The organism is Geodermatophilus sp. SYSU D00814, assembly GCF_054050055.1.
Genome location: NZ_JBJGYP010000011.1, coordinates 1 through 56,389 on the forward strand (window position 1 = coordinate 1; position 56,389 = coordinate 56,389).

A 56,389-nucleotide genomic window follows, 5' to 3' on the forward strand; every position below is an offset into this window, starting at 1 on the left:
GGCCGCGGCCCGGCCGGGGACCCGCCCGCGCGCCCCCGCCCCGCCCCCGCCCCCCCCGCCCCCCCCCCCCCCCCCCCCCCCGCCCCCCCCCCCCCCCCCCCCCACGGGGGTCAGACGCGCAGGGCGTCGTCGTCCCGGTCGTCGTCGCGCTCCTCGCGCAGGGTGGGCTGCCCGGCCGGGACGGCGGCGTGCGCGCCGGACCGCAGCAGCGCCTGGAGCTCCTCCTCGGACTCCACCGCCTCGCCGCGGGCGACCATGCCGGCGTGCTCGGACAGCGGGATCTCCCGCAGCGCGAACGACAGCAGCAGCGCCACGGCGAGGATCGGCACCAGGTACCAGAACACCGGCGCCAGCGAGCTCGCGTAGGCGTCGACGATCGCCGTCCGCAGCGGGTCGCCGGCGGCCTCGACCGCGGCCGGCACCAGGGTGTCGGGCGAGGTGATGCCGGCCTGGACGGCCTGCTCGGCGTTGCCGGCCAGCGCGCCGGCGAGGTCGTCGGCCAGCCGGCTGGTGAACAGCGTGCCGAAGACGGCGACGCCGAGGGTCGCGCCCACCTCGCGGAAGTAGTTGTTCGTGGAGGTGGCGGTGCCGATCTGGCGGGCCGGGACGGCGTTCTGTGCGGCCAGGACGACGTTCTGCATGATCAGCCCGAGGCCGCAGCCGAGCGCGAAGAACATCGCGCCGATCGTCCACAGCGACGTGCCGCCCGACAGCGTCGTCATCCAGACCATCGTCGCGAGGATCACCGCGACCCCGGCGATGGTGAACCGCTTGTACCGGCCGTCCTTCAGGATGAGCGACGCCGAGGTCTGGATGGTCAGGATGATCCCGGCGGTCATCGGCAGCATGAGCAGGCCCGAGTTCGCCGCGGACAGCCCCGAGCTCATCTGCAGGAACGTCGGCATGAAGGCGATCGCCGAGAACATGCCCAGGCCCACGGCCATGCCCAGTGCCGTGGCGACGACGAAGGTCGGGTTGCGGAACAGGCTCAGCGGCACGATCGGCTCGACCGCGCGCCGCTCGACCAGCACGAACGCGACCGCCGAGACGACCAGCGCGGCGAGGAGGGCGAGGGCCTGCCAGGAGCCCCAGCCGTCGCGACCGCCGACGTCGGTGAACAGCACCAGGGACGTGGTCGTCGCCGACAGCGCGGCGATGCCCGCGACGTCGAGCGGGGTGGTGCTGCGCCTGCGCGGCAGGCTCAGGGCGGAGAAGCCGATGGCCAGGACGGCGACGCCGACCGGCACGTTGATCCAGAACGCCCACTCCCAGCCGAGGGCGTCGTGGTCGGTGAAGAAGCCGCCGACGAGCGGCCCGACGATGGCCGACAGGCCGAACAGCGCGCCGATCGGCCCCATGTACCTGGCCCGCTCCCGGGCCGGGACGATGTCGGCGATGATCGCCTGGGAGAGGATCATCAGGCCGCCGCCACCGAGACCCTGCACGCCGCGCCAGGCCACCAGCCAGGTGAAGTCCGGCGACAGGGCGGCGCCGACGCTCGCGACCGTGAACAGCCCGATCGCGACGAGGAACAGGTTCCGCCGACCCCAGAGGTCGCCGAACTTGCCGTAGATGGGCATGACCAGGGTGGTGGCGAGCAGGTAGGCGGTGGTCATCCACGCCATGTGCGAGACGCCGCCGAGGTCGCCGACGATCGTCGGCATCGCCGTCGAGACGATCGTCTGGTCGAGCGCGGCCATCAGCATGCCCGCGAGCAGTGCGGAGAAGATCAGGTTGACCCGGCGGCGGGTCAGGACGATCGGCGGGGCGGAGCCGTCGACGGGTGGGGACTGCACGGGTTCTCCAGGGGTCGTTCGGCGGTGCCGCGGGCGCGCGGCACCGAGGGGGAGCGGACGACGGCGGCCGCTCGGGGGATCAGGGGCGCGGGGCGGGGAGCCCGGCGGCGAGCGCGTCCCACGCCTCGTCGACGAGGGCGGGCAGCGAGGTGGTGCAGTCGCTCGCCAGCCAGGCGCGCAGGGCGGCGCGTACGGCCGTCCCCGAGACGGCCGCGAGCAGGGTGGGGTAGACGTCGCCGGCGGCGTCGGTCCCCGTGCGGACGGCGACGGCCTCGGCCAGCGCCCGCTCCGCGGAGTTGAAGACGGCGTGCAGCCGCCCGACGAGCACCGGGTGGGCCTCGATGACCCGCAGCCGCAGGGGCCACAGTCCCTCGGGCTCGTCGGCCATCTCGGCGGCCTGCTGGGCCTGCACGGCGCGCAGCGCGTCGACCGGCGACTCGTGGGCGGGCCGGGCGGCGAAGCGCTCGGCGGTCTGGGCGACGGCCGAGGCGTCGATGCCCACGACGGCGTCGTCCTTGGTGGGGAAGTAGTTGAAGAACGTGCGCGGGGAGACGCCGGCCCGGGCGGCGACGTCGTCGACGGAGACGCCGTCGAGGCCGCGCTCGGCGACCAGCTGCAGCGCCGCCTGGTGCAGGGCCAGGCGGGTGGCGAGCTTCTTGCGCTCGCGCAGGCCGGTGCTCACCCGGACATCATGGCGCGAACCGTGCAGACCGTGCAATGTTGCGTGCACTGCACGGCGTGTCGGGGCGTTCCTGCTGGGGTCCCTGGTCGGCCGTGTCGACGTCTCGGGCGGCGTCCTCCCTCACCGCCGGGCGTCCTCCCGCACGGTGCGCCGTCGGGGAGGACGACCCACGATCAGGTCACCTGATCCCGGCGCGACCGGCTCAGTCGGGATCGCGCCGGCGCTCGATCGCCTCGAGGACGGTCTTGCGGCCCTTCCCGAGCTCGCGCTCGGCCCGCTCCGCCCGGTCGAGCTGCGAGTCCCCGTGCATCCGGCCCACCCGCTCGCGCGCCTCGGGGGCCGTCACGTCGAGCAGCTCGGCGGCCTTGCGCGCCTCCTTCGCGGCGTCGGTGTTGGCCACGTGCTGCTCGTCGGACCCGCGCTTGCGCGCGTCGGTGGCCCGCTTCTCCTCGTCGGAGAGCAGCTCCCACGCGGCGTCGGGCAGGTACCGCTTGGTCCCGTCGGAGCCGCGGGCCCGGTCGTCGCCGTCGGCGGTGTGCCAGTCCTGGCCGGTCCACTCCTGCAGGTGCCGCTGCGACTCGGTGCGCTGCCCCGCGTGCCGGTAGCCGCCGCCCTGCGCCTCGTACTCGTGGGCGAGCAGCTGGCTCTTGCGGGCGCTCCACTGACCGGGCCGCCCGCCCCGGTCGCCGGCCTTGATCTCCTCCTTGAGCCGCGCCCGCAGCTCCGGGTCCGTGTAGTCCTCGGCGTAGTCCTCGGCCGACTTCCCGCTCATGACACCGGGGTACCCGATCCGGCCGCGTCTCACCCGGTGGAGTGCGACCGGTCAGCGGCGGGCGGGGGCGGCGCGCACGTGGATGCGCTCGCCCTGCGGGCCGAACAGGCCCAGCACCTCGGCCGGCCGGTCGTCGGGGTTGCCCAGCCAGTGCGGGGTGCGGGTGTCGAACTCGGCCACCTCGCCGGGCGCGAGGACGACGTCGGCGTCGCCGAGGAGCAGCCGCAGCCGACCCGACAGGACGTAGACCCACTCCCAGCCCTCGTGCGACCGCAGCTCGCCGGGCTCCCCGCCCCAGCCCGGCGGCAGCACCATCTTGTAGGCCTGCAGCCCGCCCGGGCGCCGGGTCAGCGGCAGGAACGTCGCGCCGTGCCGCACGATCGGCTTGAGCCGCACCCGGGGGTCGCCGGTCTCGGGCGCGTCGACGAGCTCGTCGAGCGGCACCTGGTGGGCGCGGGCCAGCGGCAGCAGCAGCTCCAGGGTGGGCCGGCGCTGCCCCGACTCCAGCCGCGACAGCGTGGACACCGAGATGCCGGTGTCCTCCGACAGCTGGGTCAACGTGGCGCCCCGCTGCCGGCGCAGCTCGCGCAGCCGCGGGCCGACGGCGTCGAGGACGGCGTCCAGCTCGGTCACGTTGCCAGTATGGCAAAGGAACTTGCTTGTGCGGCAGGTCGGGGAGCACCGTCGTGGGCATGGACGAGACGTACGACGTGGTGGTCGTCGGCGGGGGAGCGGCCGGCCTGTCCGGCGCCCTCGCCCTGGCGCGGGCGCGCCGCTCGGTGGCGGTGGTCGACGACGGGACGCCGCGCAACGCGCCGGCGCACGAGATGCACAACTACCTGGGCCGCGACGGCACCCCGCCCGGCGACCTGCTCGCCGCCGGGCGGGCCGAGGTCGCCGGGTACGGCGGCGTCCTGGTCGACGGCACGGCGACGGCGGCCGGCGGGTCGGCCGGCGCGTTCACCGTCGACCTGGCCGGCGGCCGCGTGCTGCGAGCCCGCCGGCTGCTGGTCACCACCGGCCTGACCGACGAGCTGCCCGCGATCCCCGGGGTGCGCGAGCTGTGGGGCACCGACGTGCTGCACTGCCCGTACTGCCACGGCTGGGAGGTGCGCGACCGGCCGATCGGCGTGGTCGCGACCGGGCCGATGTCGCTGCACCAGGTCCAACTGTGGCGGCAGTGGAGCGCCGACGTCGTGTTCTTCCTGCACACCGCCCCCGAACCGGACGACGCCACCGCCGAGGCGCTGGCCGCCCGCGGCGTGCGGATCGTGCGCGGCGAGGTCGCGGCGCTGGAGACCGACGGCGGCCGGCTGACCGGCGTCCGGCTGGCCGACGGCGAGGTCGTGCCGCGCGCCGCCGTCGTCGTCGCCCCGGTGTTCACCGCCCGCTCGGCCGTGCTGACCGGGCTCGGGCTGGCGGCCGAGCCCTTCCGCATGGGCGAGGCGGTCGTCGGGTCGCACGTCCCGGTCGACCCCCGCGGCGCCACCGCGGTGCCCGCCGTGTGGGCGGCCGGCAACGTCGCCGACCCCGGCGCCCAGGTGATCGGTGCCGCCGCCGCGGGGCTGATGGCCGGCGCCGCGATCAACGCCGACCTCGTCGCCGACGACACCCGCGCCGCGGTGGACGTGATCCGGGCGATGAGCGACCCCGAGTACGGCGAGCGGTGGTGGGAGGAGCGGTACCGCTCGCACGGACACGGCGTCTGGAGCGGCCGGGTCAACGACGTGCTGGCCACCGAGGCCGCCGACCTGCCGCCCGGCCGCGCCCTCGACGCCGGCGCCGGGGAGGGCGGGGACGCCGTCTGGCTGGCCCGGCACGGCTGGCAGGTGACCGCGCTGGACCTCTCCCGCACCGCACTGGACCGGGCCGCCGCGGCGGCCGAGGCGGCCGGGGTGCCGCTGGAGACGCGCAAGGCCGACGTCTCGTCGTGGGAGCCCGGCGACGAGCGGTGGGACCTCGTGACGGCGTCCTTCCTGCACTTCCCGCCCGGCACCCGCGACGACGTGCTGCGCCGGCTGGCCGCGGCCGTCGCCCCCGGCGGCACGCTGCTGGTGACGATGCACGACGGCGGGGACTCCGCCCGCGGCATCCAGCGGCCCGGCCTGCCCGACTGGTACGCCACCGGCGGCCAGCTGGCCGAGGCGCTCGACCCGGGGGACTGGGAGGTGCAGGTGGCCGAGGCGCGGCCGCGGGAGGCCCGCGGGCACGAGCACGGGTCGGCCCACGCCGCCGACGCGGTGCTGCGGGCGCGGCGCCGTCAGCCGGCCGTGTCGTCGTCCTCCCGCGGGTAGAGGAACCGCAGCCGCGCCGGCGGGGTGAACGGCGTCCAGCCGTCCCGGGTCTGGGCGAGCCGGTCGGCCACCAGCCACAGCACGGCGGGGTCGTGGCCCATCCCCAGGTGGCTGGCGTGCACGCCGACGTTCTCCGCCCGCGGCCCTGGCTGCTGCCGGCAGGCCCGCCAGTCGACGACGCCGTCCCACCGCGAGTAGACGGCGGTGCTCGGCACCGGCAGACCGGAGGCGAGGCCGCCGCGGGCGCGGGGCACGGCGTGCAGGTGCCGGTAGCGGGCGTAGGCCCGCGCGCCGGGGGTGTCGTCGGCGGGGCGGCCGGCCGTGCCGAAGGGCGAGCCCAGGCTGACCACCTGCCGGACCAGCCGCGGCACCCGCAGCGCCAGCCGCCGGGCGTAGATGCCACCGAGGCTCTGCCCGACGATGCTCACCGGCCCGTCGTGCTGCTCGGCCAGGCGCTGCACCAGGCGGGGCAGCTCGTCGGTGATCTCCTTCGTCGGGCCGCGGTTGCGGCCGAGCTCCCAGCCGACCACCGGGTAGCCCAGCCCGCGCAGCCAGCGGCGCAGCGTCACCGTGGAGGCGTCGGAGGCGAGCAGCCCGGGGAGCACGAGCACGCCGTGGCGCTCACCGCGCGGGGCGCCGCGCAGCAGCGGGTAGGCCAGCGCCAGCGCGCCGGCGCTGGCCGCGGCGCGCACCGGCTCGGTGGCGGCCAGCAGCGTGCGCCGGCGTCCGGCGGTCCGGGGGTCCGGGGCGTCGGTCACGGGCTCTCCTCCGACGGCGGGCGGGCGGTGTCCGGGTGGCCATACCCGCCCGGACGCCTCCGGACCGCCCGCATGACGTGGCCCCGGTCGCGTTCTGCGGCGCTCCCCGGCGCTCCGGCCCGCGTCATGCCGGGTGGGCGGAGGGGTCTTCACCCCTGCACGCGACGACGTCCCCGAGCAGGACCGACCACCCGGCCCGGTCCGCCGGGTCGCGCCGCTGCAGCCCCCCGGCCGGGGCCGTGCCCCCGACCCGGCCGGGGGTCCTCCCTCACCGCGGGCGCAGCAGCGCCCGCTGGGCCATGTCCGACGTCGCCAGCACCTCGCAGAGGAACTCCGACGCGGCGGCCGCGACGTCGGCCAGCTCGCCGGCGGGGGTCTCGCGGAGGACCTCGAGCAGCACCTCGTGGTGCACGTGCACCACCTCGAGGATCCCCAGCCCCTGGGTCACCGCGGCCCGGCCGAGCTCGTACCCGCGGTGCAGCGAGGCCTCGCCGCGGCGGGCCAGGTGGGCCAGGAAGGCGACGCGGTAGTCGCGGGCGAACCCCTCGACGCCGGTCACACCGGCCCGCCCCGCGCCGTCGTCACCGGCCGCCGCGGCCCGACGACCCGGTCGAGGAAGGCCAGCCCCTCCTCGAGGTCGAGCGCGGTGTGCACCGACCCGGTGTCCATCCCCAGCGCGACCATCGCGAAGGCCACCTCCGGCTGGATGCCGACCACCACCGTCACCGCGCCGCGCAGCCGGGCGACCTCGCCGATCGTGCGCAGCGTCCGGGTGCCGAAGGAGTCGAGCACGTCGAGCGCCGCCACGTCGATCACCACCCCCCGCGCGCGGTCGCGGCCGATGCGCTCGACCAGGTCGTCCTGGAAGGCGGTCATCTGCGTGTCGTCGAGGGCGGTGTGGATCGAGGCGATCAGGTAGGAGCCCTGCCGCAGGATCGAGACCAGCCGGGGCCCGGTCACGTCGCCGCCGCCGGGTCGTCCCTGCCGGTCGCGTACCCGAGGAGGCGCTCGGCCTCCTCCAGGCCGCCCTGCAGGTCGCCGATGGTGTCCATCTTGCTGAGGTCCACCCCGATGATCACCAGCGTCTGCGCGATCTTGGGCGAGAGACCGGTGATGATGACGCTGGCGCCCATGAGCCTCGATGCGTCGACGGTCTGCACGAGGTGGTTGGCCACCGACTCGTCGACCTCGGGGACGCCGGTGATGTCGATGACCACCACCCGGGCGCGGTGGGTGCGGATGCCGGTGAGCAGTTGCTCGGTGAGCTGGCGGGCCCGCTCGCTGTCGAGCACCCCGATGATCGGCAGGATGAGCAGCCGCTCGCGCACAGGCAGGACCGGGGTGGACAGCTCGCGCAGCGCGTCCTGCTGCTGTCTGATGACCCGCTCGCGCTCCTCGACGAAGCTCACCGCGACGGTGTTGGCGATCCGGTTGGCCGCCGGCTCGTAGGCGTCGAGCACCCGGTTGAGCAGGCCGAAGTCGCGCTGGTACTTCTCGAACAGCGAGCGGGCGAGCACGTCACGCAGGAGCAGCACGATGCCGACGACCTCGTGGGTCTCCACCCCGCGCGGGATGATCCGCTCGGAGAGGTCGCGGGCGTAGCGCCGCAGCGCCTCGACGCTGCCGGTCTCGAGCACCTCGACGTAGTTGTCGTAGACCGACGTGGTCTCGGCCACCATCTCCTGCGGGGTCATGGCGTGCAGCAGGCCGGCCTGCTGGATGCGCTCGGACCACTCGTGCCGCAGCCGCGTGCGGTGCTCGCGCAGGTGCGCGACGAGCTGGGGGAGCAGCTGGTCCTCGCCGGGACTCTGGTCTTCGGCCGTCGTCGTCTCCGTCCCCTGCGCGCTCATCGCCCACCACACCATCTCGTCATCGTCACCGTCGTCCCCCGCCCCACCTCGGAGGCGATCGCGAACTCGTCCATCAGCCGCCGGGCGCCGGGCAGCCCCAGCCCGAGGCCCGCGTAGGTGCTGTAGCCGTCCTGCATCGCCCGCTCGACGTCGGGGATGCCGGGGCCGGCGTCGCGGGCGGTCACCTGCACGCCCTTGCGCGGCTCGTCGAGGACCTCCACGACGACCTCGCCGGAGCCGGCGAACTTGACGATGTTGCGGGTCACCTCGGAGACCGCCGTGGCGATGAGGGTCAGGTCGGTGGCCGAGAAGCAGCCGAGCCGGCCGGCCAGGTCGCGGGCGGCCTGCCGGGCGGCGACGACGTCGGCGTCGCCCCCGATCAGGATGCGGACCTCGTCGTCGCGCTGCGGCGCCCGCTCCAGCAGCGGCTGGCTGAGCGCGGCGCAGACGTCGCACTCGAGCAGGTGCCGCCCGGCGTCGACCTCGCGCTGCCGGCGGCGGTCGCCGCTGGAGAGGGCGAACAGCACCGGGCGGCAGCGGTCGGTCGGCGGCTCGGTGCGGTCGCGGGCGAGCAGGTACTCCACCCGCAGGCGAGCCCGGGCGCGGTGCAGCTGCGCGGCGACGGCGCCCGCGGTCGAGCCGAGCTCGGTGGCCAGCGCCCGGGTGTCCCGGCCGGACACCTCGTGCTCGAGGAGGGCCTGCCGGTCGCGCTCGGAGAGCCGGGTGAGCGCCTCGGCGACGGCGGAGCGCTCCTCCGCGGCGAGCAGCTCGCCGTCGGGCGGGTCGGGCACCCGCAGGTCGACCACCCGGTGCTGGTTGCGCCGGTGCCGGTCCTGCTCCCGCCAGGAGGTGGCGACGACGTTGCGCGCCGTGGCGATGGCGTAGGGCTCGAGCATGCCGGGCTCGACGCGGCCGGAGGCGGCGAGGACCCGCACGAGGGTCTCCTGCACCAGGTCCTCGGCGGCGGTCGCGTCGGCCACCCGCGCAGCGACGATGCGCCGCACCATCGGCAGGAGCGCGGCCACGGCGTCGGCGTCGCCTGCCGGCGACTCGGCGACGGACTCCACGGCCCCCACCCGCGGCACGCTACGCGCGGACGGCCGTCCCGGCGCGGTCTCGCGTCGCCGGGACGGCCGTCGGGCCCAGCGCTGGGCTCAGCGCTGGGAGAGGTAGGCGGCGGCGGTCTGCCGCAGCCGCTCGTGCACGCCGTCGGCGGCGGGCGCTCCCGGCAGGTACCGCTTGGCCAGCTTCGCCACCATCGTGTAGTTCGTGTCGACGACGTTGCCCGCCGGCGCCAGCCCCGCCTGGCTGACCAGCTGGTAGGCGTCCAGGACGTCCCACCCGGTCAGCTCCGCCGCCCAGGTGACCAGGTCGTGCTGGCTGACCCGGTAGGCGTCCTCCAGCGGCCGCACCGAGCCGGTCGACATGAGGAACTCGTCGGTCTCCAGCCGCGGCCACGCCGGCCCGCCGCCCTTGACCAGGTCGACCACGACGACCGTGCGCATGGCCGCCTCGACGGCGGTGCCGCACACCTCGCCCTCGCCCTGCCGGCAGTGCCCGTCACCGATCGACAGCTGCCCGCCGGGGACGTTGACGCCGAAGTACAGCGTCGTCCCGGCGCGGACCTCGGGGGTGTCCATGTTCCCGCCGTGCGCGCCCGGCGTGATGCTCGCGTGCACCTCGCCCGCGCCCGGGGCGACGCCGATCGTGCCGTGCATCGGGTCCAGCGGGAGCTCCATGTCCGGCCCGCCGCGGCGCGGCCGGAACAGGCAGGTGCCCCGCTCCCGGTCGACCTCGTAGAGCCACACCAGCTCCTCCAGCGGCGCGTGCAGCATCGCCGTCTGGTGCGTGGTGGTCAGCGCACCGAAGTGCGGGAAGGTGGTGGACACCGCCCAGTCGCGCACCGGGGCGACGTCGACCAGGTGCACGGCCAGCGTGTCGCCGGGCTCGGCGCCCTCGACGGCGATCGGGCCGGTGACCGGGTTGAGGTAGGGGAACACGCAGACCTGGCTGGGCAGGTCGTCGACGCCGCGCACGGCCCCGCCGAAGCAGTCCTCCGTGGTCAGCTCGACCACCGTGCCCGGGGCCACGGTCAGCAGCGGCTCCGCGCCGCCGAAGGAGTACCGCAGCTGGTCGGGGGCCGGCTCCAGCGAGACGACCTCGAGCGCCGCCGTCACAGGTTCTCCTCCGCCCGGATCTCCGGCCGCCGGCCGGTGGCGACCAGGACGACCATGAGCACCAGGCCGATGCCCAGCCACACGAACCCGAGCCGCTGCGCGGCCACCTGCGCGTTGATGACGACGTACACGAGGATCGCGAACCCGATCACCGGCACGGCCAGGTGCAGCCACCAGTTCCGGCTCTTCTGCCGCACGACGAAGTGCCAGACGACGGCGACGTGCAGCAGCAGGAACGCCGACAGCGCGCCGAAGTTCACCAGCGTGGACAGCAGCGAGATGCCGTCCTCCCGGCTGTTCATGTACAGGCCCAGCACCAGGGAGACCACGGCGACCAGGAGCGTGGCGTTGACCGGCACGCGGCGGGTGGGGTGCACCTGGCGCAGGAAGCCGGGCAGCTGGCGGTCGCGGGCCATGGCGAACAGCAGCCGCGAGGTGGCGGCCTGGGCGACCAGCGAGTTGGCGAAACCCCAGGCGATCGCGGTGGCGATGGCGGTGAGCGTGGCCAGCCACGACCCGCCGGCCACCTCGGCGGCGTCGTAGAACGCCGTCCCGGCCGCGTCGCCCTCGGCGATGAGGGTGTCGGGGTCGGGCACGAGCAGCGCCGCGACCCAGGTCTGGACGATGAACAGCGTGCCGGCCAGCGCCAGCGCGGCGATCATCGCCTTGCCGATCGAGCGGGCCGACTCCCGGTTCTCCTCGGCGAGGGTGGAGATGCCGTCGAAGCCGAGGAAGCTCAGCACCGCGATCGACACCGCGCCGAACACCAGCTCCAGCGAGAAGGTGTCGCTGTTGTAGACCGGGGAGAAGTCGAAGCCGCGGCCCTCGCCGGAGGCCAGCGCGGCGACGCCGATGACCAGGAAGATCGCGAGCACGACCAGCTCGGCGACCAGCATGATCTTGTTGACCCGGGCGGTGAACTCGATGCCGAAGTAGTTGACGACGGTGTTGAGCACGACGAAGCCGACCAGCCAGACCCAGACCGGCACCGAGGCCCAGATCGAGTTCATCGCCACCGCGGCGATGAGGTAGAGCAGGCCGGGGACGAGCACGTAGTCGAGCAGGATCATCCAGCCGGCGACGAACCCGACCGGCTGGGCGATGCCGCGCCCGGCGTAGGTGTAGACCGAGCCGGCCATCGGGAAGGCGCGCGACATCTGCGAGTACGACGCCGCGGTGAAGGCCATGGCCAGGCCGCCGATGGCGTAGGCGAGCGCGATCATCCCGCCGGAGGCCTGGAAGACGCTGCCGAAGATGCCGAACGGCGCGATCGGGACCATGAAGACCAGGCCGTAGACCAGCAGGTCGGTGAAGCTCAGCGAGCGCTTGAGCTCCTGCCGGTAGCCGAACTCCTCGACCCCGGCGGCGCCGGCGGCCGGGACCGCGCCGGCCCCGGTGCTCCCGGTGGCGTGCGCGGTGGGGGTGGTGCGGGGGTCGGTCACGACTCCTCCTCTCGGCCGGCTCGGGGCCGGACGCGGGGAGAGTAGGCCGAGATCCTTCCAGCTGGAAGCACCGGGGGGTCAGCCCCGCGGTCCGACCTCCCGGAAGACGAGGCCCTCGGCGCGGGCCAGCCGGGACCGGAGCGCCCGCACGGGCGCCGCCGGCTCGCCGACGAGCAGGCCGGCCGCGGTGCGGACGCCGTCGTAGACGCCGCGGGCGTAGGCGCACACGACCGGCGCGTCCGGGCCGGCGCGGGCGGCGAGCCGCTCCTGCAGCGCGAGCTGCCCCTCGTCGGTGGCGCCGGCCCCCGCGGCGGCGAAGGAGGGCATGCAGGCGTAGAGCTCCCCGGAGCCGTCGCCGCCGACGGCGTAGAGGCCGTTCTCCTCCAGTGCCCCCGACAGCCGGACCACCCGGCGGTCGAGGCCGGCGCGGGCGAAGGCGCGGTTGAAGGCGACCAGGTCGCGGCCGACCAGGCTGAGCAGGACGGCGTCGGCGCGGCTGCGGCGGACCAGGTCCAGCGCCGGGCCGGGGTCGGCCGGGCCGAAGGGCACCAGCAGCTCGCCGGCGACCTCGGCGCCGAGGTCGCGCAGGACCGCGCGGGCCGCACGGTGCACCGCCTGCGGCCACACGTAGTCGGTGCCGAGCAGCACCCAGCGCCGGGCCCGCCGCCGGCGCACCAGCCAGGCCAGGGCGGCGGCGTGCTGGTCGAGAGGGGACGAGCCGATCCGCAGCACACCGCCGACGCTGCGGCCGCCCTCGTGCGGCGGGGTGAACACGTACCCGGCCCTCCCGGCCAGCGCCCCGGCGACGGCGCGGGAGACGTCGCTGGTGGAGAAGCCGACGAGCACGTCGACCGCGCCGGCGGCGTGCAGCGCGGCGGCCGCGGCGGCCACCTCGGCCGGACGGCGCCCGGCGTCGACGGCGACCAGCTCCAGCACCCGCCCGCGGACGCCGCCGGCCTCGTTCAGCTCGTCGGCGGCCAGGCCCGCGAGGTCGAGCGCCGACGGCGCGGTCATCGCCAGGGGACCCGACAGCGGGACGGCCAGACCGACCCGCGCGACGCCGGGAGCGCGGCCGGTGAGGGCGGCCTCCCAGGCGTCCAGCGGAACGGTCGGTCCGGGCACCGCCTGAGTATGGTGCCGACCATGACGGTCGAGCAGCGGGCCACGGGTTCTGCCGTGCCGCCGTCGACCGGGTCCTCCCTGGTGGAGCTGCTGACCGCCGTCACCCGGCGGGTCGCCCGCGGCGTCACCGCGGTGCTGGCCGAGGACGGCGCGACGCTGGACTCCTACCGCGTCCTGCGGGCCCTGGGCGCCGGTCCGGGCTGCACGATGGGGGAGCTGGGCAGCGCGCTGGCGATGCCGGCGCCCACGGCCACCCGGCTGGTCGACGGGCTGGTCGACGCGGCGCTGGCCTACCGGCTGCCCGACCCCGACGACGGCCGTCGGGTGCGGGTGCACCTGTCCGCCCGCGGCCGCACCCGGCTCGACCGGCTCGAGGCGCTGGTGCGCGCGCACGAGGACGCGCTGGCCGCGGAGCTCGGCGCCGAGCGGGTGGGTGCGCTGGTCGCCGCGCTCACCGACGTCGCCTGCCTGCACCCCTGAACCGCAGTCGGCGCGACGCCGAGGTGTTGATCATCGACTGAGTGCACGCGACACGCGCGGACACGCCGATGCGAGCGGCACGCACCCGATGATCGACTCACCGCGGCTGAGGACCGCTCACTCCGCCGGCGGCAGGATCCGGGGGACGAAGACCTCGTCGATCGGGCGCGGGCCGACGTACTGCCGGCAGGTGCAGGGCACCCAGGTGTGCCCGGCCCAGCGGCCGCGCTTGTCGTAGGTGTCGCGGCGCAGCTCGGCGTAGCAGGTGTTGGTCTCGGTGTCGTGCTGGCTCAGCGCGTGACCGCAGCCGCACAGCGGCACGGGGTTCGGCGGCGGCGCGGCGGGACGGCGCCGTCCGAGCCGCCCGGCCACGAACCCGACGGCCAGCAGTGCCGCACCGACCACCAGGCTGACTGGCTCCACCGAAGACCCCTCTCACCGCCGCTGCCCTCCCGACGGTAACGCCGGGAGGGCAGCGGCGGTGCCGGACGGCTCAGGTGTCCTGCTTGCCCCGCCCGCTGACGGCGTCGCGCAGGTGGTCGATGAGCGCGGCGACCGGCCCGACCACCGTCCGGACCACGCCCTCGTTGGGCGTCATCGGGTGCGGCCGGGTCGGCGCGATCTTCTTGACGCGCTCCACCTGCTCGGCCATGCGCACCAGCTCCGCGTGGTCGAAGGAGGCGCGTAGCTCGGTGAACATGCGGCCCTCCTCGTGCTCGACGTGGCCGCGGATCTCGTGGATGAGCGTCCGGATCTCGGCGTCGTAGCGCTCGTCGGACGGGTCGAGCCGCTCGAGCTGCTTCATGGTGTGCTCGGCCCGGTCGTGCTCGTGCTTGGACCGCTGCGCCTCCTCGGCGTCGACCTCCTTCTGCACCCGCGGGTAGACCTGGGTCTCCTCGGCGACGGAGTGCTTGACCAGGCCGATGCTGACCTCGTCGACGAGGGCGCGCTTGCGGGCGAGCGCGTCGGGGTCGGTGCTGCCCATGAGCTGCTCGAGCTCACGGAAGATGCGGTCGAACTCGCGGTGGTCGGCACTGAGCAGCTCCACCACGTCGCGCTGGGTCTCGGTCACGGTGTCTCCCGGCTGATCGGGCTCGGTCCCCGCGGCTGGGGAGGTCCCGACCCTTCCCCGCGCCCCGCCCGGGCACACGCAGGGCGCGTGAGCGCCCGCCCGCTCAGCGCCGGCGGCCGCTGATCGCCGACAGGCCGGTGATCTCGCGGCCGACGATGAGCGCCTGCACGTGGTCGGTGCCCTCGAAGGTGTAGATCGCCTCGATGTCGGCGTGGTGGCGGGCGATGTGGTGCTCGAGCAGGATGCCGTCGCCGCCGAACAGGTCGCGGGCGTCGGCGACGATCTGCCGGGCGGTGGCGCAGCAGTGCCGCTTGGCCAGCGACGCCATGGCCGCGGTCATCCGGCCGGCGTCGGCGAGGGTGGACAGCCGCCAGCACATGAGCTGCATCGTCGTGATCTCGGCGAGCATCCGGGCCAGCTTCTCCTGCACCAGCTGGTAGCCGGCGATCGGCTGGCCGAACTGCTCGCGGTGGAGGCTGTGCTCCAGCGCCAGCTCGTAGGCCGCCGTCGCCAGCCCCAGCGCCCGCCACGCCACCGTGTAGCGGGTGCGGTCGAGGATGGTGGAGACGTCCTTGAACGACCGGCAGTTCTCCAGCCGGTTCTCCGCCGGCACCCGCGCGCCCTCGAGGGTGATCTCGGCCTGCCACACCGCGCGCAGCGCCGTCTTGCCGGTCATCACCCGGGCGGTGAAGCCGGGCGTGCCCTTCTCGACCACGTAGCCGCCGACCTGGCCGTCCTCGCCGCGCGCCCACACGATGACGTGGTCGGCGATCGTGCCGTTGCCGATCCACTTCTTCTGCCCGTCGAGCACGAAGACGTCGCCGTCGCGGCGCGCGCTGGTCTCCAGGGCGACGGCGTCGCTGCCGTGCTGCGGCTCGGTCAGCCCGAACGCGCCGATCTGCTCCATCCGCGCCATCGGCGGCAGGAACCGCTCGCGCTGCTCCTCCGAGCCCAGCAGTGCGATCGACTGCATCGCGAGGAAGCTGTGCACCCCGTTGAAGGTGCCGATGCTGCCGTCGGCGCGGGCGAGCTCGGCGGCGACCAGCCCGGCGGCGACGCAGCTCATCCCCGGCGAGCCGTAGCCCTGGATGGTGCCCCCGGCGATGCCGAGCTCGGCGAAGCCGGGCACCAGCTCGAAGGGGAACTCGGCGCGCTCCCAGTAGTCGTTGATCCGCGGCGTGACCTCCTTGGCGCACCAGTTCCGCACGCGGTCGCGGATCTCGACCTCCTCGGGGGTGAGCAGGTCCTCGAGGGCGTAGAAGTCGGTGAGCGCGGTCTCGGCCACGCGCCGACGCTACGCGCGGGCGGAGTCCGCCGCCGGACGGCGTGGATCGTCGCCGTCCCGCCGCCGAGTGGGCAGTCGTGGCCGACCGGGACGGCGTGTCGGCGCGCGTCGCCGACCGCAGGCGCTCACTCGGGCGGGGGCGCGGCGGGTCAGGCGCCGAGCAGCCCCCGCACGTAGGCGGCCTGGCCCACGTGCTGCAGGTCGTCGGAGAGCACGCTGACCAGCCGCACGCCGAGGGTCACCGGCGGGTCCCACCGCTCGTCGACGACGCGGTCGAGGTCGTCGTCGGTCAGCCCGTCGAGGAACGCGGCACTCGCGGCGGCGACGGCGTCGGCGTACTCCAGCAGCAGCCCCGTGGAGGGCACCCGCACCGCGTCGACCTCCGCCGCGGACATGCCGTAGCCGGTGGCGGCGTCGTCGACCGGCAGGCCGAAGCGGGCGGCGAAGCCCTGCGCGGTCCACACCTGCTCCGTGCCGGCGACGTCGGCGAGGTGGTCGTCCTGCACGCGCAGCAGGTGCCAGGCCAGCCAGCCGACGGGGTTGGCGTCCGGCCCGGGCCGCTGCGCCAGCTGCTCGGGGGTCAGGTCGGCGACGGCGCGCCGCAGCGTCTCGCCGACCTGCGCGTAGGCGTACCGGAGGAGCTCGGAGGTGCGCATGCCGCAGCGCTACCCCTCCCGCTCACGGGGGACGCCCCGGGCGGCGGCGCGACGGTAGGTTGCGGTGTCCGCCCGCCCGGCCGAGGGGGTCCCGCGTTGCCGTTCCTGCTGCAGCGGCTCCTGCGCACCCTGCGCCTGCGGCTCGGCGGCTGGCGGCTGCCGCTGGCCGTCGCCGTCCTGGTGTTCCTCACCAGCTGGGCGGCGATGGCGCTGGTCGAGCCGCCCGGCAGCGGCATCGCCGAGCCGGCCAACTACTGGTGGTACTTCGTCGTCACCGCCGCCACCGTCGGCTACGGCGACCTGTTCCCGGTGTCGGCCGGCGGCCGCGTCGTCGGCGCCTACGTCATCGTCGGCGGGATCGTCACGCTGACCCTGCTGTTCACCGAGCTGGCCACCGCCCTGCAGACCACGCGGGGCAAGCGGCTGAGAGGAGTGGTCGGCCTGGACCTCCGGGACCACGTCGTCGTCCTGGGCTACACACCCGGGCGCACCGAGCGCATCGTCGCCGAGCTGACCGTCGAGCCGGGCACGCGGATCGCGCTGTGCGCGCACGACGACGTCGCGGTCAACCCGATGCCGGAGGAGCCGGCGGTCTCCTTCGTGCGCGGCGACCTGACGCACGCCGACGTCATGACCCGCGCCGGGGTGGCCCGCGCCCGCACGGTGGTCATCGACGGCCGCGACGACAACGAGACGCTGGCCATCGCCGTCGCCGTCGACCACGCCAACCCCGACGTGCACATGGTCGCCGCCGTGCGCGACCTCGGCCGGCGCGCGACGCTGCGCTACGTCAACGCCGGGGTGCAGGTGGTGCAGTGGCACATGCCGTTCCTGCTGTCGGAGGAGGCGGCCGACCCCGGGCTCACCCAGGTCTACAACGAGCTGATGACCGCCGGCGGGCACGGCAACACCTACTCGGTGCGGGTGCCGGCGGGACTGCCGCACCGCACCTTCGGCGAGTGCCAGACCGCCTTCGGCCGCGACCACGCCGCGACGGTGCTGGCCCTGCGCACCGGCGAGGGCCTGCAGGTCAGCCCCTCCTGGGACACCCCGGTGCCGGAGGGCGCGACGCTGTACTACGTCGCCCAGCACCGGCTCGACCCCGCCGGGCTGGTCCGCCGGGGCTGATCACCAGAAGCCGAGGAGGGCGGCGACCAGCGCCACCAGCCCGCCCAGGGCGGCGAGCACGGCCAGCACGGTGACGACGACCGGCACGACCACCCAGCGGCGCTTGAACCGCCAGCGCTGGACTCCCCGCCGGCGGGTGTGCTGCGGCGCGCGCGGCATCCCCCGGGCGGCGGCGGGCCGGGGAGTCTGCGGCGCGGGAGCCGGTGGCGCGGCCGGGCGCGCACGGTGCGCGCGGTCCGGCGCGCGGTCCGGCGCGCGCTCCGCGCCGTGCCGCTGCTCCTCGGCGTGCCGCTGCTCCTTGCGCTCCTTCCGTTCCTTGCGCTTGTCGGCGAGGTAGCGGGCCTGGTCGCGCGCGTCGCGGGCGACGGTGCCGATGACCGAGGCCAGCGCGCGCAGGTCGTCGAGCTCGAAGCGCTCCACCTGGCCGCCCAGCGCCGGCGCGTTCTCGGCGGGAGGCCCGGCGGGCTCGGGCGGGGACCAGGCCGGACCCGGCCCGGCACCGGCAAGCGCGTCGCGCAGGCCGGCCCGCGCGCGGGCGACGTCCCACCGCTGCGCGGTGTCGCGGGTGAGCAGCCCCTGCAGCACCGGCGCCAGGGGGCCGGCCCGCTCGGCGGGGGCGGGGTCCTCCTGGACGACGGCGAGCAGCGTGGCCATCGGCTCGGGCCGGTCGAAGGCGAGCCGGCCCTCGACCGCCGTGTACAGCGTGGCGCCCAGCGACCACAGGTCGACGGCGGGCCCGGGCTCCTCGCCGCGCGCCCGCTCGGGCGACATGTAGGCGGGGGAGCCGAGGATGGCGCCCGAGGTGGTGATGGACGCGTCGCCGGTGGCCGTGGCGATGCCGAAGTCGGTCAGGTGCGCCGAGCAGTCGGCCCCGACGAGCACGTTGGCCGGCTTGACGTCGCGGTGCACGATGCCCGCCGCGTGCGCGGCCTCCAGCGCGTCGAGGACGTCGAGGCCGATGCGGGCGACGGTGCGCCACGGCAGGGGGCCCGAGCGCTGCACGATCTCCTGCAGGCTGCGGGACTCCACGTGCTCCATGATCAGCCAGGGCCGGCCGTCCTCCTCGACGACGTCGTAGAGGGTGGTGACGCAGGGGTGCACCAGCCGGGCCGCCGTCCGGGCCTCGCGCAGGGTCCGCAGCCGCAGGGACTCGCGCTCCTCGTCGGTGAGGTGCGACGGGTAGACGATCTCCTTGAGGGCGACCGGCCGGTGCAGCACCCGGTCGGTGGCCCGCCACACGACGCCCATGCCACCGCGGCCGATGACCTCGGACGCCGCGTAGCGCCCGGCGACCAGGCGTCCGGTACCGGTTTCGGCGGACATGCGAGAACGCTACGCCCGGGAGCGGGCCCGCGTCCCCCGCTCAGGCCGGGTTGGCCGGCTGCTCGGGGTCGCTGCGTTCCTCCAGGTGGGCGGCCACCTCCTGGGTCTCCATCTCCACGGCGATGTCGCGCGGCTGGGGGGCGTCGGGCTCGGGCTGCGTCGGCGTCGTCATGTCCGGCAGCCTGCCCCGGATCGCGGCGGCGCGCTCCCTAGACTCCGGCGTCCGTGAGCGTCACCCGGCTGCTGGTCGCCAACCGCGGCGAGGTCGCCGTCCGCGTGCTGCGGACCGCCGCCGCCCTCGGGCTGTCCACCGTCGCGGTCGCCCCCGACGACGACTCCGGGAGCCTGCACGTGCGCCGCGCCGACGACGCCGTCCGGCTGCCCGGCGCCGGCCCGGCCGCCTACCTCGACGTCGCCGCGGTGGTCGGTGCCGCCGTGCGCAGCGGCGCCGACGGCCTGCACCCCGGCTGGGGCTTCCTCGCCGAGAGCCCGCGGCTGGCCCGCGCCTGCGCCGACGCGGGCATCGCCTTCGTCGGCCCGGACGAGGGCGTGCTGGCGCTGTTCGGCGACAAGACGCGGGCCCGGGCGCGGGCGGTCGAGCAGGGCGTGCCGGTACTGGCCGCCACCGGCGCCGACCCGGGCCCCGAGGCGGCCGCGGCGTTCCTCGCCGGCGGCCCGGCGATGGTCAAGGCGCTCGCCGGGGGCGGCGGGCGCGGGATGCGGCCGGTGCACGATCCCGCCGCGCTGCCCGCAGCCCTGGAGCGCTGCCGGTCGGAGGCGCTCGCGGCGTTCGGCGACGGCGCGCTCTACCTCGAGCGGCTGCTGACCGGCGCGCGGCACGTCGAGGTGCAGGTGGCCGGCGACGGCGCCCGCGTGGTGGCCCTCGGCGACCGCGACTGCTCGCTGCAGCGGCGCCGGCAGAAGCTGGTCGAGGTCGCGCCCGCCCCGGCCCTCGACGACGACCTGCGCGCCCGCCTGGCCGCCTGGGCGAGCGCGCTGTGCGGCTCGGCGGGGCTGCGCGGCCTGGCGACGGTGGAGTTCCTCGTCCGCGGCGGCGAGGTCGCCTTCCTCGAGGTCAACCCGCGGCTGCAGGTCGAGCACACCGTCACCGAGGAGGTCACCGGCCTCGACCTCGTCGAGGTGGGCATCCGGCTGGCCGAGGGGCTGTCGCTGGCCGACCTGGGCCTGTCCGCGCCGCCCCCGGTCCGCGGCGCCGCCGTCCAGGTCCGGGTCAACGCCGAGACGCTGCTGCCCGACGGCACCGTGCGGCCGGGCACCGGCGTGCTCGAGCGGTTCGTCCCGCCGACCGGGCGCGGCGTGCGGGTGGACACCGCCGCGGTGCCCGGCGCCGAGGTCGGCCCCCGCTACGACTCGCTGCTGGCCAAGGTCGTCGTGCACGACCGCGACCTGCCCCGCGCGCTCGCCGGTACCGCCCGGGCGCTGGCCGAGCTCGACGTCGCCGGCGTGCCGGTGAACGGGGACCTGCTCGCCGCGCTGGTCGGGCTGCCGGAGGTGGCCGCCGGAACGGCCACCACCGACCTGGTCGACGCGCGGCTGGCCGAGCTGGTGCCCGACCGGCCCGTGGAGGAGGTGCGGCCCGTCGACGGCGTGCTGCCGGTGACCGCGCCGCTGTCGGGCGCGGTGGTCGAGGTGGCCGCCGCCGATGGGGACGCCGTCGCCGCGGGCGCTCCGCTGCTGGTGCTGGAGGCGATGAAGATGGAGCACGTGGTCGTCGCACCGGCCGGCGGCGTGCTCACCGGCCTGGCGGTGCGCGTGGGCGACGTCCTGACCGCCGGCGCGGTGCTCGGCGGGGTGGTGCCCGGCGAGGTGGGCGGTGCCGACGGCGGACCGGCCGACGACGACCCCGGCGCGATCCGCCCGGAGCTCGCCGAGCTGCTCGAGCGGCAGGCCGCCACGCTCGACGAGGCGCGGCCGGAGGCGGTCGCCGCCCGGCACGCCGCGGGCCGGATGACCGCCCGGGAGACCGTGGCCGCGCTGGTCGACGACGGCACCTTCGTCGAGTACGGACAGCTCGGCCTCGCCGCGCAGCGCGCCCGACGGTCGCTGGAAGAGCTCGTCGCCCGCACGCCCGCCGACGGCATCGTCACCGGCCTCGGCGAGGTCGGCGGCGTCCCCTGCGCGGTGCTGGCCTACGACTACACCGTGCTGGCCGGCACGCAGGGGCGCACCGGCCACCGCAAGACCGACCGGCTGCTGGAGCTCGCCGCCGACCGGGGGCTGCCGGTGGTGCTGGTCGCCGAGGGCGGCGGCGGGCGGCCGGGCGACACCGACGGCGGCGGCTTCTCCCACCTCGACGTGCCGACCTTCACCACCATGGCGCGCCTGGCCGGCCGGGTGCCCACCGTCGCCGTCGTCTCGGGGTACTGCTTCGCCGGCAACGCCGCGCTGGTGGGCTGCTGCGACGTCGTCGTCGCCACCGAGGACAGCAGCATCGGCATGGGCGGCCCGGCGATGATCGAGGCCGGTGGGCTCGGCGTCGTCGCGCCGGACGACGTCGGCCCGACGGCGGTGCACGCGGCCACCGGTGTCGTCGACGTCGTGGTGCCCGACGACGCCGCCGCCGTGGCCGCCGCCCGGCAGGCGGTGGGGCTGCTGGCCGGGCGGGTCGAGCCGGGGGAGGACGCCGACCAGGGGCCGCTGCGGACGGCGCTGCCGGCCAACCGGGTGCGCAGCTACGACGTGCGGCCGGTGGTCGCCACGCTGGCCGACGCCGGGAGCGTGCTGGAGCTGCGTCCGGCGTTCGGCCGCGGCGTCGTCACCGCGCTGGCGCGGCTGGGCGGGCGGCCGGTGGGCTTCCTCGCCAACGACCCGCGCCACCTCGGCGGCGCCATCGACGGGGAGTCGGCGGACAAGGCGGCGGCGTTCCTGCGGCTGTGCGCGTCGGCCGGGCTGCCGGTGGTCTCGCTGGTGGACACCCCCGGGTTCATGGTCGGGCCGGAGTCCGAGCGCACCGGCACCGTGCGGCGCTTCGGCGGGCTCTACGTCGCCGGCGCGCAGCTGGGCACGCCGCTGCTGGCGGTGGTGCTGCGCAAGGCCTACGGCCTGGGCGCGATGGCGATGCTCGGCGGCGACCTGCGGGCCCCGCTGCTGACGTTGGCCTGGCCGACCGGCGAGTTCGGGCCGATGAGCCTGGAGGGCGCCGTCCGGCTGGGGTCGCGGCGGGAGCTGGAGGCGCTGCCGCCCGCGGCGCGCGAGGTGCGCTTCGCCGAGCTGGTGGCGGAGTCCTACGCGCGGGGCGGGGCGCTGACCGTGGCCTCGGCGTTCGAGGTCGACGACGTCGTGGACCCGGCGCAGACCCGGGAGGTGCTGCTGCGGGCGCTGGCCGGGCTGGCCTGAGCGGCCCTCAGCCGGACTCGCCGAGCCGGCGCTGCAGCACCTCGTGCTCGCGACGCAGCACCACCTGGGTGACCAGGTCGCGGACGGCGGCCTCGGCCTGCCGGCCGATGAGCGGGGCGTGGACCTTCGCGTCGCCGGTGACCGTGGCGCGCGTCCCGTCGGCGGAGGGGGTCAGCCGCCGCTCGCAGCGCACCCGCGCCTCGCGGCCCATGATCTCGGCGCGCAGGTCGAGGGCGCCGCGGTGGCCGCCGTCGCCGTCCGGGGTCCAGGTGGTGGTCTGCGAGACGGGCACGGTGCTGCCGACGAAGCGGGCGAAGACCGGCGGGATGCCCGTCGTGGGGGCCGACAGGCGCACCCGCGTCGTGGTGGCGGTGCCGTCGGCGCTGCTGGACGCCTCGTGCACCTGCGCCTCGAGGGCCGCGGCGACCTCGCGCAGGAAGGTCTCGTCGGTGAGGACGGCGAGGACGCGGTCGGGGTCGGCGGTGTAGGTGGTGGTGGCGTCGATGGGCACGCCCCATGGTCGTCCGCCCGTCCTCCGGCTGCACGAGCGGGGTCCGCGGGGGTGGTGGGACGGGTGCGTCCGGCACGGTGCGGACCTCCGCGGTACCGGGCCGACGGCGACCTGGCGTCCGGGCACCGCGCCGGAGACCGTGTCCGGCGCCCTCACCGAGGAGACGACGCGTGCGCCGCAGCACCGCCCTCGCCGGGGCTCTCGCCGCCGGCGTCACCATCCTGCTCACCGGTCCGGCCGCCCAGGCCGCGGAGACCGAGGTCCTCAAGGCCCCGGGGGACTTCATCGGGATCCTGAGCGACACCCGAGCGACTGGTCACTACGACGTCCGGGGCACTGCGCTGCACATCTGGACCGAGGGGAAGACGAGCACCGAAAGGTCGCCGAGTACGTCTCTGCCGACGACGTCCCGCTCTCCGGCGTGGGGGAGCCCAGCCTCGACTACACGCCGATCTCGGGGACGATCCCGCCAGGCTTCCAGCTCGTCGTCGACTTCGACGCGGACGGCAGCGCGGACGGGATCCTCGTAGGCGAGCCGGGGTCGTACGGGACCGACTGGTGGGTCAACAAGGCCGCCAAGACCTTCGTCAAGGCCGCAGCCCCGGAGACCGGTGGTGGTTCGGGTAGCGACTGGTACGGCACCCTCGACGAGTGGCGCACGGCCTTCCCCAGAGCCGAGGTGAAGGCGTTCGGCTTCTCCCTCGGCTCCGGCGTCGAGGGTGAGGGCCTGCTCGAGGCCATCGAGTTCGACGGCACCCGCTACACGTTCGGCAGGGGTGGTCGCCTGAACAGCGGCCAGATGTGCCAGGACGGCGGCTGGGCCCTCAGCTTCCAGCCGACGTTCCGCAACCAGGGCCAGTGCGTGGCCCACTTCGCCAAGGCCGCCGAGCGCTGACCTGCTCGCGGCCCGGGGCCTGCCTGCCGGCGCCCCGTGACGTGACGGAGGCCCCCACCCCGTGCCAGGGGTGGGGGCCTCCGTTCGTCCTCGGTCAGGGGGCCGCGGGCGCCGGCTCGGCCGGCGTGCAGGCGGTGGCCTCCGGGGTCTCGGCCGGGGTGGTGGCCGCGGGGTCGGCGGCCGGCTGCTCGGGTGCCGGTGTCGCCGGGTCCGTCACCTCGGGGTCCTCGCACGCCGGGTCGGTGGGCGCGGGGGCCGGGGTGTCGGTCGGCTCCGTCGGGCCAGGGGTCTCGGCGGGTGCCGGCGTCGGTGCGGGCGTCTCGGTGGGCGCGGGCGTCTCCGTCGGCGTCGGGGTCTCGGTCGGCTCGGGGGTCTCGGTCGGCTCGGGGGTCTCGGTCGGCTCGGGGGTCTCGGTCGGCTCGGGCGTCTCGACGGGAGCCGGCGTCTCCGTGGGCGACGGTGCCGGCGTCTCGGTGGGGGCCGGCGACTCCGTGGGCGACGGACTGGGCGTCTCGGTCGGCGACGGGGTGGGCGTCTCGGTCGGCGCGGGCGTCTCGGTCGGCGCGGGCGTCTCCGTCGGCGCTGGCGTCTCCGTCGGCGTCGGGGTCTGGCCGGGCGACGGGCTCGGCGTCCCGGTCGGCGCCGGTGTCCCGGTGGGGGCTGCGGCCGGGGCGGTGCTCGGGCTGGTGGAGGCCGGCCCGGTCGGCGTCGGGGTGCCGGTGGGCGTCGGGGTGGCGCTCGGGGTCCCCGCCGGGGCAGGCGCGGGCGTGACGCCGGGAGCGGTCGACGGCGCTGCCGCCGTGCTGCTCGACGGGGCGGCCGCGGGGCTGCTCGACGGCGCGGCCTGGGTCCCCGCGGAGGCGCCCTCGTCGAGGTAGCGGTCCAGGTCGCGGGCGAGGGGCGGGAACGGGTCCGCGGGCGTCAGGGTCGTCCAGTCGACGACGGGCTCCAGCGGCGGCGCGGGCGCCCACCCGTTCTCGAAGCCGGGGGCGAGCACGCCGATGCTCGGCAGGGCCAGCGGGCCGGCGTCGGAGGCCGGGTCGGACGCCGACGCGTCCACGTCACCGGCGGAGGAGGGTGCCCCTCCGACGCCGCCGGCGGCGGGTGCCCCCGATGCCGCGGTCAGTGCCGCCGCCACCCCCAGTGCGCAGGCGCTCGCACCGACGGCCGGGATGAACCGGGCCGAGCGGATCCCCCGTCGTGACCTGTCCACTGCGCTCCCCCCTGAGCTGCCGGACGGCGTGGACGCCCATCGTGACCCGGACCGTTCCGGTCGTCTACGGGAGTCCGCGCGTCGCGGCCGACCGGCCGCGTGTCGCGGGGTCACCTGGCCGCGCGGGTCGTCACTGCCCGTGCGCGCCGCTGTCCGGAGCGCGGCAGGTGGTCGGGCCGGCCGTGGCGCGCCGGTCAGAAGGGCGGCAGGTCGAGATCACTCTCCAAGCGCGGGGGACGGCGGTGCCGCACCTCGCCGCCCGGTGTCGTCACCTCGAGAGCGCCGTCGTCGCCGGCGTCGAACCGTCAGCCGGGCGCCTGGTGCTCGAGCCGGTGGTGGTGCTCGCACGGGCAGCACAGGTTCGCGTGGGTGGTGCGGCCCTCGGGCCACCGTGGGCAGTGGTCGAGGTCGCACGTGCGCGTGCGGGCGCGGCACCCCGGGAACCGGCAGCGCCGGTTGCGCAGCCGGACGAAGCGGTCCAGCTCGGTGCCCGCGGCGTACCGGTCGGTCCCGGCAGGCGGGCCGAGGGCGCGACCGCGGCGGGGGCCCGCGGCGTCGGTGAGGGCGGCCAGGCTGCCGCGGAGCACGTCGACGACCGCGACGTGCGGGCGGTGCGCCGCCGCGCCCACCGGTGCGGTGAGCGCGGCGGCAGCCGTCGTCGAGCAGGGAGGTTCAGACCGGCACGGCCTCCCGGGCGGCGGGCGCCGACACGGCCGGCCGGGAGCGGCGGGCGCGGGCGGCCGCCGCGCCGATCAGGGTCAGGCCGGCCAGGCACCAGGCCGTGAGCACGAGCACCGCCGGGCCCACCCCGGCGCCGTCGAACCACGAGGTGGCCCGAAGCAGGGTCCCGGTCGCCCCCGGGGGCAGCCACTGGCCGACGGTGCCCCACGCGCCCGGCAGGAGGTCGGGCGCCCCGGACAGGCCGGACAGCGGGTTGCCGAGCAGCACCGTGACCGCCGCGCCCAGGGCCAGCCCCGGCGTGCCGAGCAGCTCGTGCAGGCCCAGCAGGACCAGTGCGGTCGCCGCGATGCCGAAGGCCACCACGGCCGCCGTCGTCCACCACGACCCCTCGACCGACCCCAGCCAGCTGCCCAGGACGGTGGCGGTCACCATCCCGCCGGCCACCGAGGCGGCGAGCGCCGTGGCCACCCGCCGCCCCCGCCCACGGACGAGCCGCGAGGTCAGCCCGGCGGTGACGATCCCGCCCAGGGCGAGCGGCAGGGCGGCGGCGGCGAGACCGGCACCGCGCGGGTCGGCCTCCGGGGCGGGGACGACGTCCTCGACCGGCACGGGCGTCCCGGTGGCCGCGCCGAGGCCGGCCGCCACCTGGCGCAGGGAGTTCGCGACGGTGGGGGAGGCGGCCGAGGCGACGAGCAGCCGGGGGCCGCCGGTGTCGACGACGACGGCGCCGTGGACCTCGCGCTCCTCGATCGCCCCGCGGGCCGCGGCCTCGTCGGCCACCGGCCGGACGTCGAACGCACCCGGCGCGGCGGAGTGGAGGGCGCCGGCCACCTGCCCGACGGCGGCCGGCGGCCCCGCTACGGCGAGGGGCAGGTCGTGCGGCGCCGACCGGACGGCGGGCCACGCGAACGCGGTCAGGACGACGGTGAGCAGGACGGCGACCGCGGCGACGGCCGCGACGGCGGACCCGCGCGGGGTCCGAGCCGGGGGTGTGGCGGAGGTGGGCATCGGGACCGCTCCTGTAGAACGAATGACCGTTCGCTTGCGTGCGCCAGTGTGGACCCGCCGCACCTCGTCGTCAAGAACGGTCGTTCGCTTTATGATGGGTCCGTGCCCCGCGTCCCCGAGTCCCACCTCGCTGCCCGCCGCGACCAGATCCTCGACGCGGCCACCGCCCGCTTCGCGGCCAACGGCTTCCAGGCCACCGGCATGGCCGACGTCATCGCCGCCTCCGGCCTCTCGGCCGGCGCGGTCTACCGCTACTTCCGCAGCAAGGACGAGCTCATCGCGGCGATCGTCGAGCGGGTGGTCGGGGAGGCCGCCGGCCGCTTCGAGGTGCTGCTGCGCGACGACGTCCCCGACCCGGCGACGGCGGTGGCGACGGCGGTGCGGATGGTCGCCGACGTGGCCGGGCGCGGGCCGGTCGACCTCACCCGGGTCGCCGTCCAGGCGTGGGGGGAGTCGCTGCGCAACCCCCCGGTGCACGCCGCCGTCGAGCGCGCCTACCGCACCATGCGCGGGTTCTTCGTCGAGGTCGCCCGCCGGAACCAGGCGGCCGGCCGGCTGCCCGCCGACGCCGATCCCGAGCACCTGGGCGCGACGATGCTCTCGTCGGTCATCGGCTTCCTGGTGCAGCGGCTGCTGCTCGGCGACGTCGACCCCGCCGCCTACGGCGCCGCGGTGCAGGTCGCCTGGGGCGGCGCCCCGGTCGCCCGCGGCTGAGGCCGGGTCAGCCGCGGTTGCGGCGGGCGATCTCCCCGCTCAGCACGGTCGCGAACGCCGTCCAGACCGCGTAGGGGAGCAGCGCCTGGCCGGCGGTGCGGTCGAGCCGGGCGGTCCGCCGGGCGAGGTCGGCGGTCGACGCGGCCAGCACCGCCGCCTCCACGGTCGCCAGCGGCGGCCGGTGCGCGCGGAAGAACGCCCACGACCAGCCCGCGTTCAGCACCAGGTTGCCCGCGAAGGCGCGGGCGTAGCCGGGGTCGGCCGCGCCGGCGAGCCGCAGGCCGCGCCCGCCGGCGAACGCCAGCAGCGCGTAGAGCCCGGTCCACACGATCCCGAACACCGGTCCGGGCGGCTGCCAGCGGGGCTTGTCGAGGCGGCGGTACCAGGTCGAGTCGACGTCGGTCGCGGCCGTGCCCGCCAGGGCGGTCAGGACGACGGCGGCCGAGGAGGTCAGCGTGGGACGTCGCACGCGCCCAGCCTCCGCCGTCCCCGGCCGGTGCGCGCGGCGCCGGCTCAGGGGCGCCAGCGGTGCAGGCCGGTGAGCCGCCGCACGGCGACCGCCGTCGCCCGGTAGGGGAGCCGGCCCAGGACCCCGGCGAGGCGGGCGTCCGGGCCGACCGTCACCCGGAACGGCGGGCGCCCGGCGGTCAGCGCGCGCGCCACGGCGCGGCCGACCTCCCGCGGGTCGCGCGAGCGCGGCAGGTGCTCCTCGACCACGAAGCGCTCGACCGTGGCCAGCAGGCCGGCGTAGGGGCTCTCCGGCGGGGCGACGCGCGGGGTGGTCGACCAGATGGCGGTGTCGTAGTTGCCCGGCTCGAGCAGGACCACCCGGACGCCGAAGGGCTCCACCTCGTAGGCCAGCGACTCCGCCCAGCCCTCGAGCGCCCACTTCGACGCGCAGTACAGCGACAGGCCGGGGTTGCCGTAGCGCGCGGAGTCGCTGGAGACGAACAGCAGGCGCCCGGAGCGCTGCGCGCGCATCACCGGCAGGACCAGCTTGGTCAGCCGCATGGCGCCGAGCAGGTTGGTGTCGAGGACCCGCTGCCACTCCGCCTCGTCGGTGTCCTCGAAGGCGCCGCCCGAGGCCGTGCCGGCGTTGCTGACGAGCGCGTCGAGCCGGCCGCCGGTGAGCTCCAGCGTCTCCTCCACCGCCCGCTTCGCCGCGTCGGGGTCGGTGACGTCGAGCGCGACGACGTCGAGCGGGTCGAGGCCGGCCTCCCGGGCGCGGGCGTCGAGCGCCGTGCGCCGCTGCGGGTCGCGCATCGAGGCGACGACCTGCCAGCCGCGGCCGGCCAGCTCGACGGCGGTCTGCAGGCCGAGGCCCGAGGAGCTGCCGGTGACGAGGACGGAGGGGCGCTGCGGCTTCACCCCCCTCCCATCGGCGGGCCGGGACCCGGACCGGACGTCCTGGCCGGTCCGCACGCCGGGTGGCCGGGCCCGTGGTTGTCGCCCGCGCCTGCGGGGCGCAGCCTTGCGGCATGGCACGCAACGGCAGCTCGGCGGGCACCGTCGTCCGGTGGGACGAGGGCACCGGCGGCGTCATCGAGGTGACCGACCCGCCCGAGGAGTGCTGGGCCGACGCCGCCGTGGTGGACGGCGGCCCGCTGCGGGCCGGGCAGGTCGTCACCGTGGACTGGACCGAGCCGGGCGACCACGGCAGGCCGCTGCGGGCGGCGCGGGTCCGGCTGCGCGACGACCTCCAGGCCACGCCCGGCGGCTGACGGCGACCGGGGATCCGGAACCCGTCGACGCGTCCCACCCGCGACGCGCCGCGTTCCCGCGCGCGACGCGCCGGTTCCGGGACGGCACCACACCGTGACCCGGTGACAGCGGGGGCCACCGTGCGCCAGCCTGGGCGGAGCCGGACCCGGGGACATCTGAGCACACGGATGGGGCGGTGGGTGCCCGTGGCGGACCTGACGATCCAGCGGTCGCCCGAGCGCCACGGCCCGGGCCCGGACCCCGACCTCGCCCCCGGCCGGCAGCCGCCCGCTGCACCGCCGGTCCCCCGCGACGGGGTCGCGCTCCCGCGCCTGCTGGCCCTCGCCCGGCTCACCCCTCCCCAGGCGCTGGAGCTGGCGACGGCCGTCCTCGAGGCGGTGGCGGAGCTGCCGGCCGCCGGGGCCGCCGACCCCGCCTGGGCGCCGGGCGGGGTCGTGGTCGGACCCGACGGGTGCGTGGTCCTCGACGGCGGCCCGCCCCCGACCGCCTCCGCCGTCGCGGCGGTCCTCGCCGGCGTCGCGGCCGCCACCCGGCCCGGCGCCGATCCCACCGCGGACCCGCTGTCGGCCGCGGTCGACGCCGGGATCGCGGACCTGCCGGGCGACGGCGTCCCCGCCGTGGCGCGCCGGCTCACCGAGTCGGCCGCCGCGCTCGACCGCGGCGCCGTCCGCGCCGAGCTCGGCGCGCTGGTGCGGGCGATCGGTGCGGGCGGGCCGTCGGGCGGGCCCCCACCGGCCGCGGTCCGCGCTCCGGTGGCCCGCCCGGTCCGGCGGGAGGGCTCCCGGACCGCGCGGCGCGTCGGCGCGTGGCTGCTGTCGGTCGTGGTCCTGGCCGCGGTGGTCACGGTCGAGGTCGTCGTGCTGCGCGACGACATCGCCGAGGACGTCGAGGTGCTCCTCGACGCCGGCCGCAGCGGTGAGGAGGCGACCGCCGCGGAACCCGAACCGGACGGCGTCGCGATCGCACCCCCCGCCCCGGCGGCGGCCGGCAGCGTGACCGGGGTCGACCTGCGCGGCCTCACCGGGTGCCAGCCGGGCACACCGTGCACCGTGCGGGTGCAGGTGCGGCTGGTCGCCGGGGCCGCCGACCAGCAGGTGACCTGGTCCTACCTGCTCGTCGACCGCTGCACCGGCGCCACGTCCACGGCGCCGGGGGGCACGCGCACCGTCCCGGCGGGAGGGACGCGGGCCGAGGCCGTCGGCGTCGTCGCGCTGCCGCCGCTGCCGGCCGTCGCGGTGCTGGCCGTGACCGACCTGCCCGCGGCGGCCGCCTCCGCGCCGCTGCCCGTGGGGTCGTGCCCACCCGAGCTCCTGACCCGCTGACCGACGGGAGGGCCGCATGCCGTACCCCGAGCCCGCCGGCCGGCCGGCGGACGAGGCCAGGAGCCGGCGGTGGAGCAGGCGGCAGCGCCGGGTGCTCTGGACCGGCCCCGAGGAGCCGTCCGGGGGACCGGACGGGCTGCCCACCGGGGCGGACGGCAGGCGGCGACGGACCCGGGAGGAGCGCCGGGCCCGCCGCAGCGCCCTGTTCGACCTGCTCGCCGTCGTCGCCGCCCTCGCCGTGGTCGGGCTCGGGCTGGCCAACCTGTACCTCATCGGCGACGAGGAGCTGGCGCTGCGCCAGGGCGCGATCGCCGCCGGGGGCGTGCTGGCCCTGGCCGCGTTCTGGCGGGTGCGCGTCCGGTACCTCGGCGTGCTGGGCTGGGCCGCCTACGCCGCGGCCGTCGTCTTCCTCGTCGGCGTCCTCACCGTCGGGGTCACGGTCAAGGGCGCCACCCGGTGGTTCGTCCTCGGCTCGGTCACCTTCCAGCCCTCCGAGCTGGCCAAGCTGGGGCTGCTGCTGGTCCTCGCCGCCGTCCTCGGCTCCGCCCGGCCGGCCTGGCGGCGGTTCTCCCTCGCCCTGCTGCTCGCGGCCGTGCCCATCGGGCTGACCCTGATGCAGCCCGACCTCAGCACGACGGCCCTGCTGACCGTGCTCACCGCGTCGATGCTCGTCCTCGGGCGGGTGCCCGCGCGCTTCCTGCTGCCGCTGGGCGCCGCGGTCGTCATCGCGGCGCCGCTGATGATCAGCCTGCTGCAGCCCTACCAGCTGCAGCGCCTGGGCACCTTCCTCGTCGGCGCGCACGAGTCGCCGACCGGGTCGGGGTGGGCGCTGCGCCAGGCGCACATCGCGGTGGCCTCCGGCGGGCTCACCGGCCGGGCGGACGACCCGCTGCGCGAGCTGCGCGCCGAGTACCTGCCCGAGGGGCACACCGACCTCGCGCCGGCCAGCCTGGTCGGGCAGTGGGGGCTGGTCGCGGGTGCCGGGGTCGTGCTCGCCGTCGTCGTGCTCGTGTGGCGGCTCGCGCTGGCCGCCCGCCGGGCGCGCACGCCCCACGCCGCGCTCGTCGGCGGCGGGCTGGCCGTCCTCATGGGCGTCGAGACCGTCGTCTCGGTCGGTGCCAACCTCGGGCTGCTGCCCCTGGCCGGCGTGCCGTTCCCGCTGCTCAGCTACGGCGGGACGGCGCTGGTCGTGCACCTCGCCGCGATCGGCGTCGTCCTGGGCGTCCGCCGCGACAGCACGCGCCGGCGACTGTGGGCCGAGCCGGTCCGGCGCAACCCCCGCCCGCGGCTGGTCCGGCTGGCCGCGGCCGCCGTCTCGGTCCTCCTGGTCTCCTTCGGCCTGTACGGCTGGCGGCTGCAGGTCACCCGCGGCGAGGAGCTCTCGCTCGCCGGTGAGGAGCAGATGACCCGCTGCACCCGGTTGCCCGCGCCCCGCGGCGCCATCACCGACCGGCACGACGCCCCGCTCGCCGTGGACGCCGCGGCCGCCGGCACCGGCGTGGACCGGGTGCTCGTGGTCCCGGCCCTGCTCCGCGACGACCCCGCGGCCGTCGAACGGCTCGCCGCGCTGACCGGCCGGCCGCCCGCCGACCTGCAGACCGAGCTCGACGCGGCCGATCCCACCGCGCTGTCCCTGCCCGTGGCCGAGGTGCCCCGGCCCGTCGCGGACGCCGTCGCCGCGGCCGGCCTCACCGGCGTGCTCGTCGTCCCGGAGCCCCGCCGGTCGTACCCCGAGGGTGCGGTGCTGGGGCCGGTCCTCGGCTTCGTCGGCGTGGCCACGCCCGAGGCGGAGGAGCGCTGGCCCGGCCTGCCCACCGGCGAGATGGTCGGCCGGGCCGGGCTCGAGCTGCAGTACGACGCCGTGCTCCGCGGCACCAACGGCCGCCAGTGCTTCTACGTCGACCCGGCGGGCGTGCCCGTCGCCCTCGCCGAGCGGGTGGAGCCCGTCCCCGGCGCCGACCTGCGGCTGTCGCTGGACGTCGGCCTGCAGCGGCGACTGTACGACGGGCTGGTGACCGCGCTGGCCGCCCAGCGCCGGCCGGTGGGAGCCGTCGCGGCCGCCGTCGCGATGGACCCCCGCTCGGGACAGGTGCTGGCCATGGCCAGCGCCCCCTCCTTCGACAACGGCGTCTGGGGGCCGCCGGCCGACGCCGCCGCGATCGCGGCGCTGAACGAGGCACCCGGGTCACCGACGCTCGAGCACGTGACCCAGGCGGCCGTGCCGCCCGGGTCCACGTTCAAGCTGGTGGTGGCCGCGGCCAACCAGGCGCACGGCACCTGGGACCCCCGCCAGGTCGTGCCCACCGGCGGCAGCCTCACCTACGGCGGTCACACGTTCGGCAACTGGAAGCCGATGGGGCCGATGGACCTCGTCGAGTCGATCGCCATGTCGAACGACGTCTACTTCTACAAGCTGGCCCTCGCGCTCGGGCCCGAGGCGATCGCCGAGACCGCGACGGCGCTGGGGGTCGGGCAGCGGACCGGCATCGACCTGCCCGGCGAGTCGGCCGGCTACCTCGGCACCCCGGAGTCGGTGGAGGCCGACGGCGGCACCTGGTACGGCGGGTCGACCGTCATCCTCGGGATCGGGCAGGGCGAGATCCAGGTCACCCCGCTGCAGAACGCCCGGTGGACCGCAGCCGCGGCCACCGGCCAGCTGGTCACCCCCCGGCTGGGGATGGCGATCGGGACGGCGGCCTCGGGGTGGAGCGCGCTGCCGGCGCCGGCGGCCACGCCGCTGCCCTTCGCCGCGGCGCTCGGGCCGGTGCGGGAGGGCATGCGCGCGGTGGTGACCTCCGGCACGGGCGCCCGGTACGCCGACCTGCCGGCGCCGGTCGGCGGCAAGACCGGCACCGCTCAGGACGGCGGCCTGGCCGACGACGAGTACGACTACTGGATGACCGCCGCGGCCCCGATGGAGGCACCCGAGATCGTGGTCACCACCCTCGTGCAGGCCCCGGACACCGCGCCGAGGAGCGCGGGCGACGTCGCCGAGGACGGGCTGCGGTACTACCTGGAGAACCGGGACGGGGTGCTGGCCACCGCCCCGGTGCAGGCCCCCTGACCCGCGGTCAGCGGCGGCCGTAGGCCGACAGCAGCGCCCGGTTGCGCAGCGCCCGCGCGGCACCCTCGGCGACGCAGGTCAGCGGCTCGTCGGCGCACTTGACCGGCAGGCCCAGCGCCCGCTCCAGCTCCTGCGGCAGGCCCGGGACCAGCGAGGACCCGCCGAAGAGGAGCACGCCCTCGCCCATCACGTCGGCGATCGCCTGCGGCGGGAGGTCGTCGAGGCAGGGGACCAGCGTCCGGAGGACCTCGTCGACGACCGGGCGCAGCGCCCCGGCGACCTCCGCCGCGGGGACCGTCGCGAGCCGCGGCCGCCCCGTGACGCCGTCCCGGCCCTGCACGACCAGCGGCTCGTCCCCGGCCGAGGCCAGGCGCACCTTGAGCGCCTCCGCCTCGAGGTCGCCGACGTGGAGCTGCTGCTGCTCGCGCAGGTACCGGGCGACGGCGAGGGTCATCTCCTCGCCACCGGTCTTGCTGGTGCGGGAGGCGAGCACGCCGCCGTAGCAGAAGGCGACCGCCTCCGACCGGCCGCCGCCGACGTCGACGACCATGTGGACGCGCCGCTCCAGCGGGTCGATGCCGCAGCCGACGGCCCCGGCGACCGCCTCGTCCAGCGCGGTCACCGGGCGGATGCCGGCCTCCTCGGCGGCCTCGAGGAGCGCGCGGTGCTCCAGGGCGCTGGAGCCGGCGGGCACGGTGACCACGGCGCGGACGGGCAGTTTCCACACTCGCTGTCCCGCCGCCCGCAGCACCGCGCGCAGGTAGGTGCGGGTGGTCTCGAGGTCGGTGACCACGCCGTCGTCCAGGGGGCGCACCGAGGCGTACCGGGACGGTGCGCGACCGAGCAGTTCGGCGGCCTCCCGGCCGACGGCGAGGACGCGTTCCCGGCGGCCGCTGCCGCGCCGCACGAGCATGACGGTGGGCTCGTCGTAGAGGATGCCGCGGCGCACGTCGCTGACGACCGTGGTGGCGGTGCCGAGATCGATCCCGAGTTCCACGCGGTGCCTCCTGACCGCCGGGACCGCCAGTGTGGTGGCGGGGCCGTGCCCGGTCCAGTCCCCGGCCGGTGACACCCCGGAGTCATCCGTACGTCCCGGGGCGACCGCGACCTCCGACCCTGCCGGGGCGGGCCTGCGGTCCCGAGCATGGGGCCGTGACCGGGGAGCTGACACGCGCGCCGACGACGGGGCGCCGGGTGGGCGCCGCCGTCGCGGTGCTGGCCGACGTGGTGGTCCTGCTGCTGCTCCACGTCTGGCCGGGCTGGGACGTCGTGCCGTTCCTGACCGACGACACCCCGCAGGTGCTGCCGTTCGTCGACGCGGCGCTGGTCGCCGGCATCGTCGTCGGGCTGGTGCAGCTGGCGCGCCCCCGGGGCGCGGCGATCCCCGGGGGCACGCTCGTGACGACGGCCGTCGGGCTGGTGGCGCTGGTGCGCGTGCTGCAGGTCTTCCCCTTCGACCTCGATCCCGGCTGGGAGGTCGTCGTGCGGGTCGCCCTGTGGGTCGCCGTCGCCGGTGCGGTCCTGGCGGTGCTCGCCTGGCTCGTGGCGCTGCTGCGGCTGCGCGCCGCCCGCCGGTAGCCCCACCGGGGAGGGCCGGAGGTCCCGGCGGCCGGGACCTCCGGCCGGGGGAGCCGGCGGGCCGCCCGTGTCACGGTCGGGAGGACACACCGACACGGGGAGGACCGATGAGGGACAGCACCGCGACCGACCGGGCGCCGGCCTTCGGGGCGCCGGTCGAGCGCGACGGGGCCACGGTGGTCCCGGTCGTGGCCTCGACGGGCCACACGGCGAGCGCCGGCGACGGCCGCGAGGGGCACGGCCCGACCGCGCGGATGTCCGGGGTCCGGCCGCTGGGCGCCTTCGAGGTCCGCGACGGCCGGGTGCGCTGGCACCCCGTCGTCGACGTCACCCGGGTGGTGACGACGGCGGAGGTCGTCGTCGGCGCGGTCGCGGTCGCCGCGCGCCTGGCGCGCCGGCCGAGCCCGGCGGTGGCGCGGGTCACCATGGGCCCGGGCGGCTGGGTGAGCCTGAAGGGCGGGGCGATGGCCGTGCGCCCGGCCGCCCGGCTGTGGCGGCGGGCCCGCCCGGCCGCACCGGTCCGCCGGCCCTGGTGGGCCCGGCTGCTGGCCGCCACCGCGCTCGAGCGGCTGGTCGGCTGAGGACGCCGGTGGGGCGGCTGCGCGACCGGTTCGTCAACCCGGTGGTGCGCCGGCTGTCCCGCGGCCCGGGACGCCGGCTGCTCGGCCGCTCCCTCGTCGTCCTCGGTTACACCGGGCGGCGCACCGGCCGGCGCCACGAGGTGCCGGTGGCGGCCGCACCCGACGGGGCCGACCTCGTCGTCCTCGTCGGCGGTGCGGCCGGCAAGTCCTGGTGGCGCAACCTCGCGGACGGCCCCCGGGAGGTCACCGTCCGGCGGGACGGGCGGGACGAGCCCCGCCGCGCCCGCCTGCTGCCGCCCGGCGACCCCGGCCGGGCGGCCGCGCTCGCCGCCTACCGCAGCGCCTTCCCCCGGGTCACCGTCGCGCCGGGCGACCCGCTCGTGCGGCTGACCCCGGTGGGGCGGGACGGCGGCCCCCGATGACGACCCCTGACGAGTACGGAGAGGAACCCGGAGTGGACCAGCAGCAGTGGACAGCGGTCGTGGAGGCCGCGACCCGCGCCCCGTCGATCCACAACACCCAGCCGTGGGCCTTCCGCGTCGACGGCGACCGGCTGGAGGTCCGGACCGATCCCGCGCGGGCGCTGCGCACCCTCGACCCGAGCGGCCGGCAGCGGACCGTCAGCTGCGGCGTGGCGGCCGAGTTCGCCGTCGTCGCGCTGGCCGCGGCGGGGCGCGTCGCCGACGTCGAACTGCTGCCCGACGCCGCCGCCTCCGACCTCCTGGCCGTCGTCACGGTGACCGGGGAGCGCGAGCCGGGGGAGCGCGAGCGGGCCCTCGGGGCGGCGATCGCCGTGCGGCACACCGAGCGGGCCCCGTTCCTGCCGAGGGCGGTGCCCGCCGGGCTGCTCGACCGGCTGCAGGCCGTCGCCGGGGAGTTCCGCGTCTGGTCCAAGGCGATCAGCGGGTCGGAGGAGGAGGTCGCGACGGTCTTCCTCGTCTCCCGTGCCGAGGAGATCGAGCAGGGGCAGCCGGAGTACCTCGAGGAGCTGCAGCGGTGGGTGCGCACCGACCCGGCCGCCGTCGACGGCATCCCGGTGGGCGCGGTCCCGGCGGAGGACCCGTCGACGCGGCCGTCGAACTGGCTGATCCGCGACTTCGTCGTCGGCTCGCGCCCGGCCGGACCGGCGTCGCACGACCGGGACCCCGACGCGCCCCCGCCGGAGGTGGAGCGCCCGACGGTCGTGCTGCTGGGCACCGACGGCGACGACCGCGAGGCGTGGCTGACCGCGGGCCGGGCACTCGGGCGGGTGCTGCTGGAGGCGACCGCCGAGGGGCTGGCCGCCTCTCCGCTCACCCAGGCGCTGGACTGGCCGGCCACGCGGACCCAGCTGCGGTCGCGCCTGTCCCTGGTCGGCTACCCGCAGATGCTGCTGCGCCTGGGCTACCCGAGCGGTGACCGGACGCCGTCGACCAACCGCCGCCCGGTCGCCGACGTCCTGACCTTCGGCTGAGCCCGGCGGCACGAGGGACCCGGCTCGTCAGTGGAGCCCACGCGGCCGGCGGGCGAGCGGCGCGGCGGCGTCACGGCCGGTCCTGCACTCCGTCGAGCCATAGCGTGTCCGACTCGTCGCGGTGGGAACCGGCTGATCCGACGTGCTTGGCGTCGATCTGCGCGCCGTTCTTGATCACGTGCACCAGGGCCATGGCGTGCCCCCGCCCCAGGCCGTGGTCCTGCTTCAGCCACTCGACGATCTGCCCTGCCTTGACGGTGGGCTGGTCGAGGCCGCGCTCGTGCGCGAGGGAGATGAACTGCCGGGGCGTCAGCCCGGTCTTCTGCTCGATGTTGTCGAGGTATGCCTGGAAGCTCACTGTCTCCACCTTCCGCCGACTCCCGGGCGCCTCCCGAGTCGGAGCAGGAGACCGGGCACCGACGGAGAACTCATCGCTCGGACAGCAGTCGGTGGACGTCCTGCGGCGGGGATGTCGAGCCGCCGCGACGGACGAATCCCATCGCTCTCGTCTGCCGTCTCACCGTCGGCTGACGCCCGGCTCGTTCGGGGCAGCCCGCCGGTCAGAAGGGCGGCGGGTCGTCGTCCGGGTCGGCCGGCTCGTCTGCCGGCGGTGGCTCGGGGTCCGGCGGCGGTGGTGGTCGCAGTCCCGGTGGTCGGGTGGTGCGGGTGACGCCCGACGGGGTGGTGACGGTGAGTGTCCCGTCTGCGGCCATGTGGAACCGCCAGCCGCGGGCGAACGTCTTCACGCGGTGATGCGAGCGGCACAGGCAGCACAGGTTGGCGCAGTCGGTGGGCCCGCCGGCGGCGTGCGGGAGGACGTGGTCGGCGTCGGCCCAGCCGACCCGCTGCCCGCAGGTCGGGAAGCGGCAGGTGCGGTCGCGAGTGCGCACGAAGGCCTGCTGCTCGGCGGAGGGCGTGTAGCGGTCGACCGGGTCGGGCCGGTCCAGAACGGGACAGTTGCAGGCGCCGTCGGGGTGGTGAGGGCAACCTCGCCGCGCCAGCCTCCGCAGCCGGTTCAGCGTCGCGGTGGCCCGCAGCGTGCCGTCCTCGTCCGTGAGCGCCACCGTCACCGTGCCACCGTCGGGGGCCTGCACGCCGAGGGCGTCCAACTGGTGCAGTAGCTCGCGCAGGTGGGCGGCGGTGATCGGCAGCCCGTTCACCTCCCCGGCCTGCGTCGACCGCCCGGCCAGCGACGCCAGCGTCGCGATGACCTGCAGGTGCGCGGTGACCGCCGGCCCGGCCTGCCAGGGGCGCTGCAGCAGGTCGGCGAACACGGCGGTGCGCAGCTGCCCGATCGGGCGCGGGTCACCGTCGGCCTTCAGCATCCGGGCGAGTGCGTCGACGGTCGCGTGGCAGGCGGCGGCCACGTCGGTCGGCAGGTCGGCGGCCAGCGTGCTCATCCCGTCAGACGCCGACGGGTAGACGCGCACGTCGGACCGGCGTTCGGCGGTCTTCCGCTGCTGGTCGACCGCGTCGGAGTCCGCCTCCAGCAGCAGCTCCAGCGCGCGCTTCTTGAGCTTGCCGACGGTCAGGCCGGCGGCCTCGGGCAGCACGGCGGCCTCGATGCGGCGGGCCAGGGCCGGGGCGGTGTGCTGCAGCACGTCGGCCAGCGCCCTGGCGCGGGCCTCGTCGAGGTCGCCGGCGGCCAGTGCGGCCCAGGTGGCGGGCAGCCGTTCGCGGTAGGTCCAGGCGCGGGTGGCCAGGTGGTTGGCCGTACCCCGCCCGCAGTTGAGCACCACCGCCAACTCGGCGGTGAAGAACTCCGACACCCCCGGCAACTCACCATCGGGCTTCCACGACCGCGCACCTGGCGTGCCGGGAGCGGGGTCGGCGTCGGCCGGGCGGGCCTCGGCCAGCCGCAGCACCAGCTCCGCTTCGTAGGCCGCCTCCATCGCCCGACGCTGCTGCACCCGCTGCAGCTCGACGGCGGCCTGCTCGTCGGAGAGCACCGCCACCGGCAGCCGCGGCACCTGTACGGGCCGCTCCACGAGCCACCCGGCGAGCGCCCGCTCCACCGGTGACACGTACTCCGCGACCTCCTGCACGACCCCGAACCTACGCACCGGGTACGACAGTTCCCGCAGGTCAGAGCGGGTGGAGAGGAGGGGCTGGTGCGTTGGACCCGGAGCATCCGGGCCCTTCGGCGGTGACCGCCGCGGCACCCTGCTCCCTAGCGTCGACCTGCCCACCGCACCGCGGTGGAGGACGGGGGAGCGGGCCGTGAGGACGAGACTGCGCCGGCTGCCGGGGCTGGTCGCCGCCCTGGCCGCGGCGGTCGCCGCGACGGGGCTGGTGCGACGCCCTTCGGGGGACCCGGTCGCCGTGACGACGACGCGCGGGCAGACCGCGGAGCTGGCCGGCAGCGGGCTCTACGCGCGCGACACCGTGTTCACCGCCGCCGGGAACACCGCCGTCGACGCCGTCGTGCTGGCGTTCGGCGTGCCCCTGGTGATCACCTCGTGGCTGCAGCACCGCGCCGGGTCCCCGCGCGGGTCGCTGCTGCTCACCGGCACCCTCGGGTACCTGCTCTACGTCTACGCGAACTACGCGCTGGGGGTCGCCTACAACCCCCTCTTCCTAACCTACGTGACGCTGGTGGCCACCGGGCTCGCCGGCTTCCTCACCGCCCTCGCCGGCACCGACCGGGCCGTCCTCCGCGCCGTCGCCGCGGACCCCGCGGTGCCGCACCGGGCGCTGTCGCGGTTCCTCCTGGCCTCGGCGGCGGTGACCGCCGTGGTGTGGCTGCAGCCGCTGCTGGCCGCGCTGCGCACCGGCGGGACGCCCGAGCTCCTCGACGTCTACACGACGCCGGTGACCTCCGCCCTCGACCTCGCCGTCGTCGCGCCGGCCGCCGCGCTGGCCGGGCTCCTGGTCCGCCGCGGCGACCCGCGGGGCCACCTGCTCGCCGTCCCCCTGCTGGTCCTGCTCGTGCTGCTGCTGCCCACCATCGCGCTGAGCACCGTGCTGCAGGCCGTCGCCGGGATCTCGTTCACCGTCCCCCAGGTGGTCGGCCCGATCGCGGGCTTCGGCGTCCTGGGCGCCGTCGGTCTCCGGCTGCTCACCCGCCTGCTGCGCGCCGTCCCGGCGGTGCCCGGTCCCGTCCCGCCGAGCGAGGTCCCCGATGAGCACGTCCACGTCTGACCGCCCGCGTACGCCGGCTCGGCCGCCGCGCGCCTTCACCCGCCGCCTCGCCGCCGAGCGCCTGCCGGACGGTCCGGCGGGGGACCCGGTGACCGGGGCCGACCTGGCCGGCCTGCCGCCGGCCGCGGTCCGCTACCTGGAGGCCATGGGCGTCGTCGGCCGCCCGCGGACCCGGTCGCTGCGCGCCCACTGGCACGGCCGCTTCCGCCGCCGCACCGACGGGCCGTGGATGCCGTGCGACGCGTGGCAGGTCAACACCGCCGAGGAGGTGGCCCGCCTGTACCGGATGCGGCTGCTGGTCGGCCGCGTGGTGCCCATGTGGGGCTGGGACACCTACCGGCACGGCACCGGGCGGATGCTCGGCAAGGCCCTCGGCCTGGTCACCGTGGCCGACGGGTCGGGCCCGGAGTTCGACAGCGGCGAGCTGGTGACCTGGCTGGACGACGCGGTGCTGCTGGCCCCGGCCATGCTGCTGCACCCCCGCACCCGCTGGGCGGACCTCGGGGAGGACCGCTTCGGGGTGTCGGTGACCGACGCCGGGCGCACCGTCGGCGCGGTGGTGTCGCTCGACGCCGACGGCCGGCCCACCGACCTCCGCACCGAGGACCGTTGGGCCGACCTGCCCGGCGGGCCGGTGCGGACGCCGTGGAGCACCCCGGTGCGCGGGTGGGACGTCGTCGACGGGCGGTCGCGCCCGGTGGCCGGCGCCGCCGTCTGGCACCTGCCCGACGGTGACGTCACCTACGGCGAGATGACGCTGGTCGGCCTCGACCTCGACGTCCCCCCGGGGCGGTGAGGACCGTGCTGCGCGGGCTGCTGTCCGCGGCCGCCGCCGGCGCCGGCGGCCTGGAGCTCCTGCACCGCCGGCGTCACTGGGGCGCCACCCCGGCCGAGGTCGCCCGGGTCCTGCCGGGCGACGACCTCGTTCCGGAGCCGGCCACGCAGACGACGCTCGGGGTGACCGTGGCCGCGCCCCCCGAGGAGGTCTGGGCGTGGCTGGTCCAGATGGGCGCCGACCGCGGCGGCATGTACAGCCACGACTGGCTGGAGAACCTGATCGGCCTGCACATCCACACCACCGACGAGGTCCGCGAGGAGTGGCAGCACCTCGCCGTCGGCGACCGGGTGGTCGTCGTCCCGGCGGGCTGGGGGCCGCTGCCCGACGGCTACGCCTTCCGGGTCGCCCTGGTCGACCCGCCGCGGACGCTGGTGCTGCGCCAGGCACCACCTGAGCACCCCTGGGACGGCGTGTGGACCTTCGCCGTCGTCCCGGCCGGCGAGGGGCGCTGCCGCCTGCTGTCGCGGTCGCGCACCGCCGTCGACGCCCGGCTGGGTGTGCGGCTGGCCGGCCGGCTCGGGGAGCCGGTCACCGGGGTGATGACCCGGCGGATGCTGCACGGCATCCGCGAGCGCGCCGAGCGCCGCGCCGGTGCCGACGGGCCCCGCCCCGGCCGGAGGACGAAGGTCCCCGACGACGGGGACGTCGGCCCGCGTCCCGCCGTCCGCGGACGGCGCAGTCTCGGTGCAGGCCCGGCGGGTGCCCGGGCCGGAGCGGAGGGGCGACGGTGACGACGGAGCAGACGACGGGTCACCCCACGGACCACCCGACGCGGCCCGGTCGGGTGGTCGTCGGCGTGGACGGCTCGCCGGGGGCGCGGACGGCCCTGGGCTGGGCGCTGGCCACCGCGGCCCGGTCCGGCGCACCGCTGGAGGTCGTCAGCGCCTACCCGGTCGACTTCTACTGGGCCGACCCCTACCTGCTCGACACCCAGCGGCTCGACGCCATCCGGGCCGACACCGAGCAGCGGGTCCGCGACTTCCTCGCCGAGGTCCGCCGGGACCCGGCCGTGGCCGCCGTCCCCGGTACCGCGGAGGTCGAGGCCGACGTCGTCGTCGCCGGTGGCGCCCCGCTGGACCACCTGGTGGCCCGGGCGGAGGGCGCCGACCTGCTCGTCGTGGGCAGCCGCGGTCGCGGTGGCGTGCGCAGCACCCTGCTCGGCTCGGTCGCGCTGCACTGCGTGGCCCACGCGCCCTGCGCCGTCGTCGTCGTGCACCCGGGCGCGGTCGAGCCGCCGCCGCGGGTGGTGGTCGGGGTGGAGGACTCCCCGGTGTCCCGGGCCGCGCTGCGCCGGGCGGCGGAGGAGGCCCGCCGGCTGGGCGCGACGCTCGAGGTGGTGGCGGCCTACCGGCCGGAGGCCTACTGGAGCGACCTGTACGCGATCACCGCGCCGCCGGCGTCGGAGACCGAGGAGCACGCCCGCACCCGGGCCGCCGCGATCGTCGCGGAGGTGCTCGGCGAGGGGGCGCAGGCCGACGTCCGCGTCGTCCGCGGTGCGGCGGGGGAGGCGCTCGTCGAGCGGGCCGACGGCGCCGCGCTGCTCGTCGTCGGCAGCCGCAGCCGCAGCCGGGTCCTGGGGATGGTCCTGGGCTCGGTGGCGCTGCACTGCGCCGTCAACGCGCCCGGCCCGGTGCTGGTGGTGCACCCCGACGCGGCGGGGACGGCCACCGCGGACGCGGCACCGGCGGCGGCCGCGGCTCCGGCCGGCTGAGCCGCTACGCCGTGACCGCCCCGTCCTCCGCGGGCCGCTCCTGCCGCTCCAGCAGCAGCCCGGCCACGGCCGGCGCCCAGGTGGTGAGCGTCCGGGTGACGAGGACGGCGGCGCAGGCGGCGGCCGGGTCCGCCCCGAGGACGGCGAGCAGGAGCACCAGCAGCGCCTCCGGCGCCCCGGGCAGTCCCGCCGGGGGCAGCGCCATCCACAGCAGGCGCAGGACGGCGTAGCCGCAGGCGACCACCAGCAGCGGGACACCGCCGCGGACGGCCTGCACCGCGCAGGACAGCACGGCGGCCTCCACGGCGGTCGCGAGGACCGCCCAGCCCAGCAGCGCCGCCCGGTCCCGGCGCGACGCCGGCGGCTGCCGCCACGACGGGGCGGTGGTGGCCTCGCCGCTGCGGCGGGCCGCCAGCCGGCCGGCGGACACCAGCAGCCACGCGACCAAGCCGGCGGCGAGCACGGGCAGCAGCCCGTCCGGGACGCGCCACCGCGGGACGGTGCCCTCGACGACGGCCAGGACGGCGGTGGCGACGGCGACCGCGGCCGCGCCGGCCAGCCCGGCGAGCGCGGTGCGGACCGTCGCGGCCTGGGCGGCCGCCGGCACGAGGCCGGCCCGCTCCAGCAGCCGGGCGCGGCTGTGCCGCTCGCCCTCGCGCCCGCGCAGCAGCCCCACGCTGCGGGCGACCAGGGTCACGACCAGCGCCCGGCCGACGGACACCCGCCGGTCGGCGGCGTACCGGACGGCGGTGGCGCGGGCCAGCGCGGAGGCCGCGGCGAGCAGCACCGCCCCGCCGATCCACCGCCAGCCCTCGGGGCCGATGCTGCCCGCGGCCGCGCCGGGTCCGGCCACCAGCACCGGGGCCGCGACGGCCACCGCGCAGCCGGCCAGCACGAGGGCCCGCGCGACGGGCCCGGCCGGCGGGAACGCCGGGCGCCCGGGATCGGGCAGGCCCAGGCGGGCGTGCGCGGCGGCCAGCACCGCGGTCAGCCGCGCCGGGTCGGCGTGCAGCCGCCGCCGGGTCTCCGACGACAGCGCCAGCGGGGTCAGCGAGGGCAGCGCCGCCGCGACCGCGGCGTCGCCGAGGACGTCGGCCGCCGTCGCCACGGTCACCGCGGGATCGGGCGGGGCGCCGGGCGCGGCGGCCAGCGACGCCAGCAGCTCGGCGACGTCGACGGCGGTCTCGTCGTCGTCGGCGCCGGTGCGGGCGTTGCCGAAGTCGACCAGCCACGGCCGGCCCGCCGGGTCGACCAGCACGCTGGCGGCCACCAGGTCGCGGTGGGCGACCCGGGCGGCGTGCATCCGGGCGACCTCGCTCCACACCTCGCGCAGCAAGCCCGGCGTCAGCTCGCCCGGGCCGAGCTCGTCGAGCGGGCGGCCGTCGACGAACTCCTGCACGACGACGGCGTCGCCGTCCCCGCCGCGGGCCAGCAGCACCGCCGGCACCCGCACGCCGCGCCGCTCGGCGGTCAGCGCGGCCACCGCCTCGTGCTCGGCCTGGTAGCCGAGCGGGGCGAGGGCGTCGGCGTCCTTGACGTCGCCGGCGGCGAACACCCGCCACATCCGGTGCAGCCGGTCCCGCTCGTGCCGGTCGGGCTCGAGGTACTTGACGTAGAGCCGGTGGCCGTCGCCGTCGACCGCCTGGAACGGCTGCGAGCTGCGGGCGCGCACGGGGGCGGCGACCACCTCGGTGACCGGCAGCCCGAAGCGCCGCAGCAGCGCCTCCACCCGGGCCGGGGGGACCTCCCGCGCCGGCACGCCGAACACCCAGTGCACCAGCGACCCGATCGCCCAGCCCAGGGCGATGCCGCCCACGACGTCCAGGGGCAGGTGGGCGCCGACGTACACGCGGGCGACCGCGACGCTCCACGCCAGCGTCCAGGCGACGCGGCGTCCCCGGCGGGTGAGGTACGGGGCGGCCGCGGTGGCCAGGGCCGCGGCGACCGCCGAGTGCCCGGAGACGAACCCGGCACCGCCGATCGGGCCCTCGTGCAGCACCGCCCCGACCGGCAGGCCGGCCGGCCGCTCGCGGCCGACGAGCGCCTTGACCAGGTCGGCCGCGACGTAGGCGGTCAGCCCCGACACCAGCAGGTCGCGGGCCGCGCGGTAGTGGCGTCCCAGCGCGGCCACCAGCGCCAGCGTCGGGACCGCGAGGACGTTGCCGAGCTGCATGACCAGCCAGACGACCGGCAGGACCCCGGCGGGCAGGTCGTTGACCAGCCGGAACAGGTCCCGCTCGAACAGCGACAGCCGGCCCTGCTGGGCGACGAGGACCCCGGCGCCGAGGACGACCAGCCCGAGGGCCACGCGGACGAGGTCGGTGGACATCCGTTCCGGTGCCCGGGGCCCGGGACCGGCCGGGGGACCGGTGGTGGGCGAGGCCCGTCCCTCCGGGACGGTGCGGCTGGTCACCGCGCCAGTCCAGCGGCCCCCCGGGGCAGCGGGCAGGGTCCTCCGACCCTGTCGCCGGTGCCAGCGGGCCCCGGGACGCGGCCCGCCCCCGGCGCCACGCTGGGCCGGTGACTCGCGGAGGGCCGGCCGCCGCCGTGCAGGGGCCGCACCCGCCGGCCCCGCCCGCCCGCGGAGCCGGCGCCTCCCCGACCGCGGCGGGCGGCCTGACGTCGGCCCAGGTCGCCGAGCGGGTGGCGGCCGGCCGGGTCAACGCGGTCACGACCCGGACCAGCCGCACCGTCGGGCAGATCGTCCGGGCCAACGTGCTCACCTTCTTCAACGGCCTGCTGGCCGTGCTGTGGGTGACGATGGTGCTGGCCGGGCGCTGGCAGAACGCCCTCTTCGGCGGGGTGGTCGTCGTCAACGCCGCCGTCGGGATCATCCAGGAGCTGCGCGCCAAGCGGACCCTCGACCGGCTGGCGGTGCTGCAGACGCCGCGCGCCCGGCCGGTGCGCGACGGCGCCGAGCGCGAGGTCCCGGTCGCCGAGGTGGTGCTCGACGACCTGCTGGTGCTGCGCGCCGGCGACCAGGTGCCCGTCGACGGCGTCGTGCGCGCCACCCGGGGGCTGGCCGTCGACGAGTCGCTGCTCACCGGCGAGGCCGACGCCGTGGCCAAGGAGGCCGGCGACCCGGTGCTGTCCGGCTCGATCGTGGTGGCCGGCAGCGGGCGGGTGCAGGCCACCGCCGTCGGCGACGACGGCTACGCCGCCCGGCTCGCCGCGCAGGCGCGGGTGTTCACCCGCACGCACTCGGAGCTGGTCGCGGGGACCACCCGGCTGCTGCGCTGGATCGCGGTGGTGCTGCTCGTGGTCGGCCCGGCGGTGCTGTGGAGCCAGTTCCGGTCCCCGGAGAACGACGGCTGGCGGGACGCGGTCACCGGCACCGTCGGGGCGCTGGTCGGGATGGTCCCCGAGGGCCTGGTGCTGCTCACCACGCTGGCGTTCCTCCTCGGTGCCGCGGGCCTGGCGCGGCGGCAGACGCTGGTGCAGGAGCTGCCCGCCGTCGAGGGGCTGGCCCGCGTCGACGTCGTCTGCCTGGACAAGACCGGCACGCTGACCCACGGCGACGTCGGCTTCGACCGGCTCGAGCGGCTGCGCGGGGACCCCGGGGCCGACGGGGCGCTGGCGCTGCTCGCCGCCGCCGACGCGGGCAACGCGACCGCCCGGGCGCTGGCGGCGGCCTTCCCCGACCCGGGCGGGCAGGAGGCGGCCGGCGCCGTCCCCTTCGACTCCGCGCGCAAGTGGTCGGCCGTGCGCACCGCCGCCGGCAGCACCTGGGTGCTCGGCGCGCCGGAGCTGGTGCTGCCCGCCCCGGCCGGGCCGGCCGACGCCGCGGCCCGCGAGCGCGCCGACGCGCTCGCCGCCGAGGGGCGCCGGGTGCTGCTGCTGGCCTGCTCCCCGGCGCCGTGGACGACGGAGGCGGGCGCCCCGCGGCTGCCGGCCGGGCTGGTGCCCGTGGCGCTCGTGCTGCTGGCCGAGCGGGTCCGCGAGGACGCCGCCGAGGTGCTGCGCTTCTTCACCGGGCAGGGCGTGGCGCTGAAGGTGCTCTCCGGGGACAACCCGCGCACCGTCGGCGCCGTCGCGGCCGCGGTGGGCCTGCCCGGCGTGTCGGGCGCGGCCGACGCCGTCGACGCCCGGACGCTGCCCGAGGACCCCGACGCGCTGGCCGGCGTGCTGGAGTCGGCGTCGGTCGTCGGCCGGGTGACCCCGCAGCAGAAGCGGGCCGTGGTGCGGGCGCTGCAGCGCCGCGGGCACGTGGTGGCGATGACCGGCGACGGCGTCAACGACGCCCTGGCGCTCAAGGACGCCGACGTCGGCGTCGCGATGGGCAACGGCTCCCCGGCGACCCGCGCGGTGGCCCAGCTCGTACTGCTCGACGGCCGCTTCGCCGCGCTGCCGCACGCCGTGGCCGAGGGCCGGCGGGTCATCGCCAACATCGAGCGGGCGGCCAACCTGTTCCTGGTCAAGAACGTCTACAGCCTGGTGCTGGCGCTGGTCACCGTCGTGACGCTGACGGCCTACCCGCTGGCGCCGGTGCAGCTGACGCTGGTCTCCGCGGTCACCATCGGCGTCCCCGGCTTCGTGCTGGCGCTCGCCCCGGGCGGGCGCCGCTACCGGCCGGGCTTCCTGCGCCGGGTGCTGGCCTTCTCCGTGCCCGTCGGCGTGGTCACCGGCGGGGTCTCCTACGCCGCCTACGCCCTGACCCGGGCGCTGCAGCCCGGCGGGGGGGTGCCCGCGGCGCGGACGGCGGCGCTGCTCGCGGTGGTCGTGACGGCGCTGTGGACGGTGCTGGTGCTGGCCCGGCCGCTGACCGCGGGGCGGGTGGCCCTGGTGGCCGCGATGGCCGGGGTGGTCGTCGTCGTGCTCGCCGTCCCGGTGCTCCGGGAGGACGTCCTGCTGCTGGCGGTCTCGCCGCCGGTGGTGCTGGCCGGCACCCTGTCGGGCGTCGTCGGCCTGGTGCTGGTGGAGGTCGTCGCCCGGCTGCCGGCGACCCGCCCCGGGGGTCCTTAGGTCACGGCCGGTCCCCGGCGCGGCGGGGCGCGGGGACGCGGGCCGGCCCGGTCCGGGGGCGCGGCGGTGCCGGCGCGGCGCGGGTCGCCTCGCGGCGCGGCGGGGGCACCGCCCAGGCCTGGCGCCGGGTGCGGACGACCGCCGTCCAGCACAGGGCCGCCGGCAACGCGGCGACCACGGCGAGCGCCGTCGCCGCGGCGGGCGGGGGCGCCGACCAGGCCGTCGCGGTCGCCGCCGCGGCGGCCAGCGCCAGGCACCCGGAGACGGCGAACGCGGCCGGGCCGGCCCACCGCGCCCCGCGCAGCAGGCCGACGGCGGTGGCCGCGGCGGGCAGCAGCAGGGCGGGGTCCCGGCCGGCGACGGACGCGGCGCCGGCGAGCAGCAGCAGGACGCCGATCACGCGGCGGCTGGGCCGGTCGAACACCGCCGTCCCCGGGGGCACCGCCCGCCAGGAGCCGAGCGCCACGGCGGCGCAGAGCACGAGCACCGCCACGGACAGCGGCAGGGGGACGCGGTCGTCCCACGGCACGCCGGCGACGAGGTACCCGGCGACCAGGTACCCGGCGCCCAGCGAGGTGCCGAGCGCCAGCAGCGGCCCGGCCGGGGAGCCGCGGCGCACCATCGCCGCGGCCAGCAGCGTCAGCGGGAGGACGGCGGCCGAGGTGACGACGTCGGCGCCCCCGAGGCGGGAGACCGGGCCCAGGACGACGGGGGCCGCCACCGCGACCGCGAGGACGGCGATCGCCGGGGCGAGCCGGCGGGCGGTGGCGGCGTCGACCCGCCGGGAGCCGCCGGCGCCGCGCAGCGGAGCCCGGGTCACGGGGTGCCGACCCGGGGTGGACAGCGGTGCACGTGTCGACCGTGCCGTCGCGGACGGGGAGCGGGCAGGGCCGGAGGGCCCCTTCCCGGGACCTTCGGCCCCGGGCGCGCGGGCCGGTCGGCCACCTAGCCTCGGGGCGGACCGCCGGGGGACGGCGGCGGGTGCCGGGAACGGCAGACGGGGAGGGATCGGGTGCCGGACGACACGCAGCAGGGACCCATCCGGGTGTTCCTGCTCGACGACCACGAGCTGGTGCGCCGCGGGGTGGCCGACGTCCTCGGGGGCGACCCGGGCATCACCGTCGTCGGGGAGGCGAAGAACGCCGCGGAGGCGCTGGCCCGGGTGCCGGCCCTGCGCCCCGACGTCGCCGTGCTCGACGTCCGGCTGCCCGACGGCGACGGCGTGAGCGTCTGCCGGGAGCTGCGCAGCCGGCTGCCCGACCTGCGCGTGGTCATGCTGACCAGCTACAGCGACGACGAGGCGCTGTTCGAGGCGATCATGGCCGGGGCGTCGGGCTACCTGCTCAAGCAGATCCTCGGCGCCGACCTGGTCGGCGCGGTCCGCACCGTCGCCGCCGGCGGCTCGCTGCTCGACCCCGCGGCCACCACCGCCGTCCTGGAGCGGATGCGCCGCGCCGCGGAGCCCGAGGGGCCGCTGGCCCGGCTCAGCGACCAGGAGCGCACGGTGCTGCGGCTGATCGGCGAGGGGCTGACCAACCGGCAGATCGGCGAGCGGATGTTCCTGGCCGAGAAGACGGTCAAGAACTACGTGTCCCACCTGCTGGCCAAGCTGGGGCTCGAGCGGCGCACCCAGGCCGCGGTGCTGGCCACCGAGCTGCGCGCGGGCGCGCCCCGCCGGGACTGACGGCCCCGCCGGGGACCGGGCGCCCTCAGCTCGGCGGCGCCCACCAGCGCAGCCGCGTGCCGCCGTCGGGGAGCGCGCCGACCTCCAGCCCGCCGCCGCGGCGGCCGGCCCGCTCGGCCAGGTTGCGCAGCCCGCTGCGGGCGGCCCGGGCGTCGATGCCCCGGCCGTCGTCGACCACCTCGAGCACCACCTCGTCGCCGACGTCGAGGGTGACCGTCACGTGCCGGGCCCCCGCGTGGCGGGCGGCGTTGCTCACCGCCTCCCGCGCCACCGCGACGACGTCGGTGGCGAGGTCCCCGGTGACCAGCGCGTCGACCGCACCCGACGTGCGCACGGTGGACTCCAGGTCCCCGGCGGTGGCGGCGACGGTCTCCAGGACCCGCCGGCGCAGGCCGTCCCCGGCGGCGTCGGCGGTGTGCAGGTCGAAGATGCTCGTGCGGATGTCGCGGACGGTCTCGTCGAGCTGGACGACGACGTCGCGGATGCGGCGCTGTGCCTGCGGGTCTCCGATGCGCGGCAGCACCGACTGCAGGCCCAGGCCGGCGGCGAAGACCCGCTGGATGACGTGGTCGTGCAGGTCGCGGGCGATGCGGTCGCGGTCCTCGTAGACGTCGAGCTGCCGGGCCAGGCGCTGCTGGGCGGCGAGGTCGAGGGCGACCGCCGTCTGGTCGGCGAAGGCCTCGACGAGCGCGGCCACCGACGGGTCGAACGCCGGGGCGCCGGCGCGCCGCGCGGCGACCACCACCGCCGGCTCGGCCTGGGTCGACCGCAGCGGCACCGCCAGGCACGGCCCCCAGGCCACGTGCGCGTTCGGGCCGTCGTAGGCCAGGCCGCTCATGTCCAGCGTCGCGACGCCCGCGGACCGCGACACCGCGTCGAGGACGGGGTTCTCCTCCGTCCCCAGCCGCCGGCCGGTGAGGTCCTCCAGCCCGTCGCCGACCTGCACCTGCACGTCGTAGCAGCCCTCGTCGTCCGGCCCGACGACGATCCAGGCGGCCTCGGCGCCGGTGAGGGTGCCCACCCGCTCGGCGATCAGCCGCAGCGCCCGCCCGGCGGAGCCGGGGTCGAGCAGCGCCGCCCGCACGTCGGACAGCGCGGTGGCCCAGCGGCGCCGCTCCTCGGCCTCCTCGTAGAGCCGCGCGTTGTCCACGGCGACGCCCGCGGCGCCCGCCAGGGCGGTGAGGACCGCCTCGTCCTCGGCGGTGAACTCCCCGTGCGACTTCTCGGTCATGTAGAGGTTGCCGAACACCGTGCCGCGCACGAGCACCGGCACGCCCAGGAAGGTCCGCATCTCCGGGTGCCCGGGCGGGAAGCCCACCGAGGCCGGGTGGGCGCCCAGGTCGCGGATCCGCAGCGGGTAGGGCTCGGTGATCAGCTGCCCGAGCACGCCCTTGCCCTCGGGCAGCGAGCCCATGGCGGCGGCCCGGTCGGCGTCGATGCCGACGTGGATGAACGCCGCGAGACCGCCCTGCGGGGCGAGCACGCCGAGCGCGCCGTAGCGGGCGTCGACGAGGTCGCAGGCGGTCTCGACGATCCGCCGCAGCGTCGTCTCCAGGTCCAGCCCCGAGGAGACGGCGAGGAAGGCGTCGAGCAGCTGCTGCACGCGGGCCTGGTTGCGGGCCACGGCGGCCAGCCGGTCCTGGACCTCGTCGATGAGCTCGGTGAGGCGCATCCCCGCGAGCGAGGACTCGGGAGCCGGTTCGGGCGGGCGGGTGGTGTGGGTGGGGCTCATCGGGGCTCCTGCTCCCGGGCGGTGGTCCGTCCGCCCGAGCCTGGCACGGCGCCGTCCGCCGGAGTAGGGGCCCGGGGATCCGGAACGGGCCGCGGGCGGATCACCCACCCCGGCGCCGCCCGGTGGGAGCCGCGACGGGCAGGGTCCGCCAGCCGCGCACCACGGTGGCCTCCAGCACCACGTACCCGTGGCCGTCCCCGGGCACCGGGTCCGGGAGCTCCCCGGCGGCGTCCCACGCGCCGACGGCGGCCGGGTCGGTCACGGTGCGGGCGGGACCGACGACCGAGACCGCCCAGCCGTGCTCGCCGTCGAACTGGTCCACGCACAGGACCACGACGCCGCCGCGGTGGGGGAGCAGGTGGTCGTCCCCGGGGCGCACGGGCAGGGCCACCCGGTCGCCGTCGACGAGGTAGCGGACGGGCGCCACGGCGGGCAGGGCGTCGCGGGTGAAGGCGAGGTGACCGACGCGGGCACCGGCGACCAGCCGCCGGCACTCGTCGTCGCTCAGGTCCTGCCGGTGGCCGGCCACGCCCCACCCCTCGTCCGCGCCCGGTCGGGCGCCCGCGCGCCCACGGTGGCAGGGCGGCCGCCGGCGCGGTCAGGGACCTCCGTCCCGGATCCGTGGGCCAGGTGACCTGCCCGGCCGGCCGGGTCCGCGTGGGAGGGTCGGGACGACGACGGGGACGGCCGGGAGGGGGCGCGCGGTGGAGGGCACCAGCATCGTGGTCGGGGTGGACGGATCCGCCTGCGCGCGGGAGGCACTGGCGTGGGCCGGGCGGCTGGCCGCGCGGGCCGGCCTGCCGCTCACCGTGGTGCGGGCGTGGAGCATCCCGACCGCGCCCCGGCCGGCCACCTGGGAGCCGGGGTACGTGCCGCCGATGGCCGACTACGAGCGCGCGGTCGAGCAGGCCCTGGCCGACGACGTCGCCGCGGCCGGCCTGCCCGCGGACCTCGCGGTGAGCTGCCGCGCGGTGCACGCCGCGCCGGCCGAGGCGGTGGTGGCGGCGTCGGCCGGCGCGGAGATGCTGGTGGTCGGGGTCCGCGGGTGGGGCGGCGCGATGGGCCGGCTGGGGTCGCTGGCGCAGGCCGTGCTGCGCGAGGCCCGCTGCCCGGTCACCGTGGTGCGGTCGGGCACCACCCCGCGTGCCGGGGACGCCCGGCAGCCGCCGGGCTGACGGGGCCGCCGCACCGCGCGGCTCAGGCGGGGGTCGCGGGCTCCCGCCGCGCCCCGGACCCCTCGGTGGCCAGGACGCCGGCGATCTCGCGGGCCCACGCGCGCACGGCGTCCCAGTCCCGGAAGTCGCCCACGGGCGCGCGCATCGCGGTCACCACCGCCCGCTCCTCGAACCGCAGCCGGGCCGGGTCCAGCCGGCCGGGGAACACCCGGGTCCCGCGCACCGGGAGGAGCGCGGTGAGCGTGCCGACGTCGTAGGGCTCGTCCGTGGGGAACGGCGGTGCGCCGATCGGCCCGCTGGAGAACAGCCACACCGGCCGGTGCCGCAGGTCGGCCACGTGCCGGACGGCGAGGTCGTGGGCGGGGGCGAGCCAGCGGCCGGCGTAGACGGCGCTGCCGAGCACCACGGCGTCCCAGGCCGCCGGGTGGGGGGCCGACCCCGCCGGCACCGCGGCGGCGCTGAGCCCCGCCTCGCGGCCGGCCGGACAGGCGGCGACCTCCGCGGCGAGCACGGCGGCGATCTCCGCCGTCGAGCCGTGCCGGCTGGCGGCGGTCACCAGGACGCGGCGACCGGTCACCGCGCGCCCCCGGTGCCGGGGCCCGCGGCGGTCCGCGCGGCGCCGGACGGCAGCACGCGCACGGCGACGACGCCGCCCACCGTCCGGGCCAGCGCGGTCAGCGCACCCTCCTCGGTCCCCTCCGGGCCCGGCGGCTCGCCGCGCAGCCGCCGGACCTCCGCCACGCCGTCGCGGACGTCGACGTCCCAGGCGTCGGGCTCGCCGGTGTAGGCCTCGACCAGGCGCAGCAACTCCGACCGGACGTCGTCGTCCGGGCGCACCAGCGTGGACAGCAGGTCGCGGCGGCTGACGATGCCGGCCAGCCGCCCGCCGTCGGTCACCGGGACGCTGCGCAGGCCCCGGTCGACGAAGAGCCGGGCGACGTCGGCGACGTCGGCGGTGACGTCGACCGACCGCACCCGGCGGGTCATCACGTCCCGCACCAGCCCGGGCGGCGGCTCGGCGGCCTCGGGGCCGTCGCGGCGCAGGTGCAGCCGCGGGTCGGCGGGCAGCCGGTCGCGCAGCACGTCGGCCTCGGCGACGACGCCGACGACCCGGTCGTCGTCCTCGACCACCGGCAGGGCGGCGAAGCCCCGCGCGGCCATCACCTCCGCGGCGTACCGCACCGCGGTGTGCGGGCCCACCGTGACCACGTCGCGCGTCATGACGTCCCGAACCTGCACGGCTCCTCCTCCGGTCGCTGTCCCGGACGCTAGGAGGAGCGGGCGGGCCGGCCCCAGGGTCGGCGGGCGCCGCCGCAGGGGACCGAGGTCCCGGGACCGCGGGTCCCTGGTCCCCGGTCGGCCGGGCCCGGCGCCGGGCATCGTCGGAGGTGCCGCCCGGCGCCGGCCCGGGCCCGAGGTGAGGACCCGCGATGGACAGCTCCCCCCAGCAGCCCACCGGTGACGGCCCGCCCGTCGTCGTCGGCGTCGACGGGTCGCCGGCGGCCCGGGCCGCCCTCGGGGCGGCCCTCGTCGCCGCCGCGGACCGCTCCGCCGGTCTGGTGGTGCTCAGCAGCTACGCCGGTGACCTGTACTGGCTCGGCCGCGCCGGCGGCGTGGCCCCCGTCGTCGAGGACGTCGCCGGCGCCACCCGGCGGCTGGCCGGCGACCTGGTCGCGGCCGTCCGCGCGGAGGTCCGGGGAGCGGCCGGCGTCCCCGTGACCGTCGAGGTCGTCCCGGACCCGCCCGCGACGGCGCTGGTGGCCCTCTCGGAGGAGGCGCAGCTGGTGGTCGTGGGCAGCCGCGGCCGGGGCGCGGTGCGCAGCGTCCTGCTCGGCTCGGTGGCCCTGCACACGGTCACCCACGCCCGCTGCCCGGTCCTGGTCGTGCACCCCCGCCCGGCCGCGCCGGACGGCCCGCCGCGGGTGGTCGTCGGCTTCGACGGCTCCGCCGCGTCGCAGGCCGCCCTGTCCGCCGCGGTGGAGGAGGCCGCCCGCACCGGCGCGCAGGTCGACGTCGTGGCCACCTACCTGCTCACCGACACCTGGGTGGACCTGTCCACCGTCGTGCCGCCGACGCGCGAGCAGGTGCACGACGACCTGCGCGCGCGGGCGGAGGAGGCCGTGGACGCCGTCCTCGGCGAGCGGCCCGTGGACGCGCCGGTGCCCCGGGTCGACGTCGAGGTGCTGGAGGGCGGCGCGTCCGAGGTGCTCGTCGCCCGCGCCCGGGACGCCGCGCTGCTCGTCGTCGCCAGCCGCGGGCACGGCGCGGTGCGCGGCCTGCTCGTCGGGTCGGTGGCTCTGCACTGCGCGATGCACGCGGCCTGCCCGGTCCTGGTCGTCCCCGTGGCGCGCCGGCCCGAGCCCGCCGCGGCCCCCGCCCCCGCGGGCGTCGGCGCCGCACCCGCACGGGCCTGAGCGGGGCCGGTGCGCGCCTGGGTGGTGGGCACCCCGGCGCCGGCCGACGCGGGGCCGCTGCGCCGGGTCGAGCGGGAGCTGCCCGAGCCGGGGGCGGGGCAGGTCCGGGTCGCGGTGACCTGCTGCGGGGTGTGCCGCACCGACCTGCACCTCGCCGAGGGCGATCTCCCGCCCCGGCGCCCGGGCGTCGTCCCCGGGCACGAGGTGGTCGGCCGGGTCGACGCCGTCGGCGCCGGCGCGACCCGCTTCGCCGTCGGCGAACGGGTCGGCGTGCCGTGGCTGGGTCGCACCGACGGCACCTGCCGGTTCTGCCGCCGCGGGGACGAGAACCTCTGCACCGACCCGCGGTTCACCGGGTGGGACCTCGACGGCGGCTACGCCGACGCCTGCCTGGTCGACGAGCGCTTCGCCCACCGGCTGCCCGGCGGCCTCGACGACGAGCAGGCAGCGCCGCTGCTGTGCGCCGGGATCATCGGCTACCGGGCGCTGCGCTGCGCCGAGGTCCCGCCCGGCGGCCGGCTGGGGATCTACGGCTTCGGCGGCAGCGCGCACCTCACCGCGCAGCTCGCCCTGGCGCAGGGGCTGCGGGTGCACGTGCTCACCCGGGGCGCCGCGAACCGCCGGCTGGCGCAGGCGCTGGGGGTCGACTCGGTCGGCGGGGCCGGCGACGCCCCGCCCGAGCCGCTGGACGGCGCGGTGCTGTTCGCACCGGCGGGCGAGCTGGTGCCCGGCGCGCTGCGGGCGCTGGACCGGGGCGGCACCCTCGCCGTCGCGGGGATCTGGCTGTCGGACGTGCCGGGCCTGTCCTACGCCGACGAGCTGTTCCAGGAGCGGCGGCTGCGCAGCGTCACGGCCAACACCCGGCGCGACGCCGAGGAGTTCCTCGCCCTCGCCGACCGGCTGGGCGTGCGGGCCACGACCACCGCCTACTCCCTCGACGACGCCCCGCGCGCCCTGGCCGACCTCGCGCACGGCCGCATCGCCGGCGCCGCCGTCCTGCACGCCTGAACAGGTACGGGACCGAGGTCCCGGTCGGCGGGACCCTCGCCCCCTGCCGCGGGGGCGTCCGGGCGGAGAACGTGGGACCGGACAGCCGCACCCCCAGGAGGACCCCGACATGACCGTGCCCGACGCCCCCGGTGAGCACCCGCGACGGGAGATGTCCGAGGACGAGAAGCTCGTCGCGCAGTGGGAGGCCCGGCACGACGTCGCCGCCCGCGGCCACCGGCTCGACCCGCAGGCCGTGCAGGACTACCTGAGTCACGCCCGCGCCGCCGAGCGCGGGCGCGCCGGAGGCTCCGGGCACGGCGCGACCCGGGCGGCGGGTGGGTCGGCGGAGCCGGCGGCCTCGACGCAGCCGGCGGCGCCGCGGCCCAGCTGGTGGCGGCGGCTGCTCGGCCGGTCCTGACCCCCGGGCCCGGTTCCGGCCGCGCCGGTCAGCGCAGCCGGAACCGGGCCGCCCACACCGGCTCGACCTCGGCCCACTCCCGTTCCCAGCGGCGGGCCCGCGCGCGGTCGAGCAGCGCGCCGACGGCGGCGTGCAGCGTGACGGCGGCCGCGCCGATCAGCAGGGCGGTCACGGTCCCCGCGACGCCGGCGGTCACCCGCACCCCGGCCGCGGACAGCGGCGCGCCGGTGCGACGGCCGTCGGCGTCGACCCAGATCCGCACGGTGTCCCCGGCGCGGGCCCCCGCCGGGGCGCGCACCTCGTCCTCGCGGGAGCTGCCGTCGGGCTCGGTCCACGACGCGAGGGCGACCGCCTCCGTCCCGGTCAGCGCCCGCCCGTCCTCCAGCAG

58 protein-coding genes (1 of these 58 cut by a window edge) are annotated in these 56,389 nt (G+C 77.6%); 24 read left to right on the plus strand and 34 right to left on the minus strand.

The genetic code is table 11. The features are described 5' to 3' along the window. Positions 1-110: 110 nt before the first annotated feature. From ACI780_RS10235 to ACI780_RS10250, 4 genes are all read right to left on the minus strand, one after another. A complete protein-coding gene (locus ACI780_RS10235; protein ID WP_457002669.1) occupies positions 111-1,796 on the minus strand; it encodes an MDR family MFS transporter in 1,686 nt (561 codons plus the stop codon). Positions 1,797-1,875: 79 nt separating this feature from the next. Continuing rightward, complete coding sequence (locus ACI780_RS10240; RefSeq protein WP_456870167.1) at positions 1,876-2,478, minus strand: acyl-CoA-like ligand-binding transcription factor; 603 nt, start codon at positions 2,476-2,478, stop codon at positions 1,876-1,878. A 202-nt stretch (positions 2,479-2,680) separates the two neighbouring features. Continuing rightward, positions 2,681-3,250, minus strand: coding sequence for a hypothetical protein (locus ACI780_RS10245; protein ID WP_457002672.1), 570 nt, complete (start codon positions 3,248-3,250; stop codon positions 2,681-2,683). A gap of 51 nt (positions 3,251-3,301) precedes the next feature. Further along, positions 3,302-3,883: a helix-turn-helix domain-containing protein gene (locus ACI780_RS10250; RefSeq protein WP_456870169.1), complete on the minus strand. Its 582-nt coding sequence runs from the start codon at positions 3,881-3,883 to the stop codon at positions 3,302-3,304. A gap of 59 nt (positions 3,884-3,942) precedes the next feature. On the opposite strand from ACI780_RS10250, the gene ACI780_RS10255 reads away from it, so the two are divergent. Then, complete coding sequence (locus ACI780_RS10255; RefSeq protein WP_457002674.1) at positions 3,943-5,544, plus strand: FAD-dependent oxidoreductase; 1,602 nt, start codon at positions 3,943-3,945, stop codon at positions 5,542-5,544. On the opposite strand, the gene ACI780_RS10260 is transcribed toward ACI780_RS10255, so the two are convergent. From ACI780_RS10260 to ACI780_RS10295, 8 genes are all read right to left on the minus strand, one after another. Further along, positions 5,511-6,302, minus strand: coding sequence for an esterase/lipase family protein (locus ACI780_RS10260; RefSeq protein ID WP_457002677.1), 792 nt, complete (start codon positions 6,300-6,302; stop codon positions 5,511-5,513). The two genes, ACI780_RS10255 and ACI780_RS10260, sit on opposite strands and share 34 nt — an antisense overlap. A 268-nt stretch (positions 6,303-6,570) precedes the next feature. Next, positions 6,571-6,861, minus strand: a complete 291-nt coding sequence (locus ACI780_RS10265; RefSeq protein ID WP_457002679.1) for a phosphatase RsbU N-terminal domain-containing protein — start codon at positions 6,859-6,861, stop codon at positions 6,571-6,573. Continuing rightward, positions 6,858-7,262, minus strand: a complete 405-nt coding sequence (locus ACI780_RS10270; RefSeq protein ID WP_456870173.1) for an STAS domain-containing protein — start codon at positions 7,260-7,262, stop codon at positions 6,858-6,860. Before ACI780_RS10270 ends, ACI780_RS10265 begins: the two co-directional genes overlap by 4 nt. After that, positions 7,259-8,167: an STAS domain-containing protein gene (locus ACI780_RS10275; protein ID WP_457002682.1), complete on the minus strand. Its 909-nt coding sequence runs from the start codon at positions 8,165-8,167 to the stop codon at positions 7,259-7,261. Before ACI780_RS10275 ends, ACI780_RS10270 begins: the two co-directional genes overlap by 4 nt. Beyond that, entirely contained in the window at positions 8,149-9,228 is a 1,080-nt protein-coding gene (locus ACI780_RS10280) for a sigma-70 family RNA polymerase sigma factor (RefSeq protein ID WP_457002684.1), read from the minus strand. Before ACI780_RS10280 ends, ACI780_RS10275 begins: the two co-directional genes overlap by 19 nt. 78 nt (positions 9,229-9,306) lie before the next feature. Beyond that, positions 9,307-10,329, minus strand: coding sequence for an acetamidase/formamidase family protein (locus ACI780_RS10285; protein ID WP_457002686.1), 1,023 nt, complete (start codon positions 10,327-10,329; stop codon positions 9,307-9,309). After that, positions 10,326-11,771 carry an APC family permease gene (locus ACI780_RS10290; RefSeq protein WP_457002688.1) on the minus strand — a complete coding sequence of 482 codons (1,446 nt, stop codon included), beginning with the start codon at positions 11,769-11,771 and terminating at the stop codon, positions 10,326-10,328. The genes ACI780_RS10285 and ACI780_RS10290 overlap by 4 nt, the downstream gene beginning before the upstream one ends. A gap of 78 nt (positions 11,772-11,849) precedes the next feature. Next, a complete protein-coding gene (locus ACI780_RS10295; RefSeq protein ID WP_457002690.1) occupies positions 11,850-12,893 on the minus strand; it encodes an ABC transporter substrate-binding protein in 1,044 nt (347 codons plus the stop codon). A 21-nt stretch (positions 12,894-12,914) separates the two neighbouring features. Between ACI780_RS10295 and ACI780_RS10300 the strand changes: the two genes are divergently transcribed. Then, positions 12,915-13,373 (plus strand): MarR family winged helix-turn-helix transcriptional regulator, encoded by a 459-nt coding sequence (locus ACI780_RS10300; protein WP_457002692.1) that lies wholly within the window; start codon positions 12,915-12,917, stop codon positions 13,371-13,373. Positions 13,374-13,490: 117 nt separating this feature from the next. Here the strand turns inward: ACI780_RS10300 and ACI780_RS10305 are convergent, their stop codons facing one another. The 4 genes from ACI780_RS10305 to ACI780_RS10320 all read right to left on the minus strand — a co-directional run bounded on the left by ACI780_RS10305 (position 13,491) and on the right by ACI780_RS10320 (position 16,386). Further along, complete coding sequence (locus ACI780_RS10305; RefSeq protein ID WP_456870176.1) at positions 13,491-13,796, minus strand: hypothetical protein; 306 nt, start codon at positions 13,794-13,796, stop codon at positions 13,491-13,493. 70 nt (positions 13,797-13,866) lie between these two features. Beyond that, complete coding sequence (locus tag ACI780_RS10310; RefSeq protein ID WP_457002694.1) at positions 13,867-14,445, minus strand: hemerythrin domain-containing protein; 579 nt, start codon at positions 14,443-14,445, stop codon at positions 13,867-13,869. A 103-nt stretch (positions 14,446-14,548) separates the two neighbouring features. Further along, positions 14,549-15,730: an acyl-CoA dehydrogenase family protein gene (locus ACI780_RS10315; protein WP_457002696.1), complete on the minus strand. Its 1,182-nt coding sequence runs from the start codon at positions 15,728-15,730 to the stop codon at positions 14,549-14,551. A gap of 149 nt (positions 15,731-15,879) precedes the next feature. Beyond that, a complete protein-coding gene (locus tag ACI780_RS10320; protein WP_456870179.1) occupies positions 15,880-16,386 on the minus strand; it encodes a mycothiol transferase in 507 nt (168 codons plus the stop codon). 96 nt (positions 16,387-16,482) lie between these two features. Here ACI780_RS10320 and ACI780_RS10325 point away from each other — a divergent pair, with 96 nt between their 5' ends. Beyond that, positions 16,483-17,514: an ion channel gene (locus ACI780_RS10325; RefSeq protein ID WP_457002699.1), complete on the plus strand. Its 1,032-nt coding sequence runs from the start codon at positions 16,483-16,485 to the stop codon at positions 17,512-17,514. On the opposite strand, the gene ACI780_RS10330 is transcribed toward ACI780_RS10325, so the two are convergent. Next, complete coding sequence (locus tag ACI780_RS10330; protein WP_457002701.1) at positions 17,515-18,837, minus strand: serine/threonine-protein kinase; 1,323 nt, start codon at positions 18,835-18,837, stop codon at positions 17,515-17,517. Positions 18,838-18,877: 40 nt separating this feature from the next. Continuing rightward, on the minus strand, positions 18,878-19,009 hold the full coding sequence (locus ACI780_RS10335; protein WP_457002703.1) for a hypothetical protein: 132 nt from the start codon (positions 19,007-19,009) through the stop codon (positions 18,878-18,880). A gap of 53 nt (positions 19,010-19,062) precedes the next feature. On the opposite strand from ACI780_RS10335, the gene ACI780_RS10340 reads away from it, so the two are divergent. Beyond that, a complete protein-coding gene (locus ACI780_RS10340) occupies positions 19,063-22,194 on the plus strand; it encodes a carboxyl transferase domain-containing protein (RefSeq protein WP_457002705.1) in 3,132 nt (1,043 codons plus the stop codon). 7 nt (positions 22,195-22,201) lie between these two features. On the opposite strand, the gene ACI780_RS10345 is transcribed toward ACI780_RS10340, so the two are convergent. Next, positions 22,202-22,705 (minus strand): DUF2505 domain-containing protein, encoded by a 504-nt coding sequence (locus ACI780_RS10345; protein ID WP_456870184.1) that lies wholly within the window; start codon positions 22,703-22,705, stop codon positions 22,202-22,204. Between the two features lie 421 nt (positions 22,706-23,126). Between ACI780_RS10345 and ACI780_RS10350 the strand changes: the two genes are divergently transcribed. After that, positions 23,127-23,600, plus strand: coding sequence for a hypothetical protein (locus ACI780_RS10350; protein ID WP_457002708.1), 474 nt, complete (start codon positions 23,127-23,129; stop codon positions 23,598-23,600). 94 nt (positions 23,601-23,694) lie between these two features. On the opposite strand, the gene ACI780_RS10355 is transcribed toward ACI780_RS10350, so the two are convergent. Then, positions 23,695-23,817 carry a hypothetical protein gene (locus tag ACI780_RS10355; RefSeq protein ID WP_457002710.1) on the minus strand — a complete coding sequence of 41 codons (123 nt, stop codon included), beginning with the start codon at positions 23,815-23,817 and terminating at the stop codon, positions 23,695-23,697. A gap of 232 nt (positions 23,818-24,049) precedes the next feature. Here ACI780_RS10355 and ACI780_RS10360 point away from each other — a divergent pair, with 232 nt between their 5' ends. After that, entirely contained in the window at positions 24,050-24,478 is a 429-nt protein-coding gene (locus ACI780_RS10360) for a hypothetical protein (protein WP_457002712.1), read from the plus strand. A gap of 640 nt (positions 24,479-25,118) precedes the next feature. Here ACI780_RS10360 and ACI780_RS10365 read toward each other — a convergent pair. Beyond that, positions 25,119-25,442, minus strand: a complete 324-nt coding sequence (locus ACI780_RS10365; protein WP_457002714.1) for a hypothetical protein — start codon at positions 25,440-25,442, stop codon at positions 25,119-25,121. A 43-nt stretch (positions 25,443-25,485) separates the two neighbouring features. After that, positions 25,486-26,502: a hypothetical protein gene (locus ACI780_RS10370; RefSeq protein ID WP_457002716.1), complete on the minus strand. Its 1,017-nt coding sequence runs from the start codon at positions 26,500-26,502 to the stop codon at positions 25,486-25,488. 102 nt (positions 26,503-26,604) lie between these two features. Between ACI780_RS10370 and ACI780_RS10375 the strand changes: the two genes are divergently transcribed. Continuing rightward, on the plus strand, positions 26,605-27,216 hold the full coding sequence (locus ACI780_RS10375) for a TetR/AcrR family transcriptional regulator (protein WP_456870189.1): 612 nt from the start codon (positions 26,605-26,607) through the stop codon (positions 27,214-27,216). A 7-nt stretch (positions 27,217-27,223) separates the two neighbouring features. On the opposite strand, the gene ACI780_RS10380 is transcribed toward ACI780_RS10375, so the two are convergent. Both ACI780_RS10380 and ACI780_RS10385 read right to left on the minus strand, forming a co-directional pair. Further along, on the minus strand, positions 27,224-27,685 hold the full coding sequence (locus ACI780_RS10380) for a TspO/MBR family protein (RefSeq protein ID WP_456870190.1): 462 nt from the start codon (positions 27,683-27,685) through the stop codon (positions 27,224-27,226). Between the two features lie 44 nt (positions 27,686-27,729). Beyond that, positions 27,730-28,584 (minus strand): SDR family oxidoreductase, encoded by an 855-nt coding sequence (locus tag ACI780_RS10385; RefSeq protein ID WP_456870191.1) that lies wholly within the window; start codon positions 28,582-28,584, stop codon positions 27,730-27,732. Positions 28,585-28,694: 110 nt separating this feature from the next. On the opposite strand from ACI780_RS10385, the gene ACI780_RS10390 reads away from it, so the two are divergent. The 3 genes from ACI780_RS10390 to ACI780_RS10400 all read left to right on the plus strand — a co-directional run bounded on the left by ACI780_RS10390 (position 28,695) and on the right by ACI780_RS10400 (position 33,324). After that, positions 28,695-28,937: a hypothetical protein gene (locus tag ACI780_RS10390; protein WP_457002719.1), complete on the plus strand. Its 243-nt coding sequence runs from the start codon at positions 28,695-28,697 to the stop codon at positions 28,935-28,937. A 186-nt stretch (positions 28,938-29,123) separates the two neighbouring features. After that, on the plus strand, positions 29,124-30,260 hold the full coding sequence (locus ACI780_RS10395; protein ID WP_457002721.1) for a hypothetical protein: 1,137 nt from the start codon (positions 29,124-29,126) through the stop codon (positions 30,258-30,260). A gap of 16 nt (positions 30,261-30,276) precedes the next feature. After that, positions 30,277-33,324, plus strand: a complete 3,048-nt coding sequence (locus tag ACI780_RS10400) for an FtsW/RodA/SpoVE family cell cycle protein (protein ID WP_457002723.1) — start codon at positions 30,277-30,279, stop codon at positions 33,322-33,324. Positions 33,325-33,331: 7 nt separating this feature from the next. On the opposite strand, the gene ACI780_RS10405 is transcribed toward ACI780_RS10400, so the two are convergent. Continuing rightward, on the minus strand, positions 33,332-34,321 hold the full coding sequence (locus ACI780_RS10405) for a rod shape-determining protein (RefSeq protein ID WP_456870195.1): 990 nt from the start codon (positions 34,319-34,321) through the stop codon (positions 33,332-33,334). A 155-nt stretch (positions 34,322-34,476) separates the two neighbouring features. Here ACI780_RS10405 and ACI780_RS10410 point away from each other — a divergent pair, with 155 nt between their 5' ends. The 4 genes from ACI780_RS10410 (at position 34,477) to ACI780_RS10425 (ending at position 36,936) form a co-directional block, all read left to right on the plus strand. Then, positions 34,477-34,902, plus strand: coding sequence for a hypothetical protein (locus tag ACI780_RS10410; RefSeq protein ID WP_456870196.1), 426 nt, complete (start codon positions 34,477-34,479; stop codon positions 34,900-34,902). A 107-nt stretch (positions 34,903-35,009) separates the two neighbouring features. Next, on the plus strand, positions 35,010-35,483 hold the full coding sequence (locus tag ACI780_RS10415; RefSeq protein WP_457002725.1) for a hypothetical protein: 474 nt from the start codon (positions 35,010-35,012) through the stop codon (positions 35,481-35,483). Between the two features lie 8 nt (positions 35,484-35,491). Continuing rightward, positions 35,492-35,905 carry a nitroreductase/quinone reductase family protein gene (locus tag ACI780_RS10420; RefSeq protein WP_457002727.1) on the plus strand — a complete coding sequence of 138 codons (414 nt, stop codon included), beginning with the start codon at positions 35,492-35,494 and terminating at the stop codon, positions 35,903-35,905. Between the two features lie 32 nt (positions 35,906-35,937). Next, positions 35,938-36,936, plus strand: coding sequence for an Acg family FMN-binding oxidoreductase (locus ACI780_RS10425; RefSeq protein WP_457002729.1), 999 nt, complete (start codon positions 35,938-35,940; stop codon positions 36,934-36,936). Positions 36,937-37,006: 70 nt separating this feature from the next. Here ACI780_RS10425 and ACI780_RS10430 read toward each other — a convergent pair whose 3' ends face one another. Then, a complete protein-coding gene (locus tag ACI780_RS10430) occupies positions 37,007-37,294 on the minus strand; it encodes a DUF4287 domain-containing protein (protein WP_456870200.1) in 288 nt (95 codons plus the stop codon). A gap of 202 nt (positions 37,295-37,496) precedes the next feature. Next, positions 37,497-38,981 (minus strand): DUF222 domain-containing protein, encoded by a 1,485-nt coding sequence (locus tag ACI780_RS10435; protein ID WP_457002731.1) that lies wholly within the window; start codon positions 38,979-38,981, stop codon positions 37,497-37,499. Between the two features lie 175 nt (positions 38,982-39,156). Between ACI780_RS10435 and ACI780_RS10440 the strand changes: the two genes are divergently transcribed. From ACI780_RS10440 to ACI780_RS10455, 4 genes are all read left to right on the plus strand, one after another. Beyond that, positions 39,157-40,077: a hypothetical protein gene (locus ACI780_RS10440; protein ID WP_457002733.1), complete on the plus strand. Its 921-nt coding sequence runs from the start codon at positions 39,157-39,159 to the stop codon at positions 40,075-40,077. A gap of 88 nt (positions 40,078-40,165) precedes the next feature. Further along, positions 40,166-40,873, plus strand: a complete 708-nt coding sequence (locus ACI780_RS10445; RefSeq protein ID WP_457002735.1) for a DUF6544 family protein — start codon at positions 40,166-40,168, stop codon at positions 40,871-40,873. Beyond that, a complete protein-coding gene (locus tag ACI780_RS10450; protein WP_457002737.1) occupies positions 40,870-41,646 on the plus strand; it encodes a hypothetical protein in 777 nt (258 codons plus the stop codon). The genes ACI780_RS10445 and ACI780_RS10450 overlap by 4 nt, the downstream gene beginning before the upstream one ends. Before the next feature lie 53 nt (positions 41,647-41,699). Beyond that, a complete protein-coding gene (locus tag ACI780_RS10455; protein WP_457002904.1) occupies positions 41,700-42,626 on the plus strand; it encodes a universal stress protein in 927 nt (308 codons plus the stop codon). Positions 42,627-42,630: 4 nt separating this feature from the next. Here ACI780_RS10455 and ACI780_RS10460 read toward each other — a convergent pair whose 3' ends face one another. Then, positions 42,631-45,039 carry a phosphatase PAP2 family protein gene (locus tag ACI780_RS10460; RefSeq protein WP_457002739.1) on the minus strand — a complete coding sequence of 803 codons (2,409 nt, stop codon included), beginning with the start codon at positions 45,037-45,039 and terminating at the stop codon, positions 42,631-42,633. A gap of 107 nt (positions 45,040-45,146) precedes the next feature. On the opposite strand from ACI780_RS10460, the gene ACI780_RS10465 reads away from it, so the two are divergent. Beyond that, complete coding sequence (locus ACI780_RS10465; protein WP_457002741.1) at positions 45,147-47,588, plus strand: HAD-IC family P-type ATPase; 2,442 nt, start codon at positions 45,147-45,149, stop codon at positions 47,586-47,588. A 1-nt stretch (position 47,589) separates the two neighbouring features. On the opposite strand, the gene ACI780_RS10470 is transcribed toward ACI780_RS10465, so the two are convergent. Further along, positions 47,590-48,408, minus strand: coding sequence for a hypothetical protein (locus ACI780_RS10470; RefSeq protein WP_457002743.1), 819 nt, complete (start codon positions 48,406-48,408; stop codon positions 47,590-47,592). 192 nt (positions 48,409-48,600) lie between these two features. Here ACI780_RS10470 and ACI780_RS10475 point away from each other — a divergent pair, with 192 nt between their 5' ends. Beyond that, positions 48,601-49,272, plus strand: coding sequence for a response regulator (locus ACI780_RS10475; RefSeq protein WP_457002745.1), 672 nt, complete (start codon positions 48,601-48,603; stop codon positions 49,270-49,272). A 25-nt stretch (positions 49,273-49,297) separates the two neighbouring features. Here ACI780_RS10475 and ACI780_RS10480 read toward each other — a convergent pair whose 3' ends face one another. Together ACI780_RS10480 and ACI780_RS10485 are read right to left on the minus strand one after the other, a co-directional pair. Next, positions 49,298-51,004, minus strand: a complete 1,707-nt coding sequence (locus ACI780_RS10480) for a GAF domain-containing protein (RefSeq protein ID WP_456870211.1) — start codon at positions 51,002-51,004, stop codon at positions 49,298-49,300. 100 nt (positions 51,005-51,104) lie between these two features. After that, on the minus strand, positions 51,105-51,533 hold the full coding sequence (locus ACI780_RS10485; protein ID WP_457002747.1) for a pyridoxamine 5'-phosphate oxidase family protein: 429 nt from the start codon (positions 51,531-51,533) through the stop codon (positions 51,105-51,107). Positions 51,534-51,708: 175 nt separating this feature from the next. Here ACI780_RS10485 and ACI780_RS10490 point away from each other — a divergent pair, with 175 nt between their 5' ends. Then, positions 51,709-52,179 carry a universal stress protein gene (locus tag ACI780_RS10490; RefSeq protein ID WP_457002750.1) on the plus strand — a complete coding sequence of 157 codons (471 nt, stop codon included), beginning with the start codon at positions 51,709-51,711 and terminating at the stop codon, positions 52,177-52,179. Positions 52,180-52,201: 22 nt separating this feature from the next. Here ACI780_RS10490 and ACI780_RS10495 read toward each other — a convergent pair whose 3' ends face one another. Together ACI780_RS10495 and ACI780_RS10500 are read right to left on the minus strand one after the other, a co-directional pair. Then, positions 52,202-52,756 carry a flavodoxin domain-containing protein gene (locus tag ACI780_RS10495; RefSeq protein WP_457002752.1) on the minus strand — a complete coding sequence of 185 codons (555 nt, stop codon included), beginning with the start codon at positions 52,754-52,756 and terminating at the stop codon, positions 52,202-52,204. After that, on the minus strand, positions 52,753-53,418 hold the full coding sequence (locus ACI780_RS10500) for a CBS domain-containing protein (RefSeq protein WP_457002754.1): 666 nt from the start codon (positions 53,416-53,418) through the stop codon (positions 52,753-52,755). Before ACI780_RS10500 ends, ACI780_RS10495 begins: the two co-directional genes overlap by 4 nt. 191 nt (positions 53,419-53,609) lie before the next feature. On the opposite strand from ACI780_RS10500, the gene ACI780_RS10505 reads away from it, so the two are divergent. The 3 genes from ACI780_RS10505 to ACI780_RS10515 all read left to right on the plus strand — a co-directional run bounded on the left by ACI780_RS10505 (position 53,610) and on the right by ACI780_RS10515 (position 56,001). Next, positions 53,610-54,593, plus strand: a complete 984-nt coding sequence (locus ACI780_RS10505; RefSeq protein WP_457002756.1) for a universal stress protein — start codon at positions 53,610-53,612, stop codon at positions 54,591-54,593. A 9-nt stretch (positions 54,594-54,602) separates the two neighbouring features. Then, complete coding sequence (locus tag ACI780_RS10510; protein ID WP_457002758.1) at positions 54,603-55,601, plus strand: zinc-dependent alcohol dehydrogenase family protein; 999 nt, start codon at positions 54,603-54,605, stop codon at positions 55,599-55,601. A gap of 109 nt (positions 55,602-55,710) precedes the next feature. Continuing rightward, positions 55,711-56,001, plus strand: coding sequence for a hypothetical protein (locus ACI780_RS10515; RefSeq protein WP_457002760.1), 291 nt, complete (start codon positions 55,711-55,713; stop codon positions 55,999-56,001). A gap of 28 nt (positions 56,002-56,029) precedes the next feature. On the opposite strand, the gene ACI780_RS10520 is transcribed toward ACI780_RS10515, so the two are convergent. After that, positions 56,030-56,389, minus strand: partial view of an Rv1733c family protein gene (locus tag ACI780_RS10520; RefSeq protein WP_457002762.1) — the 3' portion only. Its footprint extends 219 nt past the window's final position; only the last 360 of its 579 coding nucleotides appear in the window; the start codon falls outside the window, past its right edge — the gene reads right to left on this strand; it ends in the stop codon at positions 56,030-56,032.

Coding starts and splice junctions, on each gene's coding strand:
- ACI780_RS10245 (WP_457002672.1), bottom strand. CDS start 3,250: ATGAGCGGGAAGTCGGCCGAGGACTACGCCGAGGACTACACGGACCCG.
- ACI780_RS10255 (WP_457002674.1), top strand. CDS start 3,943: ATGGACGAGACGTACGACGTGGTGGTCGTCGGCGGGGGAGCGGCCGGC.
- ACI780_RS10275 (WP_457002682.1), bottom strand. CDS start 8,167: ATGGTGTGGTGGGCGATGAGCGCGCAGGGGACGGAGACGACGACGGCC.
- ACI780_RS10300 (WP_457002692.1), top strand. CDS start 12,915: ATGACGGTCGAGCAGCGGGCCACGGGTTCTGCCGTGCCGCCGTCGACC.
- ACI780_RS10320 (WP_456870179.1), bottom strand. CDS start 16,386: ATGCGCACCTCCGAGCTCCTCCGGTACGCCTACGCGCAGGTCGGCGAG.
- ACI780_RS10330 (WP_457002701.1), bottom strand. CDS start 18,837: ATGTCCGCCGAAACCGGTACCGGACGCCTGGTCGCCGGGCGCTACGCG.
- ACI780_RS10335 (WP_457002703.1), bottom strand. CDS start 19,009: ATGACGACGCCGACGCAGCCCGAGCCCGACGCCCCCCAGCCGCGCGAC.
- ACI780_RS10370 (WP_457002716.1), bottom strand. CDS start 26,502: ATGCCCACCTCCGCCACACCCCCGGCTCGGACCCCGCGCGGGTCCGCC.
- ACI780_RS10390 (WP_457002719.1), top strand. CDS start 28,695: ATGGCACGCAACGGCAGCTCGGCGGGCACCGTCGTCCGGTGGGACGAG.
- ACI780_RS10400 (WP_457002723.1), top strand. CDS start 30,277: ATGCCGTACCCCGAGCCCGCCGGCCGGCCGGCGGACGAGGCCAGGAGC.
- ACI780_RS10415 (WP_457002725.1), top strand. CDS start 35,010: ATGAGGGACAGCACCGCGACCGACCGGGCGCCGGCCTTCGGGGCGCCG.
- ACI780_RS10480 (WP_456870211.1), bottom strand. CDS start 51,004: ATGAGCCCCACCCACACCACCCGCCCGCCCGAACCGGCTCCCGAGTCC.
- ACI780_RS10505 (WP_457002756.1), top strand. CDS start 53,610: ATGGACAGCTCCCCCCAGCAGCCCACCGGTGACGGCCCGCCCGTCGTC.
- ACI780_RS10515 (WP_457002760.1), top strand. CDS start 55,711: ATGACCGTGCCCGACGCCCCCGGTGAGCACCCGCGACGGGAGATGTCC.